Origin of the sequence: Micromonospora sp. NPDC006766 (assembly GCF_040636055.1) — a bacterium.
Lineage (GTDB): Bacteria > Actinomycetota > Actinomycetes > Mycobacteriales > Micromonosporaceae > Micromonospora.
Map to the genome: position 1 here is coordinate 169,833 of NZ_JBEYIX010000002.1, position 56,612 is coordinate 226,444.

Genomic DNA, 56,612 nt, shown 5'->3' on the forward strand with positions numbered 1-56,612 from the left:
CGAAGCCGCCGCACGCCTGGCGGCTGGTCCCGCTGGTCGCCGGGCTCGCCGAGATGGCGTACTTCATCGGCCGGCGTCCGGCGACGGTCAACGGCCAGATCACCGCGTACCTCTCCGGGTTTGTGGTGATCATGATCGGGCTGGTGCTGGCCGGGCCGTGGCTGACCATGGTCGGTGCCCGGGTCCTGGCCGGGCGGGCGAGTCGACCCGCCACGCTCATCGCCGGGCGGCGGCTCGCGGACAACCCGCAGGCCGGCTTCCGGTCGGTCAGCGGGCTGATCGTGGCGCTCTTCGTGACCAGCGTGGCGACCGGCACGATCACCACCTTCGTCGCCAACCGTGGCGCGCCGCACGCCGACATGGTGGAGGCCACCTCGATGGCGAAGACGTTCTGGCCCGAGGACGGGCCCGCGCCGGCCGCCGACGAGATCCCCGCCGGGCTCCAGAGCATCCCCGGGGTACGCAGCGTGACCGTGGTCCACGCCAATCCAGTCGAACGCCCACCGGTCGAGGTTCGGCAGAAGCCGACGGATTCCGAATCCGCCGCCTATCGAGCGTGGGGGCCAGGCGTCATCACGTGCGCCGAGCTGGACCGTTTGGCCGTGTTCGGCAGCTGCCCCGCCGGCGCGCAGGTCGTGGCCGTGCCCGACGACCTCATCGGCATGCGGGCGTGGGATCTGACCAGTGACGCCTACGTCTGGGGTGCCGCCGACATGGCTCCCGAAGCGGTCGACCGGCAGCCGATCCGGTCGGTGGTCGTCAACACGACCAGCCGCTCCGCGTTCGAGCAGGCCCGGACGATGCTGATCAACGCGTTTCCGCAGGGGCGCTTCCCGGCGAGCGTCAGCGAGTGGAAGTCGAACTCCGCCCGGCAGATGAACCAGTTCCAACAGCTGGCCAATGTGATCATGCTGGCCAGCCTGCCGATCGCTGGCTGCAGCCTGGCCGTCAGCGTGGCCGGCGGGCTCAGCGACCGGAAACGACCGTTCAGCATGCTGCGCCTGACCGGGATGCAGCTGCGTACGCTGCGCGGGGTGGTCGCGTTGGAGACCGTCGTACCGTTGCTGCTCGTCGCGGCGGTGGCGATCGGGATGGGCTTTCTGGCCGCGCACCTGTTCCTGCGGGCGCAGCTCGGCTACACGCTGCTAGCGCCGGGCCGGTCGTTCTATCTCCTGGTCGCCGGCGGGCTGGCCGTGTCGCTGGGCATCGTCGCGCTGACGCTGCCGCTGCTGCGCCGGATCACGGGCCCGGAGACGGCCCGCAACGAGTAACCGCGACCGCACCCACCCTGGTATGGGGGCGCGGGTGATACCGGAGAGTGACGCGGGGCTGGGGGGTCTCCTCCTAGCCTCGCGTCCATGAGGAAGCTTGTGACGGGCTTCGGGGCCCTGCTCGGGCTGTATCTGATAGCTCGCGCCGCCGTCGAGCCGTTCGTGATCGACATGACCGATCCCGCCAGCTACCAGCGGGACTGGGGCGGCCCGAGTCTGGCCGGCGTTCTGGCCGTCCACTGCGGGCCGGGCCTGGTCTCCGCAGTGCTGATCGGGTGGGGGTTGCGTTCGTGGTGGCGGAGCCGGGCACCGCGCGGGAAGGGGTCTACCGTGGCGCGGTGACGGCTTACCCGAGGGGGACCTGGACGGCGACGTCGCGCTTCGGGTAGTAGGCCTCCACCTTGTTCGCGCCGTACTTGTCGCGGAACAGCTGCACGACGTGCCGGACCCGGTCGGAGTCGGTGATCGGCGTGGCGCTCGAGCTCAACGCCGTGCCGTTGGCGGCCAGCTGGATCATCGGCGTCTTCCGTACGTTCTTGTACCAGTGGCTGCTCGAGCCGGTCACCGGGACCAGGAAGACGCTGTCTTCCTCCTGCACGAACCACACCGGGTGCGAGATCTGCCGCCCGGTCTTGCGCCCGGTCGTGGTGAGCTCGACTTCGCTGACGCCCTCGAGAGCGTCCCTGATCGCGTTGGCCACGATGCCTCCCGACAGCTACCCGACGTGCTCTCACCTGCCAGGCTATGGAGCTTCGCGCCCGCCTGCCGCCGGTTCCAGGGGACTCGTCGGCTGATTTCCCAACGCTCCTTTTGTGCGCTACGCACACGTTTACGCTGAGAACGCGGGCCCTCAGAGTCCAGCCGTACGGCGAGCGGCGCCGGAGGCCGCGGACGAGCGAGTAACCCGAGGAGGCGGCGGTGGCAGAGTCGTACCCCCAACCGCCGCCCCCGGTGATGCGGCGGCGAGCGTGGCTGCGGATCTTCTGGATCGGCCTGGTGTTGTGGCTGGCCACCATCGTGATCATCTTCGCGACCGGCAACCCCAACCTGGTGCCGACCCTGGTGCTGGTGGGCAGCTTCCTGGTGCCGGTGACGTTCGTGGCGTGGGCCTTCGAGCGACGGGAAACCGGTGAACTCACCCCGGGCCTGATCCTCAACACGTTCATAGCCGGCGGTGTGGTCGGCGTGCTGGCCGCCTCGCTGCTCGAGTCTTACCTGCTGCGCAGTTCCTCGGCGCTGGTGTTCCTCGGCGTGGGGCTCATCGAGGAGGCCGTGAAGCTCGCGGTGCTGGCGTTCCTGACCCGGCACCTGCACCAGAAGGCGATACGCGACGGCGCCATCCTCGGCGCCTCCGTCGGGTTCGGCTTCGCGGCCTTCGAAACCGCCGGCTACGCCTTCACCTCGCTGTTCACCGCCCACGGGCTGTCGGTGAGTCAGCTGGTGGCGACCGAAGTGGTGCGCAGTGTGATCAGCCCGTTCGGGCATGGCCTGTGGACGGCGATCCTCGGCGGCGTGCTCTTCTCCTCCAGCACCCGGGAACACTTCACGATCACCGGGCGGCTCATCCTCGCCTACCTCGGCGTGTCCCTGCTGCACGCCTTCTGGGACGGCATGCGGGTGATCGCGCTGTACCTGACCCTGCTGTTCACCGGGGGAGTGGTGCGCCACGGCCGGATCGTGCACCCCACCGGCGGGCAGGTGCTGCTGGCCACCCTGCTGGAGTGGATAGGTCTCGCGATCGTGGCCCTCATCGGGCTGCTCTGGCTGCGGGCGGTGGTGCGGTCGGAGCGCCGCCGCCCGCCGCATCCACCCCCACCCGAGTCCGGGTGGCGGGTGCCGATTCGCCACCCGTGACCCCCGGGCGCGGACGCGGGGGCCGGCGGCCGGTAAGTTTGATATACGCGGATATCGTCCCCCATGCGCCGGATGCGCGACCACGCCCGCCGTGGTCGGTTCTGACGAGGTTGGGGTCATGGAAAGAGCAAAGCAAGATCAGCATCGGGTACCGCGACGGCGGGGGCGACGGCCCACACGCCCCGATCCGGAGTCGGGCCCGCTGGGCGCCTTCGCCGACCGGCTGTCGCGGTTGAAGCAGGAGGCCGGCGACCCCTCGTACGAGGAGATGTCGGTGCGCCTCGGCGCGGCCGCCTCGAAGTCGTCGCTGGCCGCGGCGGCCCAGGGCCGGAGCCTGCCCAGCTGGGAGACGACCTGGGAGTTCGTGCGAGTGCTCGCCGTCGACCGGTTGGGCCACGACCCGGTGGACACCGAGCGGGAGTGGCGGGAGCGCTGGCTGCAGGCCAGGGCCGCCGAGGAGCCGGCGGTCGCCGTGCCCGCACCACCCCGGCGGTACGACCGCCGGCAGCTCGGCATCGCCGGCGTGGCCGCGACCATGGCCGCTCTCAGCGGTGTGGGTGTCACCTTCGTCGTTCTCGATCGACGCAGGGGCGAGGGCGACGGCAGGGCGGCACCCGCGGTCGCCGCTGCAGCCGATCATGATGATTCTCGGTTCGAGGGCGACATCACCTATCCCGACGGGACGCTGGTGCCGCCGAACTCGTCGTTCACCAAGGTCTGGCGGATCCGCAACACGGGCACGGTGGTTTGGGCCAACCGCTCCCTGGCCCGGGTCAACGACACCCCGTGCCAGACGCCGGTGGCGGTCGCCATTCCGCAGACCAAGCCGGGCGAGACCGTGGACATCGCGGTGCCCGTCCACACCCCCAGCGAGCCCGGGAGCTGCAAAATCTTCTGGAAGATGGCCGACGAGGAGGGGCGGATGTTCTTCCCGCTCAAGCGTCCGATCTTCCTGGACGTACGGGTCGGCGGCTGAGGCGACGTGGCCCTGCCGGCGTATCGCACCGGCAGGGCCACGTCCCGAGCTTCTACTGGTCCGGATGGGTCAGCCGCAGTTGGTGCCGCGCTTGCCGCCCTCGGTGCCGCTGATCCGGCCCATCCAGTCCACGCACTTGCCCGCCGCCGACAGGTAGACCGGCCCGGCGTACGACGTGAAGTAGTCGCCCTGGTAGGCCGGCCAGTGGCTACCGACCGGGTTGATCCCCAGGCCCACCTCGATGAGCACGGCCGAGCCGACGGAGTCCCGCTTGGCGACCGCGCAGTTCTTGCCCGTGGCCGCGCTGTAGGTGAGGAAGACCGTCCCCTTGGAGCCGATCGAGGCGGAGTTCACCACGCTGTAGCCGGACCCGCACTCGCCCCCGTAGGTGGCCGCGTACGCCGGGGTCGCCGCTGTCAGCGCTCCCGCCACCGTGGTGGCGGCCAGGGCGACGGTTGCGGCGGTGGTCTTGACGAGCTTCATCGCACTATCCTCCGGTGCCTGGTGCGTGTTCGGGTCAGCCGCAGTTGGTGCCGTAGCGGGTCTGGGAGGCCGTCCCGATGGTGCCGCCCCAGTCGACGCACGAGCCGGCCGCCGAGACGTAGACCGGGCCCGCGTAGGTCGTGAAGCTGTCGCTTTCCTCGATCCACTTGGTGGTGCCGGACTTGCGGACGTACGCCTCCATCAGGGTGGCGGTGCCCGGCTTCTCCCGGATGGTGACGACGCAGTTCTTTCCGGTGGACGAGCTGTAGGTCAGGTACACCGTGCCACGGGAGTTGGGAAGGTCGATCAGGTTGACGATGTTGTAGCCGGAGCCGCACTGCCCGCCGTAGAGCGCGGCGGACGCGGGCGAGGCCGTGGCCACGACCCCCGCCGTCGCGGCAGCCGCCGTGAGTCCGAACGCGGCGATTTTCTTCGCAATACGCATGAAAGCGTCCCTTCTACTGTGGATTGCCGCGAATGACGCTGCCAGACGGCATCGGCCGACATCAAGTGATCTTCGTCCAGCGATGTTCCAATGGACTATTCGGAGAAATACTCCCCAGGTCAGCGGGCCGCCCAGCCCCAGCCTGATGTAGCCGGCGGCACTGATGGCGCTGGTGACCGGCGTGTCGGCCCTGACGGTCAGCGCGCCGGCGGCCCAGGCCGCCGGTTCCTGCTCGGGGTCCATCACCTACAGCGCGGTGCAGTCGTCAGGCCTCGGTGAGCTGGTCATCTACTACAACAGCGCCAACGGTGGCACCAACAGCGCGTGCTTCTACCACCGCGGCGCGGCGTACGGGCGATCCGCGCCCACGTTCGTGCAGATCTACCGCTGCGCGATGCCGAAGAACAAGGGGGCGCACTGCACCTCCGCGGGCACGCCGGACACGGACTCCGGCGACTTCAGCTACTACGCCGGCCCCGTCGCCGTCACTGGCGTGGCGAACTACTGCGTCGAGGCGGTCGGCTATGTCGGATGGGCCGGCGAACGTCACTGGATCTACAGCCGGCAGCAGGGCTGTTGAGCCGAGCGCACCGACCGTAGAGAACGTGCGGGGCCCGACGACCGAACGGGTCGGGCCCCGCACCTCGACGCCGCAGGCCAGGTCATGGCGTCCTGTCCTTCGGCCGGCGAGGGCCGAAGGACAGGAGTGCCAGGTCCCACGGGCAGGTGGTGTCAGCACCACCGCTTTCGGTGGCCTGATGGGCGGAGAATGACGCCGTGGACAGCTCCGTACGCGCGATCGCCTGGCGGCAGATCCGGCCCGGCGTGCTCGTCGCCGGGCAGGGCTTGGCCGTGGCCGCGCTCAGCCTCACCACCAACCTGGCGCTGTTCGTGCTGTCGGTGGTCTCCCTCGCGCTGATTCCCGCGCTCGGCATCGGGTTCGCGCTCTTCCCGGCGGTGACCGTGCTGGTGCGTGCGTCGCTGACCCTGCAACGCCGGCTGAGCCGGTCGTCCGGGGCACCGATCGGCTCCCCGTACGGGCCGACGCCCGCCGGCGCCCGCATCGGCACCTGGCGGCGGTTCCGGTGGGTGGTCACCGACGCGGCGACCTGGCGGGACTTTGCCTGGCTGGTCCCCGGCGCGATCACCGGCGCCGGGTGCCTGCTCGCGTTCGCCCTGCCTCTCTACGGCCTCGAAGGCATCCTGTTCGTGCCGCTGGTGCTCTATTTGACCGTTGACTGGTACGGCTACGGCGTGTTCTGGCCGATGGACAACCTTGTCAAGGCGTGGCTCGCCGCGCCGCAGGGCTGGCTGATCCTCGCCGCCGGGCTGGCCGTCGCACCCTGGCTGCTGTGGCTGCACTTCCGCTTCGCCGGCTTTTTCCTCGCCCCCACCCGCGCCCAGGAGCTGGCCCTGCGGGTCCGGCACCTGACTGCCAGCCGCGCCGACACCATCGACACGCAGGCCGCCGAGCTGCGCCGCATCGAACGCGACCTGCACGACGGGGCGCAGGCCCGGCTGGTCGCCCTGCGGATGAGCATCGGCCTGGCCGAACAGCTCCTCGCCGACGACCCGGCGGCCGCGCAGCGGCTGCTCAGCGAGGCACAGGAAACCAGCGGCCACGCCCTGGCCGAGCTCCGTCATCTCGTACGCGGGATCTATCCGCCGGTGCTCGCCGAACGCGGCCTCGACGGCGCGGTGCAGGCCCTCGCCCTGGCCGTACCGCTGCCCGTGGAGCTTGACGTGCGACTGGCCGGCAGCCCACCGGCGGCGGTCGAATCCGCGGCCTACTTCGCGGTGGCCGAGGCGCTGACCAACGTGACCAAGCACAGCGGCGCGAGCCGCGCCTGGATCCATGTTTCCTTTGCGGACGGCTCGCTGACCATGGTGGTCGGCGACGACGGTCGCGGCGGCGCCACCGTGGACGCGGGGACCGGCCTGGCGGGAGTACGCCGCCGGCTGGCCGCCTTCGATGGCACGATGACCGTGACGAGCCCGCCCGGCGGCCCCACCGTCGTGACGATGGAGCTGCCGTGCGAGTTGTCGTCGCCGAGGCCAGCTAGAGGGTGAGCGAGACGTTGAAGCCGTCTCGAACCAGCCCAGGCGTGGATACCCGAATCTGAGAAATCTCGCCGTACCACGGCAGTGGAGGGGGCGGCCCGGGCCACCGCCAGCGCCACCACCACAAGACGTCGTTACCGCACCAATCCGAGGAGAGTTCGCCCCCAGCGACCCCGACCGCGAGGGGGATTCCCGGACGCGCGACACCTGCCGGGGTGACCGCGGACGGCCCCTGCCATTGACCGTTGAGGTTGGCCACGACCCGGATCGCACCATCAGTCCCCGCGAACAACACGGCCAGGGCGTCGTCGGAAAGCCGCGCTGCGGCCAGGGACGCCCCGGACGGCACCAGCCCGGCCTGCGAGAACACTACCGGCACCCATGGGTCCGGCAGGGGCCCCGCCGAGATGGACGCACTCCAGAGGCTCCCGTCCCGCCCGGTAAAAAATACCTGTACGCGGGAACCAGTGGGAACCGCCGCCACGCCGCCGCCCGGCTGCGCCACGTTGGCGGGACTTTTCTGAACCGTCGTCCACGCACCGGAACTCGTCGACCAGGTCGAGTACAAGGCGCCGTTGCTCCCCACGAACACCACGCCGGGGGCAGACGTTGGCGACGTGACCGCCGCGACGATCCCACCCGACGGTGCGATACCCGACGCGGAGATCGGTTGTGGCCCACCACTCGGCCGAGCCGGCTGACGATAGGCGGCGCGGAACAGCGCGCCGCTACGCCCCACGAAGAATACGTACGCCGAGCCTCGATCACTCACCGCGCTCAGCGGAGCACCCGGAACTGCCACCCCGCTCGCTCCGTCCAGGGCGAGGGTGTAACCCGGACGGTTGTAGGTAGGTGTCGTCATCACCAGCCCGCCCTGCGTACCGATGGCGAAGGCGGACAGGCTGCCGTCGCTTTCTCTGAAAGTGGCCAGACCAGCACCCGGTGGGGCCATCACGTCGCTGATCACCGGCGCCCTGAACGACGAGTCGTAGAGGCGGCCATCATTGCCGATCACGTACCCGACCGGCTGGCTCTGCTGCGCCTCCGCTGCCTCAGCCGGTGGCGGCCCGAGTGGTGCGACCACAAGACCTATCCCGGCGCTCACCCCCACCGCAAGGCGCCGAAGTCTGCCCTGGGCTCTGCTCATGGAAACGCCCCCTTCGCAGCACTGTTGGTGGCAGCCTCCCTACCTTGCGTAGTCATTTTCTATTGTCAATGAATGATGGGAGTGATGTGCCAATTCCCGCGGCGTCACTTGACACCGGACGCGGGGATCGGCCGGGCGGGAGTACGCCGCCGGCTGGCAGCCTTCGATGGCACGATGACCGTGACGAGTCCGCCCGGCGGGCCCACCGTCGTGACCATGGAGCTGCCGTGCGAGTTGTCATCGCCGAAGACCTCGCCCTCCTCCGGGACGGGCTGACCCGCATCCTCGACGCGTACGGATTCACGGTGGTCGAGGCCGTCGCCGACGGGCCGTCCGTGCTGCCGGCCCTCACCCGGCACCGCCCCGACGTCGCCGTCCTCGACGTACGCCTGCCACCCACCTGCACCGACGAGGGCCTGCAGGCGGCCCTCGCGGCCCGGGTGGAGATCCCCGGGCTGCCGATCCTCGTGCTGTCCCAACACGTCGAGCAGCTGTACGCGCGGGAACTCCTCGCCGATCGGGCTGGGGGAGTCGGCTACCTGCTCAAGGACCGGGTGTCGAATGTCGGCCAGTTCATCGACGCGGTGCGGCGGGTGGCCGGCGGCGGGATGGTGATGGACCCGGAGGTGGTGTCCCAGCTGCTGGCCCGCAACGCCGGCCCGGATCGGTTGGGGGAGCTGACCGCCCGGGAGCGGGAGGTGCTGGGGCTGATGGCCGAGGGACGGTCGAACGCGGCGATCGCGGGACGGCTGTTCGTCACCGACAAGGCGGTCAGCAAGCACATCAACAACATCTTCAGCAAGCTGGGGCTGCCGCAGTCGGAGGACGACAACCGGCGGGTGCTGGCGGTGTTGGCGTACCTCAACGGGTGAAAGTCGGATGCAACCCGCGGAGCCGCACGTGACGTGACTATCTCGCACCGGGGGATAGGAGGCTCGAATGAGCGATCGCGACACGGCGTTCGCGGAATACTTCGCCGCGAGGTCGGACGCGATGCGGGGCACCGCGTACCTGCTCTGCGGCGACTGGCACCGGGCGGAAGACCTGGTCCAGACCGCTTTCACCAAGCTCTACCTGGCCTGGAACCGGGTCTCCCGACACGAGGTGCTCGACGCCTACGTACGGCGGATCCTGCTCCGGACCTTCCTGGACGAGCGGCGGCGGGGCTGGTGGCGGCGCGAACGGGTGGGCGGCGACGACGCCGAGCAACCCGCACCGCCGGAGTCGCCGGAGAACCGGTTGGTGATGCTCCAGGCGCTCGCCACCCTGGCGCCACGCCAGCGGGCGGTGCTGGTGCTCCGCTACTGGGAGGACCTGTCCGTCGAGGAGACCGCAACGCTGCTGGGCTGCACGCCCGGCACGGTGAAGAGCCAGGCGTTCCGTGGCCTCGAGAACCTGCGCGGCCTGCTACAGACCACCTACAGCACGACCGGGAAGGGAGAACGATGAACGGGGAAGAGCTGCGCGAGGCGCTCCGCCACGAGATGACGGCCATCGTCCCGCCGCCACCGCTGGACACGGCCGCCGCGCTCCGCGCCGCCCGGCGCGTCCGCGCGCGCCGGCGTACCGGATGGGCCTGCGCCGGGTCCGCGGCCGCGGTGCTGGCGGTCGCCGGCTTCACCGCGGTCGGCACCACGGGGGCCGGCGTCCCGGGCGCCGGTACGGCGGGGGCCGGCACCCTGGGCGCCGGTGCCGGCGGCGCGAGTCCGATGGCCACCGGGACGACGCCCCTGCCGAGCCCGTCCGACACGGGCACCGCCGAACCGTGGCCGACGGGAACCGACGGCCTCCCGCAGCAGGACCGGACGGCGCGCGCCGGCACCCGATACGACCAGGGGGTACGGCTGCTCGACGAGCTCATCGCCGTGGTGCCGGCCGGGCACGCCGTGCCGGAGAACAAGCCGAACCAGTCCCCGGGTGACGATCCGCCGCGCTACCACCAGGCCCAGTTCGAGGACAAGGTGAAGGGCGTCGAGCTGTGGAGCTACATGGCCTTGGCCGCCGTCGCGAAGGGAGACCGGACCGGACGGGTCGCCGTCGAGGTCTACACCCCCGGCAACAAGTTCCCGACCGATCCGTGCGCGCTGACCAAGCGGTTCTGGGGCATGGGGGGCCAGTGCCAGGTGGTGATCGTCGGCGACGCGAAGGTCGGGGTGGTCGTCGGCCCCACCACCGACCGGCGCTTCGACCAGTGGGCGTCCTACCGGCACCCGGACGGGACGATCACCTTCGTCGCCCAGGGCCGGTCCTACGACGGCTCCAAGCACGGGCTGAAGGAACTGCCGTTCACCGTGCCGCAACTGGCGGCCCTCGCCGTGGACGAGCGGTTCAACCTCCAGTGACCGGGTAACAGCACTGCTGTCCGTCGTGTGGGTTTCCTCGTCGGGCGGCCACCATCCTGGTGACGCCCGGTGAGGAACCCAACGAGTTACTGGCGAGCCGGCGTAGCCGGCCGAGGGTGAGCGAACATTTGACTGCACCGGCTCTTCACTCAAGTTCGGCCAACGAGAACAACCTTGACGCGCGCAATCGAATGCTGACGCGAACAATTCCACGCCCCCGCGGAGGGAGAAGCCTCGATCCGTTAACCGGGCCCGGCCGAACGGCCCTGACGCTCCCGTCGCTGACGGGCCTGCGGTGGATGGCAGCGCTGCTCGTTTTCGGGGTGCACCTGCACCTCATCGCATACTTCGCCGACGGCATCCTGGCTCGCAGCCTGAAGTTCGTCTTCGAGGCCGGCACCACGGGAGTGTCATTCTTCTTCATCCTCTCTGGCTTCGTGCTCATGTGGGCGACTTCGAAGACAGGCGGATCCCGATGGGCCACCTTCTGGTGGCGTCGGTTCGCCCGGGTGTATCCGGCACACCTCGCGACCGCGCTGGTGGTGCTGCTGCTCCTTGCGGTGTGGCAACCTGACAGCTTGCCGTCGGTCGTTGCCGCTGCGGCGAATCTGCTGCTCGTGCACGCGTGGTCGCCCGACCATGCCTTCTACCAAAGCCTCAACACGGTGAGCTGGAGCCTGGCGTGCGAGGCCTTCTTCTACGCAGTCTTTCCCCTGCTGGCGGCTGGGCTGACCCGGAGTGGCCGGCGCACCGCCTGCCTCGTCGCCGGTGGATCCGTCGCCACCCTGTGGGTCGCACCGCTCGTGGCGTTCTGGGTGGCTTCGCCCGGCTGGGTAGTCTGGTTCTTTCACTGGACCCCGCCTGGTCGCCTGCCCGAGTTCGTGCTGGGCATGGCCCTGGCCAGGTTGGTGGCGCTCGACGCCTGGCCGCGACGCCTGGACAGACTGATCACATACCCGGTCGCCTCCACAATGCTGGTGGCCGGATACCTCGCCGCCTCGCACGTGCCAAGCCCATACAAATACACCGCATGCACAGCGGTCGGCTTCGGACTGCTCATCGTCGCCGCGGCCCGCGCCGACCTGCGCGGCGCGCCGTCGCTGTGGCGCCGGCCACCGGTCGTGCGACTCGGGGAACTGTCGTACGCGTTTTATCTGGTGCACCTGATTGTGGTCTTCGTGCTCGCGTTGGTGGTCGGAAAACACCCCCAGCTAGACACCGGTCCGGGCATCCTCCTCACGACGGTCACCCTCCTGTTGTCGCTCGCATCGGCCTGGGTGCTGCACGAGTTGGTGGAGCGGCCGGCCCGGACATTGCTGTTGGGGCTGCCGACTATTCCGAGGCGGCTGCCGGAGGTGCCTCGACAGAGGACGCGCTGACCCAGCGGTTCGGCCAGTGTGAGGTGGTGACCGCCGGCGACACGGAGGTCGGGGTGGTCGTCCGTCCCGTCATCGGCGGGCGCTTCGACCAGTGGGCGTCCTACCGGCACCCGGATGGGACGGTTACCTTCGTCCTCCAGTGATCGGTTGACGCTGTCCGTCGTACGGGGTCTCTTCGTCGGGCGGCCGCCAGAGGGTTCAGCCCTGGTGGTGCCCGGCGAGGAACCCGCGTGCCTGAAATTCGATCTTGTTAGCAGCGCGGAGTGGGAGCGTTTAAACGTTCTTGCATTCACGTACTACGTTGGCTTGTTGACGTAATACGTGGCCTGAGATAGGTTCGCGTCCTTAATTCACTGAGGACGGAGCTTGCATACCCATGTTCTTCGCTGAGCTGGGGCTGACCCAGCACGATTCCCTGACCGCTGCCCAGCAAGCCGCGAGCGAGGCCGCCACGGCGTCGAGCGGGCGCTCGTTCACCTGCGTCGTTTTCCAGCAGGGCGGTCGTCTCATGCTCACCACCGCCTTCTCGCATTCCTTCCTCGCCAAGCACGTAGTAGCGTCGCCTGCCGTCAAGGGTGGGAACCCGCGCATGGCGACCAACCGCCCGGTCGACACGGCTCATGTCCGCGCCATCAGCAAGTACCTGGTCGAGAACGAGCGCAACTACATCCTTCCGCCGTTGACCCTGAACGTTCGGTCGGTACCTGCGGTTCACATCCCGCGTGGCAACTTCGCCACGACGGTCGGGTTCGTGGTCATTGGCGACGAGACCAGGTTCTCCGTGACCGACGGGCAGCACCGACTCGCCGCCATCATGAAGACGAGTGAGTCGTTGACGGACCCCGACTCGACGTTCATGAGCGACAGCGTCTCGGTGGTCATCGTCGTTGAGCCTGACCTTGCCCGGATTCATCAGGACTTCGCCGACGCGGCGCAGACTAAGCAAATCCCGGCCAGCCTCCTGGCGGCCTTCAACACCCGCGAGCCCTTGAACCGTGTACTTACCAAGATTGTCGACGGCTCCACGCTGTTCCATGGCCGCATCGACGAGACCTCGAAGAGCTTGTCGAAGAACTCGCCGGCGATCTTCCTGCTCAACCAGGTCCGCGGCATGGTCAAGGAACTGCTGTTCCGGGACTACGCGCTGAGCGAGTCCAGCATCCCGGCGCGGAGCAACCAGGTGATCGGCACCATCGAGCGGCAAGACGCCTTCGTTGAGCGGACCCTCTCGATGATGCAGATCTTGACCGGGCACATGACGCCGTGGAGGGCTATTGCCGAGTTGCCGACCTCGGGTGGACCCGCTAACCAGGTCATTGACTACCGCAAGCACTACATCAACATGACGGCCACCGGCCTGGTCATCATCGGCCACGTGGCGTACGAGATCGAGAAGAACCCGGACCCGACCTGGCGGACCGCTCGCTACATCGATCTTGCGACCAAGGTTGACTGGCGACGTGAGGCCGAGATCTGGCAGGGCACGATCATCTCGGGTGACAAGATCAGCACTACCCGTGCGCCGGGACGCCTGGCGGCGGCGAAGGTCATGGCGGCTATCGGTCTGTCCGTCCCTGCCGACGTTGCCGATGGTGCCCTGCCGGGCATGGAGCCTTTCGTAGGCGCTGGGATCTGACGCCCGCCGCTCCGGTGGACATCCATGGGCTCGGCCTCCCTCTGTCTTGAGGAGGCCGAGCCCGGACCGCATTTGCTCACGCGGCGATTGCCCGTGCGGCGGTTTGCATGTCAACGGGGAGTGCGTGCTGCAGCCGCCCAATAATCCGCATCGGGCGATCGCCGCTGGGCTCTACGAGAGCCACGACGAGCCGGTGGCGAACACCCGCAACCGGCGCGGATCGGGGAAGATGACGACAGGATCGCGGCTCCTAAAAGATCTACTGGCGTCGACGTACGAAAGATCATCAGGAGGCTAGCTCGTCCTATAAATCCGGCGATGAGCCTGGACAGGGACAGCGCAAGCCGGAACAACGCCGGGGCCTGGCTGCCAGGTGACATGCGCGATGTTGGTACCTACGATGTCGCCGTTGATGCGAGATCGAACCGAAGTTCCTCGATTACGGCTAGCGCTTCTTCCTCTTCGATGTGGTTAGCCCACTGGAGGCGCCACGCCGACTCGTCCGCGAGGACCACGTCGAGCGCCCGCATGGCCAAGCCTCGCAGCGATGGGCTGACCCGGGGGGCCCCTCGGTCGAGGAGAAACCGTGGAGCGTAGGCCGAGTCCGAGGCTGGCGTACCGGTGAGTAACTGAAGTGTGGTTGCGGCCGCCGCGATCGCTCGAGCGGCCTCGCCTGCCGTGAGTGCCGGTCCGGCCAAGACAGCCGTGTCGAGCGTGCGGCGCACAAGGTCGGTGCGTTGACCATGAGGTGTCGCGTCGAGGGCGGCGCACCACTCGACCGCGTCGTCGTTGTCGAACGGACCGAGCTGCCAGGTCGCCATCGTTCCTCCTCTGACTGCCGTAACCAAACCACATCCACGACGTCGCTTACGTCCTGGCTCGGTCGTGGCTCGGCCTCGTTCCGGCCGCGCAAGCGCCCACGCTCACGGAGAGCCTCCTTCCATGATCGGAAACTCCGCGGTATGCTCCTGCCATGTCTGAGCAGCTGGGAAAGCCGATCAAGGACCGTACCTCGGTGGAGCTTTTCGCGGGCGGTGGCGGTCTGGCGATGGCTGTTCATCGGGCGGGTTTCCGCCCTCTCTTGGTCAACGAGCTCGTCAAGTACGCATGTGAAACCCTCAAGGCCAACGTGGCGACGCTGAGAGGTGAGAGCGAGCGAATCCCCTCCCCAGGGGAGCGGTGGCCACTGGTCGAGGGGGACGTGAGTCGAGTAGAGTTCGACTACCTATGGGATCGCGTGGATCTACTGGCCGGAGGGCCACCCTGCCAGCCGTTTAGCCTGGGTGGAGTCGCCAAAGGTGACGAGGACAAGCGCAACATGTTCCCGGAGATGTTCCGCGCTATCCGTCAGATTCAGCCCAAGGCCGTCATGTGCGAGAACGTCCGCGGCCTGGTGCGTCCGTCCTTCAAACCGTACTTCGACTACATCGAACGGGAGTTGCGGCTGCCGTTCGAGGAGCGCGACGGCGACGCCACGTGGCGTGAGCACGACGAGGTGCTGCGGACGCGACTGAACGAGGAGCCGTCAGACCCGAAGCGGCGGTACGAGGTCGTGACCACGAAGGTGAACGCCGCCGACTATGGCGTCCCTCAGAGCCGTAACAGGATCATCATCGTGGCCTTCCGGTCGGACCTCGGTGTCGATATCGAACGCTTCGAAGAGGCCGTGAGCCCGCGATACTCGGAAGCCGCGTTGATCCGGTCGATGTTGGACGGATCCTACTGGGAACGGCATCTGGACGTTCCCGACCATGTACGAGAGGGTGTCATGTCGCGGCTGCCGGACACACCTCCGAAGGATGACGGGAAGCTGCCGTGGCGCACTCTGCGGGATGCCATCAAGGGGCTTGACGGACAGCGCCCGCTGCCTATGGTGCCTTGGGATCGACTTGATCGCCGAGAGTACGGGCTGGGTGGTTTCACCGATCACATCGGTTGGCCGGACGCGCGTATCTACCCGGGCCACACGCCGAACGAGCTGGACCGACCCGCGAAGACAGTCAAAGCCGGTGTGCATGGCGTGCCTGGGGGAGAGTCGGTGCTGCTGACCGACGATTTGCTACCCGAACCACTTGAAGGCTCGCCCTACGCCTACCGGCACCGATACATGACGGTACGGGAGACCGCGCGAGTCATGACCTTCCCCGATGGCTGGAAGCTCGCAGGCCCTCGCGGCGAGCAGATGCGCCAACTCGGCAACGCCGTCCCCGTCATGCTTGGCGAGTTCTTCGCCCGAGCCATCGCTACCGCGCTCGACGAGGCCGAGAGTAAGCCGTGACGCCATCGTCGGCCCGACCCGACCAGCGCTGGGCGGACAAGCCGCCGGATCCGAGAGCCTGGAAGGGGCGAAAAGGCCGCAGCCGGCGGGCGGCCTCGGCTGAACAAGACCGGGCTGCTGGCGGCGCGGAACGACGCTGGGTCGACCTCGGCGATGGACGTCACGCTCGGGCATCCGTCGAACTCAAACTGCTGCCGCGGACCCGGCGAATCCGCGCCTACCTGCGGTGGTCGGATAACGGACGCTCACCCGCTCGTTACCTTGGCGAGGTCGAGTACGCCACCCGAGCCGAGAATCTCGCCGAGGGATGGCGGCTCGCTTGGGACCGCGGACTCCTCGCTGCGCCCGACAACACCGCGACCTCTTGGGCGAAGAGCCCTGCCGTGCGGGCCGTGATGCGCGCCAACAAGGCCCGCGACACCGGCCCCGAACGACGACTACGGTCGCTCCTGCACAAGGCAGGCATGCGATACCGGGTCAGTGCTCGGCCACTGCCCTCCCTACGCCGCACTGCGGACGTGGTCTTCTTTACCGCCCGCGTAGCGGTATTCGTCGATGGCTGCTATTGGCACGGATGCCCTGAGCACTATCGCCCCGCCCGAGCCAACGATCAGTTCTGGCGACAGAAGATCGAGGGAAACCGCTCTCGCGACCGGGAGACGGACCAGCTACTCGCCGATGCCGGGTGGATTGTGATCAGGATCTGGGAGCACGAGGATCTTACGAAGGCCGCCGAACGCGTCCAGGGGGCCGTCCACAGATCACTCGCTGGCTCTCGACCGTCGATACCGGCTCTTCGAACTTAAGCGGGGTTGAGGTGTCCGCGGTGGCGTCGGGTGGTGGCGGTGCGGGTGCGTAGGCGTTGGTTTTCGGGGTTTCGGAAGCCGTAGGCGTCGCGGGCGACGGTTTTGATGACGCGGTTGGTTCCTTCTGAACCGGCGTTGGTGATCCCGGTGGTCAGGAACGCCTGGATCTGCGGCCACCAGGTCTCGATGGTGGTGGGCGAGTCGGTGGAGTTCGGGCAGGTCAGTTGCGGCGCAGCGGGTGTAAAAGTGGTGCAGCAGCCGGTGGACGTGTTCCCGGGTGGGCTGGGTGCGGGCGGTCGCGAGTAGGTCGAGCAGGTCTTCTTTCGCGTTCCACGCGGTCAGGATCGGAGCGCCGATCGCCGCTGGGAGGGCTTCGAGGGTGTCGACGAGGCGGTCGACGTGCTTGCCGGGCATGCGGGCTGCGGATCGGGTCAGCCGGTTACGCATCCGCCATTCCGGGTCGCTGGCGCGGCCGCGGCGTCCTCGCTGGGTCAGGGTCATGCGGCGGCGGACCTCGGTGACGGCCCGGTTGGCCAGTTGCACGACGTGGAAGTGATCGACGACCAGCACCGCGTGTGGCAGCACCTGCCGGATCGCGGACTTGAACACGGTGCACATGTCGATCGCCACCGCCTGGACCTGCTCACGCCAGGCTTGCGGGCGGGCGGTCAGCCAGCCGGTCACCGCCGCCGTGGTGCGGCCTTCGACCTGCGCGAGCAGCCCCTGGCCACCGGACAGATCGCAGAAGCCGACGTGCCAGCGGTCCGCTGTCACGGTCCACGAACCGGCGTGGGCGTCCCAGATCCAGCGCGGCTTGCCGCGGCGAACCTCGTCGATGCCCAGCACCGCGACCGGCTCCGGCTCGGCCGGCAACACCGCGCTCGCGTGAGCGGTGAACGCGGCAGCGACGACCGGCCAGGAGATGCCGTGGTCCCGGGCGGCCTGCACGATCGTGCGACCCGCGTCGGCGACCGCCGCCCCGGCCGCCTGCCGCAGCCGTGGTGAGCCGGGCACGGGCCGGGACCTGGACGACGTGCTCGGTGAACGACTGACGCGGACAGCCCGGCGTCGGGCAGTACCAGCGACGTTTGCGCCAGCGCAGCCGGACCATCCGGCCACCGACTGGCAGGTCCCTCGGCCGCGTGGTGGTCCACTGCTTCACCTTCAACGCACGTTGCCCGCACTGCGGGCAGCATCGCGCCTGCTCACAGCCGGTGGACAGGTCCGCCACCGGGACACCGGAGGCGTCCGACTCGACCCGCTCAGCGACCAGGCCGTCCAGGCCCAGCAGCCGGGTCGTATCGTTGACCATGCTCGCAGCTCTTCATCTGTGACCATCCGAACTAGACACTCAGATGATCACCGACGAGCTGCGAGCCCTTCACGTCCGGGGTTGGCTCAGCCACGAACCCCGCTCAAGCTCGAAGAGCCTCGATACCTGCTCGACGAACGGTGCTCGCCGCCGACCCATCGGTCGCCTATCACACCACAGCAGGTGATGGCCCAGTGATCCTGCCGCCTGCTTCGTAAGCTGCGGTAGCTGTCGAAGAGGTCCCGCTGGTGCACGCGCCGACCATCGTCCACAGGCGACTTCCCGCCGGCGCTCCTCTCTGCCGCTGATGCGTCCGCCGAGTAGGCTGGCGCAGATCGCGTCACGAGATCGACTCGCTGCCGGTACGTGGAAGGTCGAGGCCGCCGCATGTTCAACAGCGCTGAGTTCCGTCTCAGCATCACTCGAGCCCTTGGTGATCAACTTGCCGAATCCTTGGACAAGCTGATGCCGGCGCCGCTCGATCTAGTCAACATCGCGGCCCTCGCCCCACGTCCCGGCGTGTACCAACTCTACGAAGACGACCACTTCGTCTACGTCGGCAAGGCGGACAACTCATTGCCCGCGCGCCTTACAGAGCATTTTGCGAAGATCTCCGGCCGACTTCATGTCGGCCGCATGACCTTCGCCTGCCTCTACGTAGAGGAGGACCTCCACGCTGTCGCGCCGGAAAAGCTGCTGATCGCGCGGTACAAGGGTGACGGTCAGGCGCCGTGGAATAACAACGGGTTCGGCAACAATGATCCGGGGAAAGAGCGAGATACCACTGATTTCTCCAAGAAACCGCGCCATTTCGATGTTCTGCACCCGGCGAACCTCGATTGGGTTTGCGACACGATCATGCCCGGCCGATACAGGGCAGCCAACCTACTAAAGATCCTCAAGGAGGCCCTGCCCTACGTCTTCCGATACCAGCAGGCTGCATTCCATAAGGAGGTAACCGTCGACGTCTCGTCCGACCGACCGACTGCGGACGAGCTCTTTCACGGATTGGCGCGGGCGATTGCCGATGTTGAGCCCGCTTGGCAGATAACGGCCTTGCCGGGATATGTGATTATGTATCCGAAAAAGGGCCCTTACCCGAGCGCGCGGCGAACGTATCCGTAGCGGGCTGATCTGGCCGTCTGGAGGCCGCAGATGATAGGCGACGTCGACACGCGGGGGCTACCGGTGATCACTTCCAGTGGAAACCATTCCGAAATGATGCATAATGCGGTGCCCGCCTATTTCGATCCCCTTTCTACCAGGGACTTGACGAACGCCATCTGCGAGCATTTCGAGCGGCAGCCCATGAGACCCTTGTTTGAGGAGCTGTCACGTTTCGACGGCTCCGGGCTTTACGCGATCTACTGTATCGCGGAAGGGACAGGACTATACGATCCGCTGATCTTGCTTGACATCCCTGTATATGTGGGCAAGTCACACTCGCACAGTAGTGCAACTGGGAGGCCTGCTAATACCAGTCACCCGCTCTGGGCGCGGGTCGGTCAGCATCGCCAATCAATAAGCGAGGCCCACAACCTTCGGCTTGAGCAGTTCGGCGTCAGACTGCTCCGCACTCCAGATGTGCACTGCGATTTGGGCGAAAACGGCCTACGCGTCGGCTACCAGCCGGCGTGGAACAGTGAGTTGACCGGATTTGGTAGCAACGAGCAGGGAAGTAGTACGAGGCGGAGCGCGAGAAGTAGGTGGGACACCGTCCATCCTGGGCGACGCCGTTCATTTGGGGCTGAGCCCCACGACCCAGACGACCTCCGTACGCGGGTGCGTCGACACGTGGCGCAACAAGTAGCCAATTGCCACCTGCTTCCCTGGAGGAACCACAAGATCGGCCCCACACCGGCCGTATCCTGATCTCAATGGCCGCAGTCTTCGTTCTTCTCCGCCCACACGTTCTGATCCAACCTGACCCTATACCGTTGTGATATGTCGGCCTAGCTGGCGGCCGATCTCAGCAAACGGCTTCAGGAACAGCGGAACAGTTGCGGCGGTCATTTCCAGTTCTCGCGCCTCGCCGAGCAGAGACCAGTCCAGGCACGCTAACCGCTACAGAATGCAAAGCGACCAGTGCATTCTGTTTGATTACCGCCTGGTGCGCAGCGAGGCCGTCACGCCGAGATGGCCGTTACCCAGCCCAGAGAATCACGCCTATGTCAAGGCGTTCCGAGGCTTCCCCGACGAGGCGGTGTACGGCGACGCGGGAAGGGAATGATCCGGCAAGCGCTGCGATCTGTGGCCGGTAGCAAAGGACCCGGTAGTGCAATAGAAATTGCCGGCTTGTCGAGGCTGCGAATCAACCTCTATCGGAACAATGATTGAAGGGCGCTTACGAGTGCTGCGACGGATATGACTAGAGCCGAAAGGCTCCCGAAAAGGCTAGCGGGTCGGACTTCGGTATTCGTCGTCGTCGTCGACGACGATGTGCCAATCGTAACCGTGGTATCCACCAGATGCTCGGCTACGACATTTTCGTGCACTTGAGGAGCGCTGGCGGTCAGAGCCTGTATCTGAATTTCCTGCTTGCGTCGGATAAGCTCAGGACCGAATAGTATCACCTGATCGTCTATGGCAACGCAGGTTGCCGAGTGCCCTGTGGCAGCACTCAAGATCGCTTCGATCGGCGCCCCGAGATCGATCCTGATTGGTCTATCCTGATCGAACTGGCTACTGCTGATTGCGTGACGGCCCGTGTTCCTCATGATGATCGTCACAATGTGGGGATCTTCAAGTACGCGACCCTTGCGCGAGACCTCTAGATCCCCCACTTCACCCCCTGCACTGCCGAGCAAGCGAGCCGGCTTGAGCAGGCGGACACTCAGCCGCCTTCGTGGAGGGAAGACCGCCGCGCGGGCGAAGTAAGCGGTCACGACGGCGACTAGAAGGGCGAGGAGCGCAACCGTGAGTGCGACGCCGTTGTAGCTCCTACCCTCAAAGAAGTCCAGTGCCACGCCTCAAAAGCCTTCCTGGGCGCCCGGTTGCTTGCGAGTAAGGTCGAGTGCGATCAAACCGAGGGCAGCTTACGCTGGGAACACGATGCGGAGTAAGCGGTCAGCACTGGGGCCGCTCCCCGACGCCGCCTGTCAGTGGCATGCGTTCCGGCTGGGTGGGCAGCCTGTTACGCGAGGGCTTGGACTCTATCCGCGACCATCCGCCAGTCCAGCTCTGCCGTCAGTGGTATCGCAATGACGCCCGCGTCCTGAAGTAGCCGCAAGTGTCGGTCGTAGCTTGGATGAGCGGCAAGCTGCGCCTTGACGTTCAGGAAGGCATACACCGGGATGTTGGCCCCGAGCGCCTCGTTGAGGATGCCGAGCGCGAGGGTGTCATTGATTCCCTGAGCTCACTTGTTGATGACGTTGAACGTCGGCGGTTCGACGGCAACGGCGGTCGCCGGAGGGTGGGGCTCCGGGTCCCCTGGCATTCGCCACTCGACTCTGACCGGGTAGCCGGTCTGCCGTGCCAGCGCCTCTCGATCGATCCAGGAGGCAGCGGTTGGCGTAGCGGTGAGGCAGACGGCCCAGCCGTCTTCCTGAAGTAGTTCGATCAGCTCGCCGATCCGTAGCAGGGGAGGAGCGGCGCAGACGACCAAGGACAAAACGCGAGGCGGACTCATGCGAGCAAGCCGGCGAACGTCGGAGGTCCTGCTTCCTGCCTTTTCTCCATCGCTGAGACGGACTTTCGGTAGACGCCGAGGACCGCCTCGACGAGCGAAGGCGCGACTGCGAGCGTGACGGTGGAGTCGAGATCATGAGCGGCGCCGTTCTGGTCGATGACCGCCGCTCCGGCCTCCCGTGCGAGGACAACACCCGCCGCCATGTCCCAGGCATGGTTGGAAAGGGTCAGTGCTGCATCCAGCCTGCCCTCCGCGAGCCACGCCAGGTCGAGCGCAGCGCTGCCGGTCATGCGTACCCGCTGGACCTCAGCGGCGAGCTGCGCGGTCAGTGCGAGGCGCAGTCGATTCCTGGCCTCGGCGTCCAGACCTACCGCGTAGTCACCGATGGCGACGATGGCGTCGTTCAGGCGGCTGGTGCTGCTGGCTCTGATTTCTCGTCCGTTCGCATGGGCGCCGCCGCCCTTGACAGCGCTATAGAGCGAGCCGAGGAAGGGCAGTGCGATGACGCCGACAACCGCCTCGGCCTGATGCACGAGGGCGAGCGAGACAGCGCACATGGGCAGGCCGCGCACAAAGTTGGCTGTGCCGTCGATCGGATCGAGGACCCATCGCATCACGGCAGACCCGGTCGATCCTTCTTCCTCGCCGAGGAATCCGATCTCAGGTGTTTCGGCAGCCAGGAACGCTCGCACATCGCTTTCGATCCCATAGTCCAGTTCCGAGGCGAGGTCGCGGTCGCCCTTCGCCGTGAGCTTGCCAGCCGACCCGTGCCGCATGGCCTCGGCCGCTCGCCTCACGGCTTCCACCGCGACCGGCAGCAGGTCTCGGTAGTCGGTCACAGCGCCCGCCCTCGCTGCCATTGCGACTCGAAGACCTGCTCGAACACCGAGTACAGCCCGGCGTCGGGTATGTCTCGTCGAATGACGAATGCGGGGGAGTCAACGCCCCGGCTTTCTGTCAGGTAGGGCTGCGCCACGCACAGATCGTCCACCAGCACGATGTTGAAGCGAAGGGTCTCGTCGTAGGTCGCCGGGTGCATGTTGTCTCGCAGGTTGGCGGGCAGCCGGTCGCGCACCCGCAGCAGCGTTTCGATGTTGAGTTTCGTCAGCGCCGAGAGTTGCCCAGTCGGAAAGCCTTCCTCCAACTCGCGGGCCTGGATCGCCGACCCGGCCGGATCGAGAAACAGGCACCGGACCTGGGCACCGCTCGCCAGGAGGGCCTGCCAACTGCGGTCCGCGTAGTCCTGGCAGAGCATGTTGAGGGACAAGCCGACCGCCCGGATGTCCCGAGCACCATCGAAGAGTTGGTCGGCCGGCAGATGCGCGGAGAGCTGCGATCGGCTTGGGTAGACCGCCGTTAGACCGGCGAGGCCTTCGCTGGGTTGTGGCGGCGGGCGCTGGTCGAGCGTGTCGAGCGCGAGCATCACGTCGCCGGGCGGCGTCTCGTTGGTTTCCCAACGCAGCACCATTTCGGCGCTTGGCCGCCAGCCGAGTGGCTCGGCCAGCAGTTCGGCGAAATCGTCAGGCGACTGGCCGGTGAGGGCACGGACGGATGCCACCCGCCTGCGGGCCGTCGCTCCCAGGTCTGAGCGGGCAGTGTCAGGCGACAGTCGTGGCTCGTTGAGGTTGAGCGCGAGGATGAACCGGTCGCGGCCGTCCTCGCCCGCCTTGCTCAGCGCCGTGTCGAGCGCGGCCTGCATCTCCGGTCGCGGGCGGACGTTCTCCTGTCCGGCTTCCCACTTCGACACGGTCCGCTCGGCCACGCCGAGGTGTGCGGAGAAGTCCTTGATGCTCATCCGCAGGGCTTGGCGCAGTGCTCGCGTCTCCCGGCCGGTCCACTGGTGCACGGTAGTCATCGTGCCGCCTTCGGTCGCATCGAGATCGGTCCTTGGGCAGCCTAACGCCAGCCGGTGCAGTGCAGTTACCGGCAAGGTGCAGTCCGTAGCCATGTCGTGGGTTCGAATGGCTGACCAGGGTGGATGCATGGCCCGGGGCGGGTGCTGGGCTCCGGTCGACCCGCGTTCCCCGTCGCGGATTCGTCGTCCCCGCCCGCCCCGGTGCCGCTTGACGCATCACACTGCCGGAGGCGCCCACCGATGTCTGTCGTACTCGCCGATTTTCCCGTCCTCACCCCGGTCACCGACGAAGACTTTTCCCTCGCCGCCAAGGCAGTTCGGGTCCACGCGCCAGAGCCCTGGCCGCAGGGCGTGCTCTGTCGCAGTGAGCGTGTCCCGTACCCGTGTCGGCTGGCCCGGTGGGGCCACGCCACCCTCGAAGCAGCGGGCCTGACCGAGGAGCAGGCTGAGGCGGTCGAGGGCGGCACCCGATGACCGAGGCGCAGATGCGGGAGGCGGTGGCCCGTTGGTTGAGTCTGGTGGCGGCGGATGCGGAGTTGTCCGCGTACCTGATCGGGGTTGACTGGGATCGGTTGAAGGCGCATCTGGCGCGGTCGCTGGCCAGCGGGACCGGCGGTGAGCCGGAGGTGCCGTGTCTGGGCTGGTCGGAGGGGCAGCATCGGCGGGCGGTCGACTACCTGACGGGGGTCCTGAGGCCGTACCGGAAGCCGAGCGTCGCCGACTTCTGGGAGTTCGTGGAGGACCGCTACCGGGGCCTGCTGCCCGAGCAGGCGGCCCCGCTGCTGTACGCCGCCCTGCACCAGCTCACCAGCGAAGACGACGACCGCCCGAACAGGTGGGCGTTGCTGGCGGTGCTCGGCCGTGCGTACCGTCGCTATGGCCTGCGCCCCGACCACACCGCCGTCATCGACGACGCGTTACAGGTCAGGGTGCCCTGGGAGAAGGTCGAGCGGGCCGCCGAACGGGCGGGTGACGGCCCGGCCTGGTGGCCGGTCGAGGTGCTCGACCACGACCTGGCCGCCGACGGGGTCGCGGTCCTGACGGTACGGCCGTGGCGGCGGCTGCTCTACCAGCCGGGTCAGGCGGTGCCGGTGTGCACGCCGCGCCGGCCCGGCCGGTGGCGCTGGTACTGCCCGGCGAACACACCACGCCCCGACGGCACCGTCGAGCTGCACGTCCGCGCGGTCCCCGGCGGCGTCGTCTCCACCAGCCTGGTCCACGAGGTACGCCCCGGCGAGCTGCTGTATCTCGGCCCGCCCACCGACACCGGGCTGAGCCTGGTCGACGGTGACCTGCTGCTGGTGGCCGGCGGCACCGGCCTGGCACCACTACGCGCCCTGGTCGAGCAGGTCGCCGCCACCCCCGACGGCCGACAGGTGACCCTGATCGTCGGAGCCCGCACGATCGAGGCGTTGTACGACGCGGTCACCCTCGACAAGCTGCGCCACGACTGGCTGAGCATCGTGCCGACGTTCTCCCACGACCAGCTCGACCAGCCGGGGGAGTGCGGCGACGCGCTCACGGTCGCTCTCGACCATTGGCGCGGCCAGGCCGTGTACGTGTGCGGGCCGCCGGCGATGCTGGCCGGGTCACGGCTACGGCTGCTCACCGCCGGGGTGCCCGCCGACCGGATCCACCTGCCGGATCGGATCCCGTGGCGATGACCGTCTACCGCAGCCGCAACGCCCTACGCGGCCCACTCACCCCGGACGGGATCGCCGCGCTCGCCCTGCCCGCCACCCGGCTGGGCCGGCGCGGCTACCAGGTCGACGACGTCGACGCCCTGCTGCACCGGCTCGCCTACGAGCTGGGCGAGCGGTCCCGCCAGCTCGCCGCCGTACGCGCCGAGAACGGGCGAATCAAGGACGCCCTGCGCAGCTGGCAGTCGGCCGAGGCGACGCGGAGGCTCGGTCCCTGACCAGGGCCGGTGTGGGCTCACAGGGTTGGCGGCGGACACCTGTCGGGAAGCGTGACCTGCCCTGGCAGGTGGTTGAACGTGTCCATCGTGAACCACTCATCCAGCTCCGGATCGTAGAGGTTCTGGATGCCGAACTGCAGCACCTGCCACCACTGGCTCGGATTGCCTTGGTCGACGTAGATATCGCCGAGCGCGAGCGGGAGCCGGGGAACCGCTCCTGGCTGGGTAAAGCCGGCAACGACGCCAACCCGCCAATGATCGACGTGGCGATCGTTGTCCCCCTGCAGAATCTCCGGTCCTACGAAGCGGGCGGTCTTCAGCTTGTCGTTGAATATCTGGCGATTGAAGAACCCCACCTGGTCGCAGGGCTGCGGCGGATACAGCGGGATGTTCGGCCACTTGTAAGTGAGCGTGTAGAGCGTGTTGTGGTAGATCAGGTTGGTGAACCAGATCGGATACTGCGGGCCTCCGGCGATCATCTGACTGTCGCCGTCCCTTCCCTGCCAGGTGAAGGGAACATCGATGCCGAGGTCGCGCACGATGTATCGGCCTGTCCCCTGAAAGTCTGCCGGGAGCAGCGGGGGACGTGGCTCTTCCGGCGCGACGGGTGTGGTGTGGTCGGCCAGGGCCGTTTCGGGAAGCGGTGGGGCGATGGCCATGGCTGGTGCGGCCGTGCCGATGGCGATCATGCCGCCGGCAACCGCCAAGACCAGTGTCCGAAGTGCCCGGCCCGGTGCCATGTGCCCCTCCTTGGGTGGCTCGACAACGCTGTCGCTCCGACAGCGCGGGTGCTCCGGCGAGCATAAATGGGCGAATCGGAGTGTCGGCCCAAATCAGAAGACAAATCACCTTTCGGGTTCGGATGGGACGATCGGCGCCCAAGTGGTGCTCGACTGCGGCTGTCACGCCACCGGCACCAGGCGGTATCGGACCAGCGCGGCGATCAACGGGGTTTCCCGGTTCATCTCGGTGGTGGCGATCAGCCCGGGTGGAACGCTGTCGCGATCACTCTCTGCACCAGCCTGATTCATGAGGTACGCCCCGGTGAGCTGCTGTATCTGGGCCCGCCCATCGACAGCGGGCTGAGCCTGGTCGACGGTGACCTGCTGTTGGTTGCCGGCGCGTGACCCTGGTCGTCGGGGCCCGCTCGATAGAGGCGTTGTACGACGCGGCCACCCTCGACAAGCTGCGCCACGACTGGCTGACGATCGTGCTGACGTTCTCCCACGACCAACTCGACGAACCGGGAAAGTGAGGCGACGGCGACGCGCTCACCGTCGCCCTCGACCACCGGCACGGCGACCAGGCCGTGTACGGTCCCGCCAGCTCGCCGCCGTACGCCCCGAGAACCAACGCATCAAGAACGCCCTGCGCAGCTGGCAGTCGGCCGAGGCGACGCGGAGATTCGGTCTTTGACGGTGGCCGTTCATCGGAGGCCTCTCCGGGCACATGTGTCTACAGTGCACGGATGGCCGAGACGCAGACCGGGAATGTGTCACCCGCCTGTCGTGAGGCGGACATGCGTGCTGATCCGGAGAAGCAGGCGAGGTTCAGGGCGTTGGCCGACGGCCGCTGGTTTGACCAGGTGGTGGCGGCCAATCGGGCGTATCTGAGCGCTGCGGTGCCCGAGCCATCCGCCACCGAGCGCGATCACTGGGCGCTGTCCTGCCTGCCGAAGACGGGGTCAGGACAACGGCTGTCGACGGTCAACATGAAGCGGATGGAGACGTTCGTGCTGCTCCAGCCCGAGGAGGCGGACAGCGGCGATGACGCGTGGGGCTTTTTGGTCGTACGTGAGTCGGTGCTGCACCGCTACGCCGGACCGGGGCAGAGCGTCGAGCAGCAGCATCCCCACCTGGAGTTCGATCGGAGCCGGCCGTATCAGGACGCCGGAACCGACCAGGTGCGAATCCTGGGGTGGTACGACGAGCTGATCGACGCGCTAGCACAGGAGCCGTTCGCCACCGCCGCCCGGGAACTGGCGGCGCCGCTTCTGAGCGGCACGACAAACCACGCCCGGCATCACAACTACCAACTCGTGGACCAGGTGTTGGACCGTGTCTTCAAAGGGTCACAACCATTGCAGTACGGCGGCAACAGACGTGCGTACGGAGGACCGAATACTGGTAAGAGCATAGAAGGGATAGACCGGTGGAGTTGAGCTCGGCGTCGGATAGCGAAATCGTGCGCGCGATCAACAGCGGCTCAATCGATGCGGAAGACCTGGCGAGCAGCAGTGGGTGGCGGAGAATCTGCCAGGCCAGGGGCCGGAAATTCTCGGCGGTAGACGAAGAGGCGTGGCAGGAACTCTGCTCCTATCGCGGATACGTCCTGTCACGACGCAACCCTCGCGGATTCTAGGCAGTTGCTTCAAGGCTTCAAGGATCTTGATGTCGGCGGACTAGTAGTTCATCACGAGATGCAGGGCGATATCCAAGCTGGCTGATTGTCGTGGTCGCTGGACTGTCCGGCGGATGGCGGTCCCGTTGACGGGAGTCAAGAGTGTTCTGGTGCATCCTGAGCAACCAATGATCCCGGGCAACGATGGTTCATACGTGCCCGGCCCGGCATACCCGCCCCCCGCCGTTGCGCCATACCAGGGCGTGCCAGCCGTCTACCCGCCGCAGTCCGCCGTCCCCTATTCGGGCCCGCCGGTGGCTCACCCGCCGCAGTCCGGTGTGCCCTACTCCGCTCCGCCTGCCGCTTACCCACCCGGACCGTACGCGCCGCAACCGTCGTACCCGCCCTACCCGCCGCAGCAGGCGTATCCATATCCGGCCCAGCCGATGCCGTACCCACCGCAGTTCGCTCCGCCGCAGCCTCTGCCCGTCTACACCAGGGAGTACATCGGCACCGGGTTCCACGTAGCCCACATCATCCTGTGCGTCATCACCGGTGGTTGCTGGCTGCCCTTCTACGGTCTGATCTATTACCAGAAGTCCCGGCCGAAAACCGTAACGACCTACGGCCGGTAAAGAACTATCGCCCGGTGAGCGACGTACCTGGAGGCTTTCAGGTGACCCGGAGCCGCAACCGCTGCCCGGGTCGGGCCTGCGCCAGCAGGGGCAGGGATCGCGCGCGGACGACGCCGAGGACGGGGTAGCCCCCGGTCACGGGATGGTCGGCGAGGAAGATGACCGGCTGCCCGGAGGGCGGGATCTGGATGGCCCCGGCGACGTGTCCCTCGCTGGGGAATTCGTCCTGGCGCACTCGTTCGATCATGTTGCCCTGCAGCCGCATGCCGATCCGGTTCGTGTCGGGGCTCACCCGGTAGCTGTCTTCCAGCGCGTCGAGGGCGTTGTCGGCGAACCAGCCGGGCCGGCGGAGGGGCTGGATCTCGATCACCGGCTCCTGCGGGAGGGGTGCCACCGGAGCCAGGTCCACCGGGGCTACCGGGCCGGCGGTCGCGTCGCCGATCGGCAGGACCTGGCGGGCCTGGAGCGGCGCCGGTCCGATTCCGGTGAGCATGTCGGTCGAGCGGGAGCCCAGCACGGGAGGCACGGCGATCCCGCCCCGGACCGCCAGGTAACTGCGCAGGCCGGCGGCGGGGACGCCGATCTTCAGTACGCCGCCGGCGGGGACGAAGACCGGACCGTACGGCGCGCAGGCCCGACCCGCCGAGACGACCGGGGCCGGCGCGCCGGTCACCGCCACCCAGCTGGAACGGCTGAACCTGGCGACCAGGCCACCCAGGGTCACCTCCAGGGCGGCGGCGTCCGGCGCGTTGCCGACCAGGCGGTTCGCGAGGTGGTACGCGGGCCGGTCACAGGCGCCGGAGGGGCTCACGCCCAGCCGGGCGAGTCCGGGCCGGCCGTTGTCCTGGACGGTGGTCAACGGGCCGGGCCGGACGATCTCCACGGTGCCGCTCGTCATCGCGTCACGCGCCTGAAGCGGACGCGCATGCCGGGCTGGAGCAGGGCGGGCGGTTCACGGTCCAGGTCCCACATCTCCAGCGTGGTGTGCCCGAGGAGGCGCCAGCCGCCGGGGGATTCTCGTGGATAGACGGCGGCGTACTCGCCGGCCACGGCTATCGACCCGGCGGGGACTCTGGTCCGTGGCACGCGGTGTCGGGGCATGTGCAGGGCGGGATCCAGGCCGGTCAGGTAGGCGAATCCCGGGGCGAAGCCCACGAACGCGACCACGTACTCCGCGGTCTCGTGGCGCCGGACGACCTCCTCCACGGACATGCCGAGGCTTTCCGCGACCTCGCCCAGGTCCGCGCCGTCGTAGTGGGCGGGCACCTCGACCAGGTCGCCGACCGCCCGGTCCGCCGGGGGAACGCTCCTGGTCCGCAGCGTCGAGGAGGAGGCCGCCTCGGCGGACTTCTCGTCTTCGAACACGACGAGCACGCTGGCCGCCGCGGACACCAGGTCCACCACGCCCGCGGGGGGATCTCGCCGGATGTCGTCGTACAGCGCCAGCGCTTCGTGGTGATCGGCGACCTCGATGAGCAGGGCGCGTTCGCCGTACGCCAGGACACGCAGGCTCATGTGCGGGCCCGGATGGTCACGCCGGCGGCCGCCAGGGCCTGGCGTACGGCACGCGCGATGGCGACGGCCTCCGGCGTGTCGCCGTGTACGCAGATCGACTGGGGTGCGACCTCGACGACGCTGTTGTCGTCGGCCTCGATCGTGCCCTCGATCACCATCCGCACGACGCGGGCGGCGATGACGTCCGGGTCGTGCAGGACGGCGTGCGGCAGCCGGCGGGAGACCAGCGTGCCGTCGCCGCGGTAGGCGCGATCGGCGAACGCCTCGGCCACCGGCTGGAGGCCGGCGTCGGCTGCCTGCCGCAACCAGGCGGATCCTGGCAGCCCGTAGACCGGGAGCGCGGGGTCGACCGCCCGCACCGCCGCGACCACGGCGGCGGCCTGCTCCTCGTGGGTGACGATCGCGTTGTACAGGGCGCCGTGCGGCTTCACGTAGCGGACCCGGGTGCCCTCGGCCCGGGCGATGCCGTCCAGGGCCGCGATCTGGTAGAGGACATCGTTGGTCAGCTCCTCGGGGGCGACGTCGATGAAGCGTCGCCCGAAGCCGGCCAGGTCCCGGTAGCCGACCTGGGCGCCCACGGAGACGCCGCGCCGGGCCGCCATGGCGCAGACCCGGCGCATGGTCGAGGCGTCCCCCGCGTGGTAGCCGCAGGCGACGTTGGCGCTGGTGACGATGTCGATCAGCGAGGCGTCGTCGCCCATCGGCCAGGCACCGAACGCCTCGCCCAGGTCCGCGTTGAGGTCCACTGTGCGGTCACGGCGTGATCGCGGCCAGTAGTTGGCGCTGTGCTCGCTCAAGATAGACTGCCATCTCTCGGTATGCCTGATCTGTGTCGCCGGTGCGCAGCAGCTCAGCGATCCGTTCGTTGGTTTCCAGGTAGGGCTCGTGGAACGGCTGGAGATCCTCGACGGCGCCGAAGGCGAGGCGTAGCTCTGCCAAGAGGCTTTCGGCGGCCACCGTCAGCCGCTCACTTCCGGCGAGTCGGACGATCGCAACATGGAATTCCATGTTGGCGGTGCCCACCGCGGGCCACATGCCCCGGTAGGCGTAGGCGTATCCGTCCCGCACGGCGGCATCCACCTGCGCCAACATCCCGGGCTGGGCGAGTGACGGGCCGGCGTTCTCGATGGCGCCCAGCTCCAGCACCCGCCTCATCTGGTAGATGTCGTTGACATCGTCCGGGCCGAGGGTGCGTACCCGTACGCCCCGGTTGGCCTCGTAGACGACCAACCTCTCCTGAGTCAGGAGCCGGAAGCCCTCCCGCAGCGTGTTCCGGGACACGGACAGGCCCTCGACGAGCCGCGCCTCGCGGAGAAACTCGCCGGACTTCAGCTGGCCTTCCATGATCCGGCGCCGCAGGACCGCAGCGACCCGGCTTGCTCCGGATGCCTGTTCCGTTGAATCTTCACGCGCAAAAGTTGTTGCCACCGGGTTTCCTTAACGGCTCTGCCGGGGTCGCGCGACCCGACAATCTCATGCCACACCATCGCCAACGAGTCGTTCAACAATCATGTGGCATCGCCTCGCGTGTGTCGAGTGTGGTCGGTTTCGTGTCGGACTCCCGGCCATTGGGCGCCGGGCCGGGAGCGGACCCGTGGCGCTGCGGGTGAGCGCCGATTTTGCTCAACACGGCAACGCCATCCCACGTGGGACACCTCCGCCAGGTCGGGCAAGATTCCCACGTCAGAGCGACGAAAATCAACTCTTCCCTCACCCAAAGGGGCTTGCTATCGTTCAACAATCTTGCCAGGCCGCCCGAGGGTCGGCTGGCATGTCCCGGTGGCGACAGGCAGGTACGACTCATGACCGACGAGCAATCCGTCCGCTCCGCGGAGCCGTCCGTCCGCGCCCTGGCGGCCGGTCTCGACGTGGCGAGGCCGCTGGCGCTGCTGCAACGCATGGTTCGCTTCGACTCCCGGACCGAGACTCCGGGGGAGGCGCAGCTCGCGAAGTGGCTGGTCGACTACATGACCGAGCTCGGGTTGGACGCCTGGCTGGACGAGGTGTCACCCGGCCGCTACAACGCGATCGGCGTGTTCAAGGGGTCGGATCGGAACATTCCGGGCGCGGCGTCGTTGCTGTTCAACGGTCACATCGACACGAATCCGGCCACCGAGGGATGGACGGTCGACCCGTGGGGGGCGCACACCACCGACGAGGTCATCTACGGGTTGGGTGTCTCGAACATGAAGGCGGGGTGCGCCTCGTACCTCAGCGCCGTCGAGGCACTCATCCGTGGCGGTTTCCGCCCGGCCGCCGACGTGACCCTCACGTTCGTCGTCGGGGAGCTGCAGGGCGGCATCGGCACCGTGAAGATGATCGAGCACGGGGTGCGCGCCGACTACTTCATCAACTGTGAGCCGACCGACGTCCAAGCGCTGACGCTGCACGCCGGCGCCTTCAACTTCACCGTCGAGCTGACCGGGGTGACCCGGCACCTGTCGAAGCGCGAGGAGTCCGTCGACGCCATCGCCGCCGCGTGCGCGCTGGTGCCGCGTTTGAACGCGATGACCTTCTCCGGCGCGGCGGACGAGCGGCACCGCGAGGTCAACCGTTGCAACGTCGGTGTCATCCACGGCGCGTTGGGCCGGAGTCTGGAGGAATGGCGCCCGCCGCAGATCGCCGACTTCGTACGCCTCGTCGGCACCGGCCGGTACGCGCCCAGCCAGAGCGTCGAGTCCGTGCTCGCCGACCTGCGGCGGGAGCTTGACCGGCTCGAGTCGGAGTTTCCCGGGCTGCGGGCGGAGGTGTTTCCGCAGGAGAAGGTGACCGACCGCCCCGACATGCCGCCGTTCGAGGCGTCCGCCGACTCCCGCATCGTCCGGACGGTGAACTCGGCGTACGAGCTCGTCCGGGGCGCCGCCCAACCGACGGGTGCCATCAAGCCGTGCTGTTTCTTCGGGTCCGACGCGGCCCACCTGAGCAAGGCCGGCATGGAGGGGATCGTGTGCGGCCCGGGCGGCAAGTACAACACCATGCCGGACGAGCGCGTCGAACTCGTCGACTACTACGACATGATCCGAATGCACATGTTGGCCATCGAGGAAGTCTGCGGCCATGGGAACTGAGCGAATCACCGGCCGAAACGCCGCAGCCAATTTCTCCGGAGCCTCCGTGCGGGTGGAGGGGCTCTCCAAGTATTACGGCGACGTACACGCCGTCGACAACGTCACGCTCACCGTCGAACCGGGCGAGTTCGTGTCACTGCTCGGCCCGTCCGGGTCGGGAAAGACCACCCTGCTCATGGCGATCGCCGGATTCGAGAAACCGGATTCCGGCGAGGTGTACGTCGGGGACCGGCGGATCACCGGCCTGCCGACGCACAAGCGAAACCTCGGGGTCGTTTTTCAGCGGTACGCGCTCTTTCCCAACATGACCGTCGCCGACAATATCGGCTACCCGCTGAAGGTGCGCGGCGTGTCCAGATCGGAACGCGCGAAGGCGGTCGCCGAGGCGATGGACCTGGTCGATCTCACCGGGCTGGCGCACCGCCGGCCGGCCGCCCTGTCCGGCGGGCAGCAGCAGCGCGTCGCCCTGGCCCGGGCGCTGGTGTACCGGCCCCCGATCGTGCTGTTCGACGAGCCCCTGGGCGCCCTGGACCGGAAGCTCCGCGAACAGGTCCAGCTGGAGATCCGCCGCCTGCATCAGGAACTCGGCCTCACCATGATCTTCGTAACTCATGATCAGGAAGAGGCGCTCGTGATGTCCGACCGGGTGGCCCTGCTGAGGGACGGCAGGATCGAACAGTTCGGCCCCGGGCACGAGCTGTACGACGCCCCCGCAACCGAATTCGTCGCCGGATTCCTCGGCCGTACCAACATCGTCGATTCGACCGTGACCTCCGTCGCTGGCGGAGAGAACCAGGTTGCTGTCGGCGACCGGCGGTTCCCCGCGCTGTTTCCGGCCGGCGTCCGACCGGAAACCGGCCAGAAATGCCGGGTGGCCCTGCGGCCCGAGGCGATCCGGCTGGGCCAGCACGACCGGCCCGCGAGCCTGTCCGGGCAGGTCGTCGAGGTCGTCTTCTCCGGGCCCACCACGACCGTCCGGGTACGGGTGGGCGGCCAGGAACTCATGGTCCAAGGGCTCTCCTCCGACCCCGCGATGCGGGTGCGGGAGGGGGCGACCGTGCATCTCGACTGGGATCCGGCCGCGCTGCGGGCGTTCACCTCCCCGGGTCTCCCCGGCGCCCGCGCCGCCGCCACCGCAAACAATTCGCAGACAGTGATGGAAGGGATTCATCCGTGACGAATCCGGGTGTGACGAGGACACTTTCGCGGCGCGGCCTGCTGGCGGGCGCCGGGGCCGGACTGCTCGGCCTGGGGCTCTCCGCCTGCGGCGGAAACCCGGACGCCCTCAAGTCGAACGGGCAGGGTGACGGGGGGTCCGGCAACTCGAAGCAGCTCGTGGTGTTCGACGGCGGCGGTGCCTGGGGCGCCGCCCAGCGGAAGGCCTTCTTCGAGCCCTTCGAGCGGGAGACCGGCATCAAGGTCATCCCCGCGCCGGCGCCCCCGGCCGCACAGCTGCGCACGGCCATCGCCTCCGGCAAGCCCGGCATGGACGTCGTGGACCTCAACGGCGCCCGCATCGGATCGTGGACCCGGGACGGGCTGCTCCAAAAGATCGACTACAGCCTGTGGAAGAACCCCGGCCTCAAGGACGCCTTCGCCCCGTACCCCGCGCTGGAGACGGCGGTACCCGCGATCGTCTTCGCCGTGCAGCTCGCGTACGACCGGAACCTGACCGGCCGGGAGCTGACGAACTGGGCGGACCTGTGGGACGCGACGGTCAAGGGGAAGCGCTCCTTCCGCACCGGCGACGGCCCCGGCGGGTGCACCCTGGAGATCGCCCTGCTCGCCGACGGCGTGAAGCCCGAGGACCTCTACCCGCTGGACATGGACCGGGCGCTGCGCAAGCTCTCCGAGATCAAGCCCCGGGTCCTGAAGTTCTGGGACAACGGCGCGGAGTCCATCCAGATGCTGGTCGACAAGCAGATCTCCGCCGTCGCCGCGTGGAACGGCCGGATCCAGTCCGCGATCGCCGACGGTGCGAAGAACATCTCCAGCACCTTCGAGCAGGCCATGGTGCAGATCGACTACTGGGCGATCCCCAAGGGCTGCTCGAATGTGGAGGGCGCCACCCGGTTCATCGAGTTCGCCTCCGAGCCGCAGCGTCAGGCCGAGTTCGCGCAGCTCATCACCTATGCGCCGACGATCCCGTCGGCCTTCGACCACATCCCCGAGGAGCGCCAGAAGCTCCTGGTGACCGCGCCGGGCATCGTCGAGAAGACGGTCCTGCAGAACACCGACTACTGGAGCTCGATCGGGGCGGGCGGCAAGACCAACGAGGAGATCGCCATCGACCGCTGGCAGAAGTGGTTGGCTGGCTGATGTCAACACCGACGGTGCGGGCCAGACGTACGACGATCCGCCGCCCGACGTGGATGCCGGACGCCGTGCTCTGGCTCGCACTGCCGGCGGTGATCGCTCTTGTCGCCCTGTTCGTGCTGCCGCTCAGCCGGCTGGTCGTGGACTCACTCGTCACCGACAGCGGGATGTCGTTGTCGCGATACACCGACCTGCTGCACGACGGGCTCTTCATCCCGGTCATGGAGCGCACCATCAAGATCGCGCTCGTGGTGACCGTCGTGGCCGCCGCGATCGGCTACCCGCTGGCCTACGCGGCGACACGGCTGCCGAAATGCCTGGCCGCCGTCGTGCTGGCCAGCGTCTCCCTGCCCTTCTTCACCTCCACCCTGGTCCGGTCGTACGCCTGGCGGGCGCTGCTGGCCGACAACGGTGTGGTGAACAACTGGCTCATCAAGCTGGGCATCTTCTCCGAGCCGCACCAGCTCGTCTTCAACGACATCGGCATCGTCATCGGCATGAGCCAGGTGCTGCTGCCGATGATGACGCTGCCGATCTACGCGGCCATGAGCGGCATCGACCGCAAGCTCACCGACGCGGCCCGATCGATGGGGGCTTCGCCCTTCTCGGCCTGGCGTACCGTCTTCTTCCCGCAGTCCGTGAACGGCCTCATGGCCGGGGCCAGCCTGGTGTTCATCTCGTCGCTGGGCTTCTACACCACCCCCGCGCTCCTCGGGGGACCCGCGGTGCCGATGATCGCCCAACGCATCGACGTGCAGATCAACACCCAGAACCAGTACGGTCCCACGGCCGCCCAGGCCACGGTCCTGCTGATCGGGGTCGTGATCCTGATGGTCCTACTGCGCCGGCCCCTGGGCCTGACCTCCCCGCAGACCCTCGGCGGTGGCGCCTCCCGGGCGGTGTCCGGGCGCGTGTCCCACGCCGTCGGAGCCGTCATGGATCTGGTCGCCAACCGCCTGGCCGGTGGCCTCCTCGGGCGGGCCGGCCGCCTGCTCGGCGAAGGCATCTCGTACGTGCGCCACCTGCTGGTCGGAGCGATCGCCGTCGTCGGCATCGTCATCCTGGTCGGACCCCAGATCGTCGTGCTGATGCTCGCCTTCAACAGCTCCAACTTCCTCGTCTTCCCGCCCACCGGCTACTCGACGCGCTGGTTCGAGGAGTACTTCACCGACGAGTTCTGGCTCTCCTCGACCTATCTGAGCCTCACCGTGGCGATAGCCGCCGCGGCGCTCGCCACGGTGCTGGGCGTACTCTGCGCGTTCGCGGTGGCCAGAACCCGGCTCCGCAAGGCCGGCGTCCTGTTCTACCTGCTGTCCATGGCACCCCTGGTCATGCCGCCGATCATCTACGCGGTGGCGCTGTTCTTCCTCTTCGCGCGAGGCGGGCTGCTCGGCACCCCGACCGCTCTCGTGCTGGCGTACACCGTCCTCGGACTCCCGTACGTCATGATCACGTCGCAGGCGGTCATCCGGAACATCGACCCGCTCTACGAACACGCCGCCGCCAGCCTCGGTGCCAACGGGGCCCGACGGGCGCGGGACATCCTGCTGCCCCTCATCCTCCCGGCTGCCATCTCGTCGCTGCTGTTCGCGTTCGTGATGGCGTTCGACGACCTGGTCCTCGGCGTGTTCCTGGGCAGCGCCCAAACCGTCACGCTGCAGGTCCGCATGTACCAGAACATCCAGTTCGAGGTAAGCCCCAAGGTCGCCGCCGTCGGCGTCCTCATGACGTTCGCGATGCTGTTCGTCGGCTTCCTCATCACGATCGGTACGCGGATCCGCGGCAAGCGCAGCTGACCCCACACCTCACCACCGAACGCCGGAAGGCTGATCCGTGTCCGACTACACACTCTTCGCTGGCGGCACCGTCGTTGACGGGACCGGAGCCAGACCATTTCTGGGTGACGTCCTGGTCAGCGCGGACCGCGTCGTGGACGTCCGCCCCCACGGGCAGATCTCCCCCGACGGCAAAGACGTCGTCGCGATCGACGGGAAGGTCATCGCCCCCGGCTTCGTCGACGTCCACTCCCACAGCGACAACGCACCGCTGTACGCCCCAGGTGACCTGCCGAAGATCCGGCAGGGGGTGACCACCGAGATTGTCGGCAACTGTGGGTTCTCCCTCGCCCCGGCGGACGGTTCACCGGAGGTGACGTCGTTCCTGGCGCAGTGCTTCCCGCGCGGCGGCCCCGCTTTCCGGACCTTCGCCGACTACGTCGAGGCGGCGGACGAGGGCGGGTACCTCACCAACCTGGCGGCCCTGGTGGGGGAGGGCAACCTCCGCCTGCTCGCGCACGGACCCGGCAGTGGAAGCCTGTCGCAGGAGGGACTGGCCACGATGATCGGCCACCTCCGGGAGGCGTGCGACGCCGGAGCGTTCGGCCTGTCGACCGGCCTCGCCTACCTGCCCGGCATGTTCGGCACCGCCGAGCAGATCAGCCAACTCGTGGCGGCGATGCCGGCGGGACGGGTGTACGCCACCCACATGCGCAACGAAGGCAGCCGCATCACCGACGGCATCGAGGAGGCGGTGCGCGTCTCCCGGGAGTCCGGCCACCCGGTGCAGATCTCCCATCTGAAGGTTGCCGAGCGGAGCAACTGGGGCGCGGCGGGAGACATCCTCGCCCACCTCGACCGGGAACGACGAGCCGGCACCCGGATCGGGCAGGACGCCTACCCGTACCCCACGTCGTCCATGATGCTCTCGTCGTGCCTGCCACCGTGGGTGCTCGACGGCGGCGTCGACGCGCTGCTGGAGCGGCTGAGAGACCGGCGGACGCGGCAGCGTATCGCCGTCGAGGTCCTGGACCCGACCAGCAATCCGCGCAACGCGGGATGGGACTCGTACATCGCCACCGCCGGCTATGCCGGCATCCGGGTCGCGTCCACCGCCAGCGGCCGATACGACCACAGCACCATCGCCCAACTCGCGCAGCGACTCGAACTCGAGCCGTTCGACGCCCTCGCCACGGTCATCCTCGAGGAGGACAACGTCGCGAACATGATCGCCTCGCTCATCGACGCCCGCGACCTCGAAGCGATCCTGCGGCACGACCAGACGATGATCGGCACCGACGGGGCACCTCCCGGATTCGGCAAGGCCCCCCACCCACGGGTCGCCGGAACCTTCGTCAAGGTCCTCGGCGAGTTCGTCCGGGAAAGGGGAGTGCTCACTCTTGAGGAAGCCGTACGGCGGATGAGCGCCCTGCCCGCCGAGTTCTTCGGGCTGCCCGACCGGGGCATCATCGCCGCCGGCAAGGTCGCCGACCTGGTCGTCTTCGATCCGGAGACGGTCCGTGACACTGCCACCTACGACGAGCCGCTCCGGCCGCCCATCGGCATCGAATCCGTCTACGTCGGCGGCCGCAGCGTCATCGAAGGAACGACGTGGACCGGCATCCGCAACGGAAGGCGCCTGACGCCCGCCGGCTGAGACGCGAACGCCCTGCCCCGCCGCAGCCGGCCAAGGCCGCGTCACGGGCGGGTGTCACGCCCTGCGCAGCTAGCCGGGCCGTTTGCGAGGATCGAAGGATGGGCGATCACCAGCCTCAGCTGCCGGCGTCGCCGGGGAGGCCGCAGGGGGTTGGCACCGCAGCGTTCCCTGCGGTGCCAGAGACGAACTCCAGAGATGGCCCAGGACCGGCAGCCGCGACCTGGCGCAGGTCTGCTGTGCGGCTGCTCGTCGTCGCCGTGGTGGTAGGCCTTGCCGCGATCGGACTTCGCGGGCGCCTCCCAGCCCCCCAGGGCGTCCTCAACGCGCTTGCCAACGCCGACTACGGCTTGATCCTGCTCGCCGCGTTGTTGCAGTTCGCCTCGATTGGCGCCTTCGCGCTCCAGCAGCGGCGTCTGCTCCAGACGATGGGTGTGCACCTGCGCCACGGCCAGGCCTTTGCGATCATCCTGGCCAGTACGGCGCTGTCTATCACCATGCCTGCAGGGCCTGCGGTCGCCACCGCTTTCACCATCCGCAAGTACCAGCATGCGGGTGCCACACGCGAGGTGGCCGCTGCTACAGCGATCGTGTCCGGGCTGGCCTCTATCGGCGGACTCGCCCTGCTGTACGTCGGCGGAGGCGGGGTGATCGTTGCCCGCAACCCGACGGCGTTTCTAAACTGGCAGCCGCTGGTCGTCGTCACTGGGCTGGCCGCGCTCACCACCGCAGCCGTGTTGCTCGGGCGTCGGTATTCCCGCCGGCCCGCATGCGAGCGCGGATCCGGTAGGCACGGCATCACCGGTCGCCGAGCAACCTACTGGCTGCGAACCGTGCTGAATTCGGCCCGGGACGCATGGCGGGCCGGCGCCGAACTCCGCGTCCGCGACTGGGCAGCCGCGCTCGCATTCGCTGCCGCCAAATGGCTGACGGATCTGATGTGCCTGACCGTGGTAGTCCGAGCGCTCGACCAGTCGATTGGCGTAACGACGCTCGCGGGCATCTATCTCAGTGTTCAGATCGTCCGGCAGGTGCCCCTTACCCCAGGGGGCATCGGCGTCATCGAGACTGCCCTTGCTGCCGGGCTCACCGCCGCGGGCGCGAGTGGGATCAGCGCGGCTGCCGCCGTCCTGATCTACCGGCTGCTCTCCTGCTGGCTCATCATTCCGGCTGGCAGCATCGCCGCACTCGTTGACCGGCGTACGTGAAAGTCAGCGGGCAACGGCGACGGTCTCGTCCCCGTCCTGGCCTCCCACATGGTGCGCCGGCACTGGAACCTCTGGTGTGGGTCGGGCGGTGCGCGGTCGCGCGTCGACGGCGAGAACCGCCAGCGCGGCCAGCGTCAGCAGCGCGCCGGCCAGCGCGAGCGGCTGCGGCCCCGGGCCGGGCAGGAGGGCGCTGCCGAGCAGCGACCCGGCGCCGATGCCGACGTTGAAGGCGGTGCTGACGCCGGCCGACGCGAGATCGGTGCTGCCGGGGGCGAGTTGGAGCATCCGGGCCTGCACGGCGGTGCCGAACGCCGCGTAGGCGATGCCGATGCCGGCGAGCAGGACCGCCGTGGCGGGCTGGAGCGCGCCGAGCGCGTACAGGCCGAGCAGGCTGGCCGTGCCGACGCCCAGCGGTGTCAGCAGCGAGGCGATCGGGTGGGCGTCCAGGGTGCGGGCGACGGTGATCGTGCCGGCGATGCCGGCCACGCCGGAGACGAACAGCAGCGGTGCCAGCGCGGCGGCGGTGAACCCGCTGACGTCGAGCAGGAACGGCGTGATGTAGGTCTGCAGGGTCTGGAAGCCGGTGATGCCGAGGGCGGTGGCGACCAGGAGCATCATGAAGCGTCGCGCGTGCGGTGCGGTGCCCCGGGCGGCACCCCCGGCAGCCGGTGGGTAGGACGGGATCAGCGCGACCACCGCGACGGCGATCGCCAGGCCGACCCCGGCCAGCACCGCGAACGCCGTACGCCAGCCGGCCTGTTGCCCGAGCCAGGTGCCCAGCGGCACGCCGAGCACCGGGGCGAGCGCCGCCCCGGTCGAGAACAGCGCCACCACCTTGCCGCGTACGGCGGCCGGGAAGGGGCCGGTCACGGTCGCCGAGGCGACGGACCAGAACAGGGCCTGGGCCAGCGCGGTGACCAGGCGGGCGCCGGCCAGGACGGGGTACGTCGGCGCGAGCGCGGCCGCGACGTTCGCCATCGCGAACACGACCATGGTGGTGCCGAGCAGGTGGCGGCGGGGGATCCGGTGGGTCAACCGGGCCAGCGGTACGGATGCCAGTACGACCACGATGGCGTACCCGCTGACCAGCAGGCCCACCTGTGACCGTGACCGGTCGAGGTCGGGTGCGATGACGGTGAGCAGGCCGACCGGCAGTAGCTCAGTGGTGATGAAGGCGAACGCGGCGAGGGAGAGTACGACGAGCGCCGTCCTGGCCCGGCCCGGCGAAACCTCCGGCGTCACTCCCACCCTCCCGTCGTCGCCCAGTCGCCGCACGAAACTCTCACGGGGTTTCTTGGCCCCGCAACCTGGTCGTAAGGGGGCGCTCGACCTCTGTGACCTCATTGGTCACCTGCGGCCGCGACAGTCATCGCGTTTCCTTTCGACCTCCATGCGATTGAGGGTCTGTTGTGTCTGCCTTACGCCACGTCTGGCGTCGCTCCTGGTGCCTGCTCGCGCTGGTGCTCATGGTGGGGCTGGCTGCGGACCCGGCCTCGGCGCATCCCTTCGGCGCGCCGCAGCAGATCGAGGTCACGGCCGTGGGCGATCACGGGGTACGGGTCCGCTGGGTCGTCGGCGGCACCGATGACCTGACCCTGCTCGGTCTCGCTCTCGGTGTGTTTCCGAAGGACCGGGTGATGCTGGACGGTGCGGTGGCCTATGAGGCCTCCGACGCGGTGGCGATGGCCGAGGCTCCCGCGTTCGCCAGGTATCTGACCGAACGCATCACCGTGGCTCAGGACGGGCGGCCCTGCACGGGCGAGGTCAGGATGACCGCCGACCTGGCGGTCGACGGCGCCGACGTGCTGTTCACCTGCCCCGGGCCGGTGGGCACGGTGGCCGTGACGTCCCGGATGCTCACCGACCTGCACGAGGCCTACCGGACGCTCGCCAGAGGCCCCCACGGGCAGAAGGCGGTGTACGACGCCGCGCACGAGTCGGTGGACTGGACCATCAGCGGTTCCCGCCCCGCGTCCACCCAGGGTGCCGCCGCGGTGTCCACGGGCCGGAGCGCCCTGCAGCAGCTCTCGGTCGTTGGTGGCGTCCTGCTGGCTGCCGTCGCGGCCGGAGTCCTCTGGCGTCGCCGGCGCGGACGAAGAGCCTGACCCATGAACGCCACCCACCCACCACCAACAGGAAACCCCGAGAAGAAGGAGATGTCGTGACAACACGACTCCATCCGATAGCCCGGAGGTGGCGCCGCCTGAGCGCGTCCGCCCTCGGGCTCGCGGTGGTCGGCGGCACGCTGCTGTCGTCTGCCGCCCAGGCCGCTCCGGCCCTGGTGAGCAACGTGGCGAAGGTCGCCGCGACCAACCAGGCGGCCCCGGCCGTCACGGTGCCGGCCGCCGACGTGCTCGACGTCGCGTTCACCAACGGCACCGCCATCGACCGGGCCACCGGCCTGCCCGCCAAGACGTGGGGTGCTCCGACCTACACCACCGACCCGGTGTTCGGCCACGACATCCTCAAGGTGAACGGGGTCAACGACGCGGTCTCGTTCGACTTCACCGACCAGTGGAGCAGGTTCTCCGCCGGCTTCGCCATCGAGTGTGTCTTCCGGGTCGACACCACGATGCCGGTGAGCGGCGAGAAGGACCTCTGCTCCGACAAGGAGGCCGGCGGCTTCTCGGTCTACGTCAACGGCGGCAACCTGGGCACGATGGCCCACATCGGTGGCGGCTACAAGTCGGTGCTGACCCCGATCAGCGGCAACCGCTGGTACCACACCGTCTCCGTCTGGGACGGCCGGACCCTGAGCCTCTACGTCAACGGCCAGCTGGCCGGCTCGACCGCGGCCACCGGTGCGCTCACCCCGCCGGTCGCCACCGCGCGCTTCTTCGTGATCGGCGCCGACGCCGCCCCGAACAACATCGGCCAGGTCGCCCCGCCCTCCTCGTACGCCGCGAGCAAGGTCTGGAGCTCGGGACTGACCGGCGCCCAGGTGGCCGAGTTGGCGTCGGCCTACAACACCAAGCCGCCTGTTCCGGTGGCCGACGTCCTCGACGTCGACTTCCACGACGGCACCCCGAAGGACAACGCGCAGAACCTCGCCGTCACCGTCCACGGCGACCCGGTGATCGCGCAGGACACCGCCGTGAAGGCGAAGGTGGCCACCTTCGACGGCATCGATGACGCCTACTCGTACGCCTTCGGCGACCAGTGGAGCAAGATCAACACCAGGGTCTCCATCGAGTGCACCCTGAAGTCCAACGGCACCCTGCCCAACAGCGGTGAACACTCCGTCTGCTCCGAGAAGGAGAGCGGCGGCTACTCGATGGTGATCTACGGCGACAAGCTGACGTTCACCGCGTACGTCGGGGGCGGCTACAAGAACGCGCAGACCCCGATCGTCTCCGGCCGCTGGTACCACGCGGTCGGCACCTGGGACGGCCAGATGGTCCGGCTCTACGTCGACGGCGTCCTCGCGGCGGCGACCCCGGCCGCGGGCACGCTCGGGCTGCCCACCGGCAACGCCCGCAACCACTTCTACATCGGCGCCGACGCGATCAACCAGTTCTGGGCCCCGGCCTCGGTGCGCAGCACCCGCATCTACTCGAAGGTGCTCACCCTCGACGAGGTCGAGGCGCTCAACGTCGCCGCCCTCGGCGACGTCCGGGACGCCGGCGTCGCCGTCACCTCGACCGTCCCGGCCGAGGGCGCCCGCCTCAGCCGCCCGACCGAATTCAAGGTCACCGTCACCAACCAGGGCAACGCCACCGGTTGGCGGTACCTGCTCGACGGCGAGCCGATCCAGGTCGGCCAGGAGATCGGCCCCGGCATGAAGTCGGGCAGCCACACCCTGCGGATCTCGGCGAACGACGTCTTCGGCAAGCCGATCAGCAAGACCGTGACCTTCACCTCCGACGCCATCCCGGCCAGCGGCGGCACCGACGTCGGTCAGGGCAAGGGCCAGGTGACCCTCTCCGCGATCGCCCACAACCCGGACGGCGGCCCGGTCACCACCACCTTCAAGCAGGCCACCCCGAGCATCCCGACCGGAGGCATCCAGGGCGTCGTCCCGGTGATGCCCTCGACGCTCGACTTCTCCTACACCGAGGGCGGCCAGATCGGCACCGCGCCGCGCCCCGGTGGCAAGGCCATCGACAGCCCCTCCACCCGCCAGATTCCCTTCCAGCGGTACGACGTCCAGGTGCCGGCGTCCGCCGAGCGTCGCCAGATCCTGTGGAGCGGCGTGGTCGACCCGGCGCGTGCGGTCGCGCTGCACGCCTGGAACAGCACCACCCAGTCGTGGACCGAGCTCGCCACCGCCCGCGGCCAGGCCGAGGGTGACACCGCGCTGAAGGCCGTCGTCCGGCCGGAGCTGGTCGACAACGGCGTGGTCCACGTCCTGGTCACCGGCCAGGACCCGTTCGCCGACGACCTGGCGCCCCGGGAAGCCACCGCCGGCGCGCCGGGCAACAAGGACCACTTCGAGGACCCGTCGGACTACGACTTCGCGCTGGCCCACTTCACCGACACCCAGTACCTCGCCGAGGGCGCGGTCGGCGGCACGTACGACAACTTCAACGGCATCGACGAGCCCAGCGACAAGATGACCATGGAGGAGCAGGCGCTCTGGGCGAAGTCGTATCGGGACACCACCCAGTGGCTGGCCGACAACGCCGCCAAGCGGAAGATCGCCTACACCGCGCACACCGGTGACATCATCGAGAACGACTACTACGACCCGCTGGCCACCGACGCCAACGGCAAGCTGCTCCGCCCCGGGCTGGACGAGCAGGTGACCAAGGAGTTCCAGTTCACCTCCGAGGCGCAGCGCACCCTGGACTCGGCCGGGCTGGTCAACCAGGTCGTCGCGGGCAACCACGACAACCAGCTCGGCGCCGAGACCGGCCCGACCTCGCGGTTCAACAAGTACTACGGCCCGGAGCGCTACTACGAGGCCGCCAAGCTGTGGCCGGCCGATGCCAAGGCGTCGTACCACGCCTGGGACGAGGTCACCGACGCCTCCGGCGCCGTGGTCACCCGGGGCAAGGACAACCAGAACAACTACGTCCTCTTCTCCGCGGGCGGGCTGGACTTCGTCTCGGTGGGCCTCTCCTACGGCGTCACCCAGGCCGAGGCCGACTGGGCCAGCTCGATCTTCCGGCGCTACCACGACCGCAACGGCATCCTGCTGACCCACGCCTACCTCGCCCCGTCGACCACGCCGGACGGCCGAGGCGCGGGCTTCTCCACCGACGGTTCGCGGGCCTTCTCCAGCATCGTCGCGGCCAACCCGAACGTGTTCCTGGTCCTCGCCGGCCACGAGCACGGCGTCGGCACCAACCTCAAGACCGGGGTCGGCGTCACCATCGAGCACAACGTGGTCGAGCTGCTCGCGGACTACCAGTTCTACAAGATGACCGCCGGTGAGCTGTGGCCGGAGAAGGTCGACGCCCAGGGCAACCTCGACCTCGACGGCGACGGCGTTGTCGACCACAAGAAGGACGACCTGCTGCAGTTCGGCGCCAGCTTCCTGCGGCTGCTGCAGATCGACGTCGCGCGGGCCCAGATGAGCGTCGACACCTACTCGCCGATGCTCGGCACGTTCGGCGCCACGGCGTACGACGACCGCAAGCGCTACAACGGCGCAGAGGACAACATGGTGCTGCCGATCGACCTGTCGACGCGCAAGACCAGCTTCAGCACCGAAAGTCTGGTGCTGGTCACGCCGACCGACACCGTGATCGGTCAGGACACGGCCAAGTCGGGCTGGCCGGCCACGGTGAAGTGGAGCGGCCTGACCGAGCGTGAGCTCTACGCCTGGACCACCACCAGCCACACCGGCGACGGTGACCAGGTGGGCATGGTTGACCAGTTCGGCGGCATCTTCATCGCCACCGCCGCCGGCACCGACGTCACCCCGCCGGTGCTGACCGTCCCCGCCACGACCTCCGTCAAGCAGGGCCAGGACTTCGACCCGCTGGCCGGGGTCACCGCGGTGGACAACACCGACGGCGACATCACCGACCGGATCCAGGTGATCGGCGCCGTCGACACCGCCACCCCGGGCAGCTACGCGCTGACCTACCTGGTCTCCGACACCAACGGCAACCAGGCGGTCGCCAACCGGGCGGTCACCGTCACCGCGGCCCCGATCGTGAAGCTCACCCCGACCTCGGTCAAGACCAAGGACGTGAAGGTGGACTGGGGCAAGACCTTGACGCTGACCGCGGAGGTCAAGCCGGACAAGGCGACCGGCCCGGTGCAGTTCATGATCGGTGAGGACGTGCTCTGTGAGGACGTGCTCAAGAAGGGCAAGGTTTCCTGCACCGTCCGCATGCTGCCCGGCCCCGGCACCCACAAGGTGCGGGCGATCTACGGCGGCGACCAGACCCACGAGGCGTCGTACACGGAATTCACCCTGACCGTGGCCGCCGTGAAGCTCACCCCGACCTCGGTCAAGGCCAAGGACGTGAAGGTGGACTCGGGCAAGACCTTGACGCTGACCGCGGACGTCAAGCCGGACAAGGCGACCGGCCCGGTGCAGTTCATGATCGGTGACGACGTGCTTTGCGAGGACGTGCTCAAGAAGGGCACGGTCTCCTGCACCGTTCGCACGCTGCCCAACCCCGGCACCTACAAGGTGCGGGCGGTCTACGGCGGCGACGAGGCACACGCGGCGTCGTACGCCGAGTTCACCCTGACCGTGGCCGCACCCAAACGCTGATCGAGCGGATTGAAGGGAAGTTCCCTTGAGCGGGGCCGGTCCTATCGGGCCGGCCCCGCTTCCGCGTCGCGTCTCAGGCGAGGAGCGGGTCAGCCCGCCGTCCACGACCGGAGCTTCTCCGGATTGCGTACCGTCCAGATGTTTCTGATCCGACCGGCTACGATCCGAAAGGCCAGCACCGTCACCGTGACGCCGTCCTGCTGGGCGATCAGACCGGGCTGGCCGTTGACCGTGCGCTCCAGGAACATCATGTCGGGCACCCGGCGGGCGATGTCGATGGCATAGCGCGCGACCTGCTCGCGGCCCTCGAGGGGCCGGGCCATGGTGCTGGCGAGGCCGCCTCCGTCGGCGACCACCGTGACATTCGGGTCGAGGAGGCCGACGAGGGCGTCAATGTCCTTGGCCTCCCAGGCCATCTTGAAGTCCCGGACGATGCCGGCCTGCTGGGCTGCCGGGGTCGCAGGCGCCTGCGACGCGCGGATCCGGCGACGGGCTGACGAGGCCAACTGTCGGCAGGCCGCCGGGGTACGGCCGACGATCTCGGCCACTTCGGCGAAGGAGTAGCGGAAGACGTCGTGCAGGACGAACGCGACGCGTTCGGCCGGGGTCATCGACTCGAGCACGACGAGGAACGCCATGCTGATCGACTCGTCGAGCGTGACCCGCTCGGCCGGGTCGACGGTGGCGCCGCCCGGCCGCCCGCTGAACCACTCGGTGCGATCGGGCAGCGGCTCGGGGACCCATTCCCCGACGTAGCGCTCCCGCCGAGCGCGGGCCGAGCCGAGCAGGTCGAGGCAGATGCGGCTGGCGACCGTCGTCAGCCAGGCGCCGGGGGATTGGATTGCTTCCCGCTGCCGCGGCGTCAGGGCGTACCAGCGGGCGTACGTCTCCTGCACGGCGTCCTCGGCCTCGGCCAGGGAGCCGAGCAGCCGGTACGCCAGATTGATCAGCTGACGGCGCTCCCTCATGATCGCACTCAGGCCCGGCCCGGATTGGTTGGTCATGTGTGCCGGCTCCCCTCGGTCGCCCATCGGATACGACGAGACACGGCACCGAACTGTGAGGCTGGCGCGCCGCCTCACATTCTCGGCGGCGGCGTCGTCGGGCTGTTGAGACAAGCCCACAGCTGGGAGGGAAACCCATGACCACCAAGCACGACGAACTCCTGTCGCGTCTGCCCGACCCAATGCAGTTCTTCCCCGAGATGGCCGCGATCGCCGGCGGCATGACCAAGGCCACGCTGAACGGTTCGATCCCGCAGACCACCATCAGCCTGGTACACCTTCGCGCTGGGCAGATCGTCGGCAGCACGTACCACACCGTCCGGCAGACCGGCGACCTCCGCAAGGCCGGGGAGGCCGAGGAGCGCATCACCGCAGTGGCATCGTGGCGGGACGCCCCCTACTTCACCGACGCCGAGCGGGTCGCGCTGGAGCTCGTGGAAGCCGTCCTCAGCCCGAACCCGCTCGGGGAGCGAGTCCCCGACGAGCTCTACGCAAGGGCAGCCGAGCACTACGACGACAAGGCGCTGTGGACGCTCACCCTGGCGATCAGCCAGATGTGTTTCTTCATCCCCGTCGCACTCATCGCCAAGCCGATCCCCGGCAAGGCCCCCGGAAAGAACTACCGCAACCACGCGTAAGGCCTTCTGCGGCCCCACCCAGAGCGAGGCGACACCTCCGACATGGGGGCAGCGGGTCGACAGGCTGTCAAGATCCAGACATAGTCGGCGATCTTCGTTGTCGGTGTGCGAGCCTGCGCGGAGCGATCGCTGTCCATAGTGGGCAGAGCGGTCGCGGGCAGGCGCGGTGGCGCCTGCGCTGAAGATGGCCGAGAAAGGGACATTTGGTGAAACGACCCAGGCCGGTGCGACAGCGGGCTACCGTGGCCCTGCTGACGGCTCTGCTGATGGGAGCAGCCGCTCTGCTGCAGGCGACCCCTGCACAAGCCGGCATCAATATCTGCGAGGGACCCACTCCGCCGCCGATCTGCGGCACGCCGCTGCCGCCGGACGAGCCCCCCGTCGGCGGCTTCGACTATTTGAAACGGGAAGGCGACTATCTGGTCGCGACCGGCTGGGCCCTCGATCCGGACACCCCCGACCCGATCAGCGTTCAGGTCACGTCGGACGGCGTTCGACCGATTACCGCGACCGCAGACCGCTGGGTGAACTGGCTCGGCCTGTGGTACCCGGGCCATGGTGACTATCACGGGTTTGTCGTCTACATTCCGGCGCGCGAAACCGAAGGTGACCAGAGGGTCTGCGTCACCGCCAACAACGTCGGGTCGCGCTACGTCCTGGGCACGAGCCTCGGCTGCAAGACGTACAAGGTCCTGCACGATCCGGTCGGTGAGCTCGCCGAGGTGACCCGTAACGGCGACACCGTGCGGGTGCGCGGCTGGGCCGCCGACCCGGACGACTGGATGTCGGCGATCGACGTCCGCATCTACCACGACGACGTTTTCGCCCGGTCGGTGACTGCCAACCTGGCCTACGCCCGAGAGGGAGAAGAGGGGCGGTGGCATGGCTTTGACGTGACCGACCTGCCAACGAACAAGAAGCACGGCACCCACACCGTCTGCGTCTACGGGATGAACCTTACGCCCGGCGGCCGGAACCCCCAGATCGGCTGTAAATCCTACGAGGTGGACAGCGGGCTCCGTCCGCCCACGATCCGACCGATCAAGGACTCCGAGATCACGTCCAAGACGATCAGCTTGAACTGGACGAACCACTCCACCAACCACACCGGCTACCGGATCGAACGTTCGGACGCCGGCGGGGCGTGGCGCGAGATTGTCCGCCTGCCGGCCTCGGCCCAGTCGTTCACAAGCCCCGGTCTGACGCCGAACACCCGGTACTGCTACCGGGTCATCGTGTACAACGCGGACGATGAGATGGCGGCGGAAACCTGTGCCACCACCCTGTACCCGCCGCTGCCCTGGGCCACCGACCTGAAGGTGACGGGTAGCACGGACAGCACCCTGACCGTGCAGTGGACCGACAACGCGGTCAACGAGGACTCGTACGAGGTGCTGTGGACGCCGGAGGCCCAGACGCCGTGGAAGTGGACGAGCGTGTCGGTGCCCGCCCGTGCCGGCACCGGTGGAACAATGAGCCACACGATCACCGGCCTTGCTCCATTCACTCAGTACCGCATCTGGATACAACCGATCAACCCCAGGTACGAACAGTCGGGGGGCCCGAATGTGTTGGGCTGGACCAGCGGCGCACCGAAGATCGTCACCGTCAACCCGTCCGTCCCCACCATCCAGGCCTGCACCAACACGCCGGTGTCGCTGACCTGGAAGACCACCGGCGCCACCCGGGTCGTGGTGAAGCGGGGCAATACGGTGCTCGTCGACCGGTCCCAGGCCGCGCCGGTGACCTGGGAGGACAGCGCCAACGTTGGCTCCTACGAGGGCAACGTCAGCCTCGACATCACGGCGCACGGCCCGGACGGGCGCACCGTGACGCAGAGCGTCTTCATTCCACGAGTGAGCACTGTCCAACTGGTGAGGAGCATCACGTGGACGAACATCGGCTATCACCAGCTGGAGGCCTGGTACTTCACCCCGGACGGCAGCCGGCTGCAAAAGATCGGCAACGTGGCACCCGGTCAACACATCGTCATCAGACCTGAACACTGTCTGCTCCGATACATCAAAATTATCGACCCGCAGACCAACCGCGTCGCATACGAGTATTGGCCATACGTCCTCGGCCACAATGAAGGCATAGACATGCCGGCTCTCATGGGCAGCTGACCGCGGTAGCGGCAGGTAGTCCGGCCGGAGGCGGAGAAACCCGCCTCCGGCCGGCTATGCCCGGCTACCCGCTACAGCTCAGCCGACGCCCGCGTACCCCGGTCAGCAGCACCTCCGGCCGGTAGGGTGCCGGGGGACGCCAGGACGGAGGTGAGCTGTCGATGACCGTTGGGCTCGCGGTGCCGCCCGCGGTCGAGGCGGAACGCGTCATCACCGCCGTGCTGGCCGACCTGCGCTCCGGCGCGCACCGGGGCGTGGTCGTCGACTCGCCGCCCGGCGCCGGCAAGTCCACCCTCGTGGTTCGCGCCGCCGTCGAGCTGGCCGCCGCCGGCGAGCCGTTGATCATCGTGGCGCAGACCAACGAGCAGGTCGACGACCTGATCGACCGTCTCGCCCGCACGGCCCCGCAGCTGCCCATCGGCCGGCTCTCCGCCACCGACTACCAGCCCGCCGAGCGGGTCGCGGCCCACGACACGGTCCGGGTCGCGGCCAAGGTCGCCGACCTCGCCGGGTCAGCCATGATCATCGGTACGGCCGCGAAGTGGGCCACGGTGAGCGAGGGCGTCTGGCCGTGGGCGATCGTCGACGAGGCGTACCAGATGCGCTCGGACGCCCTGCTGCGCGTGGCCGGCCGGTTCGAGCGGGCGCTGTTCGTCGGCGATCCCGGGCAGCTCGACCCGTTCTCCACCGTCGAGACCGTGCGCTGGACCGGCCTGAGCTGGGATCCGATGCAGTCGGCGGTGGCCACCCTGCTGCGGCACAACCCGGAGCTTCCCCTGCATCGGCTGCCGGTGTCCTGGCGGCTGCCCGCCAGCGCGGCGCCGGTGGTCGCGGAGGCGTTCTACCCGTTCACCGGGTTCCGGGCCGGCACCGGGCTCGCCGACCGGGCGCTGTCGCTCACCACCCCCGGCCCCGGCGACCAGCTGGACGCGACCGTGGAGCTGGCCGCCGCCACCGGGTGGGCGCTGCACGAGCTGCCGGCCCGGCACACCCCGCGTACCGATGGCGAGGCCGCGGCGGCCTGCGCGGCCCTCGCGCTGCGGGTGCTGGCGCGCGGCGCGGTCGCGGTCTCCGAGCAGGCCCCCGACGGCGCGGCGGTGACGGCGGACCGGATCGCCGTCGGCGCCGCCCACCGCGACCAGGTGGCGGCGATCCGCGCCCGGCTCGGCAGTGCCGGCGCGGGCATCACCGTCGACACCGCCAACCGGCTCCAGGGCCGGGAGTACGACGTGACGATCGTGCTGCACCCGCTGTCGGGGCGGCGGGACGCCACCGCGTTCCACCTGGAGTCGGGGCGGCTGTGCGTGCTCGCCTCCCGGCACCGGCACGCGTGCGTCGTGGTGGCGCGGGCCGGGATCGCCGAACTGCTCGACGCGCACCCGTCGACCGAGCGGGTGCACCTGGACGTGCCGGTGAAGTTCCCGGACGGCTGGGCGGCCAACCAGACCATGCTCACCCACCTCGCCGCGCTGGGCTGACCCCGGGCGGGTGAGAGAGCCCACCCGGCGGTGGCAGGTAAAGGGAGCCTTACCTTATTGTGGGCTGGTGGTACGACGACCTTCCGCCAGCCAGGTGTCACTCCTCGCCGACCTGCCCCGGGGCCACCGGGCCACGGTCGTCCGAGTTGCCGACGACGCCCACCCCGCTACCGCGCGTCGCCTGGAAGACCTCGGGTTCACCAGCGGCGTCGAGGTGGAGGTCGTCCGCCGCGCCCCGCTGCGTGACCCCGTCATCTACCGCGTCAAAGATTACGAACTCTGTCTGCGCCGAGCCCAGGCGCAGTGCGTGCTGATCCAAGAAGCCGCCTGATGGAGGCCGGATGCCACAGCGAGGGCACCCGCTCCGCCGTCGGCACCGCCCTGCCGCGCATCGCCCTCATCGGTAGCCCCAACGCCGGCAAGACCAGCATCTTCAACGCCCTGACCGGCATGCACGCCAAGACCGGCAACTACCCGGGCGTGACCGTGTCCCGGTACATCGGCAACACCCGGATCGGCGACCAGCGCTATGTGATCGAGGACCTGCCGGGCACCTACAGCCTCGAACCGATCAGCCCGGACGAGCAGGTCATGGTCGACGTCCTGCACGGCCGGCTGGACGGCGAGCAGTCCCCCGACGCGCTGCTCGTCACCGTCGACGCCACCACCCTGCGACGTTCGCTGCGCCTCGTCGCGCAGGTGCTGCGGCTCGGCCTGCCCACCTGCGTCGTGGTCACGTTCACCGACGAGCTCACCGGCCGGCAGGGCCACCTGGACGTCGAGGCGTTCGAGCAGGCCCTGGGCGTGCCGGTGCTGCGGGTGATCGGCAACCGCGGGCAGGGCATCGACCGGCTGCGCGACCGGATCGCGCAGTGGCGGACGTGGAACCTCCCGGCCCTGCCGCCGCCCGCCGAACCGGCCGAGACGGACGCCTGGGCGGAATCCGTGCTGACGTTCGCCGCGTACCGGGCCCCCGGGCGGCACCGCGTCACCCAGCGCGTCGACGCCGTGCTGCTGCACCCGATCTGGGGCAGCGTCGTGTTCTTCGCCGTGATGATGCTGTTCTTCCAGACCGTCTTCACCGTCGCCGCACCCCTGCAGGACTACGTCGAGACGTTCTTCGGCTGGCTGTCCGGGCTGGTCGCCGAGCACATCGGCAACCGCTGGGTGGCCGGGCTGCTCGGTGAGGCGCTGCTCGGCGGCATCGGCGCGGTCCTCGTCTTCGTGCCACAGATCGTGATGCTGTTCCTGCTGATCGCGCTACTCGAAGGCGTCGGCTACATGTCCCGGGCCGCGTTCCTCATGGACCGGGTGATGGCCCGCGCCGGCCTGGAAGGGCGCGCGTTCGTGGCGCTGCTGTCCTCGTTCGCCTGCGCCATCCCCGGCATCATGGCCACCCGTACGCTGCCCTCGGCCAAGGACCGGCTGGCCACGATGATGGCCGCGCCGCTGATGACCTGCTCGGCCCGCCTGCCCGTGTACGTGCTGCTGATCGGCCTGCTGGTGGACCCGCAGGCGCGCGTCGGGCCGTTCGGCGTGCAGGGCCTGGTCATGTTCGGCATGTACCTGCTCGGCGCGGTGTCGGCGATGGTCGCCGCCTGGGTCTTCAAGAAGATCGGCGACCGCCGGGGCGCGCTGATGCCGTTCTACATGGAGATGCCGCCGTACCGGCTGCCCTCGGTGCGGTCCGTCCTCGTCGCGATGGGCCACTCGGCGAAGTCGTTCCTGCGCAAGTGCACGACCATCATCGCCGTCACCACGGTCGCGCTCTGGCTGCTGCTGAACCTGCCCCTGCACTCCGACGCCGAACTGCGCGCACACGGAGTCGACCCGGGCGACTCGGCGGCCGTCGCCACCTACGTCACCGACCACAGCTACGCCGCCGCGGTGGGGCACTTCGTCGCGCCGGTGTTCGAACCGCTCGGCTTCGACTGGCGGATCAACGTCGGCGTCCTGTCGGCCCAGTCGGCGCGGGAGACGTTCGTCGCCACCCTCGGTCAGGTGGCCGCCGCCGACGACCCCGAGCAGCCGACCCAGGCGCTACGGTCGATGACCCACACGGACGGGCCCCACGCCGGTCAGGCCCTGTTCACCGCGCCCACCGTCGCGGCCCTGCTGGTCTTCTTCGCCTTCGCGATGCAGTGCATGGCCACCATCGGCGTCATGCGGCGGGAGACCGGCGGGTGGAAATGGCCGATGATCGCGTTCGGCTATCTGACCGGGCTGGCCTGGGTGATGGCCTACCTGGCCCGCACGGTCGTCGCACTGCTGGGCGGGTGAGGCGGTGCTGATCCCGATCCACCCCCAGCCCGTACCGGACCGGCCGGACCAGCTGCGCTGGATCACCCCCGGCGGCATCGTGCCCTTCCGTGGCGTCGCCGCGACGGTGCCGGACCCGCTCGGCGCACTGCTCCGCGACGGCACCCTCGACGAGGTACGGGTGGAGACGGCCGCCGTCGTGACCACCCTGGGTCCCGGTCGTACCTGGTCCGGTGAGGGCACCCGGGTCCGTTCGGCCCTGCACGCGGCCCTCGCCGACCCGGCCGGCTGGCAGCCGGCCGACGTGGCCGAAAAGCCCGACGACGCGCCACTGCGGGAGGCGGCGGAGGCCCTGCTCGACGGGGCGGTCGGTGAGTTCGCCCGCTCGCACGGCGGCCACATCGAGCTGGTCGACGTGCACGACGGCACGGTCACCGTACGCCTCGGCGGTGCCTGCCGCGGCTGCCCCGCCTCGCGGCTCACCCTGCGTCACCGCCTGGAGGAGCAACTCCGCCGCCGCCACCCGGACCTGGTCACGGTCACCGACGTGACCGCCCCTCCCCGCCCCGTGGATCATGGAGTTGCGGGGCCTTGAATGCCCGGAATGGGGCTTTTGTGAGGCGCCGCAACTCCATGATCGACGGGGCGGTCAACACGTCACGGGCGGTTAGAGGAAGTAGCGGAGGTAGATGTAGAGCCAGGCGATCAGGCAGCTCATGATCGTGACGATGATGCCGTAGCGGGTGAACTGCCAGAACGAGATGCGGTGACCGGTGCGGGCGGCGATGCCGATCGCCACCACGTTGGCGCTGGCGGCGACCGCCGTGCCGTTGCCGCCGAAGTCGGCGCCGAGGGCGAAGGCCCACCAGAGCGCCTGACCGGTTCGCGCGTCGGGCACCTCGGCCACCAGCCCTTCGACCACCGGGGCCATGGTGGCGACGTACGGGATGTTGTCGAAGAAGGCCCCCAGGACCGCCGAGCCGAACAGCAGCGCGGTCGCGGCGCCGAAGAAGTTGCCGTTCACCTGGCCGATCACCCACTCGCCGAACGTGCTGATCACGCCGGTGTGTACCAGGCCGGCGACCATCACGAACAGGCCCATGAAGAAGACCAGGGTGGGCCACTCGACCTCGTTGAGCACCTCGGTGACGTCCATCCGGGAGACCAGCAGCATCACCCCGGCGCCGACCATCGCCACCACCGACGGGTCGATGTGCAGCACGGAGTGCAGCGAGAAGGCGACCACCACCAGTCCGAGTACGACCAGGCAGCGCACCAGCAGCCGTACGTCGGTGATCGCCCGCCGCTCCTGCAGCGCCAGGACCGCGTTGACGTGTTCCGGGTTGTACCGGAACGACTTGCGGAACAGCACCCGGGTGAAGAGCACGAAGACCACGAAGATCACCCCGACGATCGGGGCCAGGTGCACCAGGAAGTCCGTGAAGGTCAACCCGGCACGGCTGCCGATGATGATGTTCGGCGGGTCGCCGATCAGGGTCGCGGCGCCGCCGATGTTGGAGGCCAGGATCTCGGCGATCAGGTACGGCTGCGCCGGGATGTGCAGCCGGTTGCAGACCACCACGGTCACCGGGGCGACCAACATGATCGTGGTGACGTTGTCCAGGAACGGCGACGCGACGGCGGTGATCAGCATCAGCATCACCATCAGCCGGTACGGCCGACCGGCCGACCGCTTCGCCGACCAGATGGCGAGGTAGTCGAAGAGGCCGGTCTGTTTCAACACCCCGACGATGATCATCATCCCGAGCAGCAGGAAGATGACCTCCCAGTCGACCCCCGCGTGCTGGGAGAACCACACGTCGGCCCCGGGTGCGAAGCCGACCACCAGCATCACGGCGGCGGCGACCAGCACCACCTTGACCTTGTCGATCTTCTCGGTGGCGATGAAGAAGAACGCCACCACGAAGATGACCAGCGCGGCGACGGCGCTCACCGGTCACCCTCCGACCGGCTCGTGCTCCCGCGCACGGGGATCAGACGTCCGGGTGGGCCACCGCGAATTCGGCGATCACCCGCTCCAGGGTGATCGCCCCGACCAGCACGCCGACGGCGTCGACCACCGCCACCAGCGGGCTGCGCTGCCGAGCCATCAGGGCGGCCACCTCCAGCAGCGTCCCGTCCAGGCCGACCGTGACCACCCGGGCCGGCTCCCGACGCAGGCAGTCGCCCACGGTCAGGTCGCCGAGTTCGTCCCAGTACTGGTCCGCGTGCGCCTCGTCGATGGCCCGGGCCAACGCCCGATCCGCCCGGTAGCTGTCGGGCACCGCCATCCGCAGCACCTGGGTGCCCGGTAACACCGCGCGCGGTCGACCCCGGTCGTCCACCACGATCAGGCCGGGCAACCGGCGTAGGGCCATCAGCCGGACCGCCCGGGCTACGGAATCCCGAACGGTCACCGTCGGTATTGTCACGGCGATCTGCTGTGCCTGCATTCCACCAACTCCCCGGACGTGGACCAATCTCCTGATACGCCGCGATCATGCGGACCCGCCCCGAAGGTCGGCGAACTGC

The 56,612-nt window shown here is 68.6% G+C and carries 55 protein-coding genes and 2 pseudogenes (2 of these 57 cut by a window edge); 36 read left to right on the forward strand and 21 right to left on the reverse strand.

What is annotated here, in order from left to right; translation table 11 throughout:
• Window positions 1–1,271, forward strand: partial view of an FtsX-like permease family protein gene (locus tag ABZ671_RS04520; protein ID WP_357851114.1) — the 3' portion only. It extends 988 nt beyond the left edge of the window; only the last 1,271 of its 2,259 coding nucleotides appear in the window; its start codon lies beyond the left edge, outside the window; the stop codon is at window positions 1,269–1,271.
• Window positions 1,272–1,358: 87 nt separating this feature from the next.
• Entirely contained in the window at window positions 1,359–1,613 is a 255-nt protein-coding gene (locus ABZ671_RS04525) for a hypothetical protein (RefSeq protein ID WP_357851117.1), read from the forward strand.
• A 4-nt stretch (window positions 1,614–1,617) separates the two neighbouring features.
• Here ABZ671_RS04525 and ABZ671_RS04530 read toward each other — a convergent pair whose 3' ends face one another.
• A complete protein-coding gene (locus ABZ671_RS04530; RefSeq protein WP_357851120.1) occupies window positions 1,618–1,971 on the reverse strand; it encodes a nitroreductase/quinone reductase family protein in 354 nt (117 codons plus the stop codon).
• Between the two features lie 218 nt (window positions 1,972–2,189).
• Between ABZ671_RS04530 and ABZ671_RS04535 the strand changes: the two genes are divergently transcribed.
• Complete coding sequence (locus ABZ671_RS04535; protein WP_357851123.1) at window positions 2,190–3,125, forward strand: PrsW family glutamic-type intramembrane protease; 936 nt, start codon at window positions 2,190–2,192, stop codon at window positions 3,123–3,125.
• Between the two features lie 232 nt (window positions 3,126–3,357).
• Window positions 3,358–4,101 (forward strand): NBR1-Ig-like domain-containing protein, encoded by a 744-nt coding sequence (locus ABZ671_RS04540; RefSeq protein WP_357851126.1) that lies wholly within the window; start codon window positions 3,358–3,360, stop codon window positions 4,099–4,101.
• A gap of 69 nt (window positions 4,102–4,170) precedes the next feature.
• On the opposite strand, the gene ABZ671_RS04545 is transcribed toward ABZ671_RS04540, so the two are convergent.
• Window positions 4,171–4,584 (reverse strand): hypothetical protein, encoded by a 414-nt coding sequence (locus tag ABZ671_RS04545; RefSeq protein ID WP_357851129.1) that lies wholly within the window; start codon window positions 4,582–4,584, stop codon window positions 4,171–4,173.
• A 34-nt stretch (window positions 4,585–4,618) separates the two neighbouring features.
• Window positions 4,619–5,029: a spore-associated protein A gene (locus ABZ671_RS04550; protein WP_357851132.1), complete on the reverse strand. Its 411-nt coding sequence runs from the start codon at window positions 5,027–5,029 to the stop codon at window positions 4,619–4,621.
• A gap of 163 nt (window positions 5,030–5,192) precedes the next feature.
• Between ABZ671_RS04550 and ABZ671_RS04555 the strand changes: the two genes are divergently transcribed.
• The gene (locus tag ABZ671_RS04555) at window positions 5,193–5,609 is read left to right on the forward strand and encodes a hypothetical protein (RefSeq protein WP_357851135.1); all 417 of its coding nucleotides are present in this window, start codon (window positions 5,193–5,195) and stop codon (window positions 5,607–5,609) included.
• A gap of 197 nt (window positions 5,610–5,806) precedes the next feature.
• Window positions 5,807–7,099: a histidine kinase gene (locus tag ABZ671_RS04560; protein WP_357851138.1), complete on the forward strand. Its 1,293-nt coding sequence runs from the start codon at window positions 5,807–5,809 to the stop codon at window positions 7,097–7,099.
• Here ABZ671_RS04560 and ABZ671_RS04565 read toward each other — a convergent pair.
• On the reverse strand, window positions 7,089–8,174 hold the full coding sequence (locus ABZ671_RS04565; protein WP_357851141.1) for a hypothetical protein: 1,086 nt from the start codon (window positions 8,172–8,174) through the stop codon (window positions 7,089–7,091). The two genes, ABZ671_RS04560 and ABZ671_RS04565, sit on opposite strands and share 11 nt — an antisense overlap.
• Window positions 8,175–8,375: 201 nt before the next feature.
• Here ABZ671_RS04565 and ABZ671_RS04570 point away from each other — a divergent pair.
• The 6 genes and pseudogenes from ABZ671_RS04570 to ABZ671_RS04595 all read left to right on the forward strand — a co-directional run.
• Window positions 8,376–8,513 (forward strand): annotated as a pseudogene (locus ABZ671_RS04570) (sensor histidine kinase); the annotation flags it as partial.
• Window positions 8,465–9,109: a response regulator transcription factor gene (locus ABZ671_RS04575; RefSeq protein WP_357851144.1), complete on the forward strand. Its 645-nt coding sequence runs from the start codon at window positions 8,465–8,467 to the stop codon at window positions 9,107–9,109. The pseudogene ABZ671_RS04570 and the gene ABZ671_RS04575, both read left to right, overlap by 49 nt.
• 67 nt (window positions 9,110–9,176) lie before the next feature.
• Window positions 9,177–9,686, forward strand: coding sequence for a SigE family RNA polymerase sigma factor (locus ABZ671_RS04580; protein WP_357851147.1), 510 nt, complete (start codon window positions 9,177–9,179; stop codon window positions 9,684–9,686).
• Entirely contained in the window at window positions 9,683–10,579 is an 897-nt protein-coding gene (locus tag ABZ671_RS04585; protein WP_357851150.1) for a hypothetical protein, read from the forward strand. The genes ABZ671_RS04580 and ABZ671_RS04585 overlap by 4 nt, the downstream gene beginning before the upstream one ends.
• Before the next feature lie 191 nt (window positions 10,580–10,770).
• A complete protein-coding gene (locus tag ABZ671_RS04590) occupies window positions 10,771–11,958 on the forward strand; it encodes an acyltransferase (protein WP_357851716.1) in 1,188 nt (395 codons plus the stop codon).
• A 376-nt stretch (window positions 11,959–12,334) separates the two neighbouring features.
• Window positions 12,335–13,594: a DNA sulfur modification protein DndB gene (locus tag ABZ671_RS04595; RefSeq protein WP_357851153.1), complete on the forward strand. Its 1,260-nt coding sequence runs from the start codon at window positions 12,335–12,337 to the stop codon at window positions 13,592–13,594.
• Window positions 13,595–13,989: 395 nt separating this feature from the next.
• Here ABZ671_RS04595 and ABZ671_RS04600 read toward each other — a convergent pair whose 3' ends face one another.
• Window positions 13,990–14,415, reverse strand: a complete 426-nt coding sequence (locus ABZ671_RS04600; RefSeq protein WP_357851156.1) for a DUF4259 domain-containing protein — start codon at window positions 14,413–14,415, stop codon at window positions 13,990–13,992.
• Window positions 14,416–14,567: 152 nt separating this feature from the next.
• Between ABZ671_RS04600 and ABZ671_RS04605 the strand changes: the two genes are divergently transcribed.
• Together ABZ671_RS04605 and ABZ671_RS04610 are read left to right on the forward strand one after the other, a co-directional pair.
• On the forward strand, window positions 14,568–15,872 hold the full coding sequence (locus ABZ671_RS04605) for a DNA cytosine methyltransferase (RefSeq protein WP_357851159.1): 1,305 nt from the start codon (window positions 14,568–14,570) through the stop codon (window positions 15,870–15,872).
• A gap of 395 nt (window positions 15,873–16,267) precedes the next feature.
• Window positions 16,268–16,678, forward strand: a complete 411-nt coding sequence (locus ABZ671_RS04610) for a very short patch repair endonuclease (protein WP_357851718.1) — start codon at window positions 16,268–16,270, stop codon at window positions 16,676–16,678.
• Here ABZ671_RS04610 and ABZ671_RS04615 read toward each other — a convergent pair.
• The 3 genes and pseudogenes from ABZ671_RS04615 to ABZ671_RS04625 all read right to left on the reverse strand — a co-directional run bounded on the left by ABZ671_RS04615 (window position 16,675) and on the right by ABZ671_RS04625 (window position 17,990).
• A complete protein-coding gene (locus ABZ671_RS04615; protein ID WP_357851721.1) occupies window positions 16,675–16,902 on the reverse strand; it encodes a transposase in 228 nt (75 codons plus the stop codon). The genes ABZ671_RS04610 and ABZ671_RS04615 overlap by 4 nt on opposite strands.
• A 28-nt stretch (window positions 16,903–16,930) precedes the next feature.
• Window positions 16,931–17,416: pseudogene (locus tag ABZ671_RS04620) on the reverse strand (transposase); the annotation flags it as partial.
• Window positions 17,322–17,990: a transposase family protein gene (locus tag ABZ671_RS04625; RefSeq protein ID WP_357851162.1), complete on the reverse strand. Its 669-nt coding sequence runs from the start codon at window positions 17,988–17,990 to the stop codon at window positions 17,322–17,324. The pseudogene ABZ671_RS04620 and the gene ABZ671_RS04625, both read right to left, overlap by 95 nt.
• Before the next feature lie 387 nt (window positions 17,991–18,377).
• Between ABZ671_RS04625 and ABZ671_RS04630 the strand changes: the two genes are divergently transcribed.
• Window positions 18,378–19,115, forward strand: coding sequence for a GIY-YIG nuclease family protein (locus ABZ671_RS04630; RefSeq protein WP_357851166.1), 738 nt, complete (start codon window positions 18,378–18,380; stop codon window positions 19,113–19,115).
• A gap of 183 nt (window positions 19,116–19,298) precedes the next feature.
• A complete protein-coding gene (locus tag ABZ671_RS04635; protein WP_357851724.1) occupies window positions 19,299–19,862 on the forward strand; it encodes an Eco29kI family restriction endonuclease in 564 nt (187 codons plus the stop codon).
• Window positions 19,863–20,308: 446 nt separating this feature from the next.
• On the opposite strand, the gene ABZ671_RS04640 is transcribed toward ABZ671_RS04635, so the two are convergent.
• The 3 genes from ABZ671_RS04640 to ABZ671_RS04650 all read right to left on the reverse strand — a co-directional run bounded on the left by ABZ671_RS04640 (window position 20,309) and on the right by ABZ671_RS04650 (window position 23,473).
• The gene (locus ABZ671_RS04640) at window positions 20,309–20,956 is read right to left on the reverse strand and encodes a hypothetical protein (RefSeq protein WP_357851169.1); all 648 of its coding nucleotides are present in this window, start codon (window positions 20,954–20,956) and stop codon (window positions 20,309–20,311) included.
• A 658-nt stretch (window positions 20,957–21,614) separates the two neighbouring features.
• Window positions 21,615–22,457 carry an inositol monophosphatase family protein gene (locus ABZ671_RS04645; protein WP_357851171.1) on the reverse strand — a complete coding sequence of 281 codons (843 nt, stop codon included), beginning with the start codon at window positions 22,455–22,457 and terminating at the stop codon, window positions 21,615–21,617.
• Window positions 22,454–23,473, reverse strand: a complete 1,020-nt coding sequence (locus ABZ671_RS04650) for a DUF5919 domain-containing protein (protein WP_357851174.1) — start codon at window positions 23,471–23,473, stop codon at window positions 22,454–22,456. The genes ABZ671_RS04645 and ABZ671_RS04650 overlap by 4 nt, the downstream gene beginning before the upstream one ends.
• Before the next feature lie 240 nt (window positions 23,474–23,713).
• Here ABZ671_RS04650 and ABZ671_RS04655 point away from each other — a divergent pair, with 240 nt between their 5' ends.
• Genes ABZ671_RS04655 through ABZ671_RS04665 form a run of 3 tightly spaced genes read left to right on the forward strand, consistent with a single transcriptional unit; the run spans window position 23,714 to window position 25,391 of the window.
• A complete protein-coding gene (locus tag ABZ671_RS04655) occupies window positions 23,714–23,947 on the forward strand; it encodes a hypothetical protein (protein ID WP_357851177.1) in 234 nt (77 codons plus the stop codon).
• Window positions 23,944–25,137 carry an FAD-binding oxidoreductase gene (locus ABZ671_RS04660; protein ID WP_357851180.1) on the forward strand — a complete coding sequence of 398 codons (1,194 nt, stop codon included), beginning with the start codon at window positions 23,944–23,946 and terminating at the stop codon, window positions 25,135–25,137. The genes ABZ671_RS04655 and ABZ671_RS04660 overlap by 4 nt, the downstream gene beginning before the upstream one ends.
• Entirely contained in the window at window positions 25,134–25,391 is a 258-nt protein-coding gene (locus tag ABZ671_RS04665; RefSeq protein ID WP_357851183.1) for a hypothetical protein, read from the forward strand. Before ABZ671_RS04660 ends, ABZ671_RS04665 begins: the two co-directional genes overlap by 4 nt.
• A 17-nt stretch (window positions 25,392–25,408) precedes the next feature.
• Here the strand turns inward: ABZ671_RS04665 and ABZ671_RS04670 are convergent, their stop codons facing one another.
• Entirely contained in the window at window positions 25,409–26,131 is a 723-nt protein-coding gene (locus ABZ671_RS04670) for a hypothetical protein (RefSeq protein ID WP_357851185.1), read from the reverse strand.
• Window positions 26,132–26,197: 66 nt separating this feature from the next.
• Between ABZ671_RS04670 and ABZ671_RS04675 the strand changes: the two genes are divergently transcribed.
• From ABZ671_RS04675 to ABZ671_RS04685, 3 genes are all read left to right on the forward strand, one after another.
• On the forward strand, window positions 26,198–26,518 hold the full coding sequence (locus tag ABZ671_RS04675) for a hypothetical protein (RefSeq protein WP_357851188.1): 321 nt from the start codon (window positions 26,198–26,200) through the stop codon (window positions 26,516–26,518).
• Complete coding sequence (locus tag ABZ671_RS04680) at window positions 26,515–26,646, forward strand: hypothetical protein (RefSeq protein ID WP_357851191.1); 132 nt, start codon at window positions 26,515–26,517, stop codon at window positions 26,644–26,646. The genes ABZ671_RS04675 and ABZ671_RS04680 overlap by 4 nt, the downstream gene beginning before the upstream one ends.
• Before the next feature lie 213 nt (window positions 26,647–26,859).
• Window positions 26,860–27,552 (forward strand): hypothetical protein, encoded by a 693-nt coding sequence (locus ABZ671_RS04685; RefSeq protein WP_357851194.1) that lies wholly within the window; start codon window positions 26,860–26,862, stop codon window positions 27,550–27,552.
• A gap of 851 nt (window positions 27,553–28,403) precedes the next feature.
• Here ABZ671_RS04685 and ABZ671_RS04690 read toward each other — a convergent pair.
• From ABZ671_RS04690 to ABZ671_RS04705, 4 genes are read right to left on the reverse strand one after another with little or no spacing between them, the layout of a single operon-like run.
• Window positions 28,404–29,264 (reverse strand): biotin-dependent carboxyltransferase family protein, encoded by an 861-nt coding sequence (locus ABZ671_RS04690; RefSeq protein ID WP_357851197.1) that lies wholly within the window; start codon window positions 29,262–29,264, stop codon window positions 28,404–28,406.
• Window positions 29,261–29,881, reverse strand: a complete 621-nt coding sequence (locus tag ABZ671_RS04695; protein WP_357851200.1) for an allophanate hydrolase subunit 1 — start codon at window positions 29,879–29,881, stop codon at window positions 29,261–29,263. The genes ABZ671_RS04690 and ABZ671_RS04695 overlap by 4 nt, the downstream gene beginning before the upstream one ends.
• Window positions 29,878–30,627: a 5-oxoprolinase subunit PxpA gene (locus tag ABZ671_RS04700; RefSeq protein WP_357851727.1), complete on the reverse strand. Its 750-nt coding sequence runs from the start codon at window positions 30,625–30,627 to the stop codon at window positions 29,878–29,880. The genes ABZ671_RS04695 and ABZ671_RS04700 overlap by 4 nt, the downstream gene beginning before the upstream one ends.
• A 7-nt stretch (window positions 30,628–30,634) precedes the next feature.
• Window positions 30,635–31,309, reverse strand: a complete 675-nt coding sequence (locus ABZ671_RS04705) for a GntR family transcriptional regulator (protein WP_357851203.1) — start codon at window positions 31,307–31,309, stop codon at window positions 30,635–30,637.
• A 374-nt stretch (window positions 31,310–31,683) separates the two neighbouring features.
• Here ABZ671_RS04705 and ABZ671_RS04710 point away from each other — a divergent pair, with 374 nt between their 5' ends.
• The 6 genes from ABZ671_RS04710 to ABZ671_RS04735 all read left to right on the forward strand — a co-directional run bounded on the left by ABZ671_RS04710 (window position 31,684) and on the right by ABZ671_RS04735 (window position 39,902).
• Entirely contained in the window at window positions 31,684–32,949 is a 1,266-nt protein-coding gene (locus ABZ671_RS04710; protein ID WP_357851206.1) for a M20/M25/M40 family metallo-hydrolase, read from the forward strand.
• Window positions 32,939–34,126: an ABC transporter ATP-binding protein gene (locus ABZ671_RS04715; protein WP_357851209.1), complete on the forward strand. Its 1,188-nt coding sequence runs from the start codon at window positions 32,939–32,941 to the stop codon at window positions 34,124–34,126. Before ABZ671_RS04710 ends, ABZ671_RS04715 begins: the two co-directional genes overlap by 11 nt.
• Complete coding sequence (locus ABZ671_RS04720; RefSeq protein ID WP_357851212.1) at window positions 34,123–35,268, forward strand: ABC transporter substrate-binding protein; 1,146 nt, start codon at window positions 34,123–34,125, stop codon at window positions 35,266–35,268. The genes ABZ671_RS04715 and ABZ671_RS04720 overlap by 4 nt, the downstream gene beginning before the upstream one ends.
• Window positions 35,268–37,061, forward strand: coding sequence for an ABC transporter permease subunit (locus tag ABZ671_RS04725; RefSeq protein ID WP_357851215.1), 1,794 nt, complete (start codon window positions 35,268–35,270; stop codon window positions 37,059–37,061). The genes ABZ671_RS04720 and ABZ671_RS04725 overlap by 1 nt, the downstream gene beginning before the upstream one ends.
• 37 nt (window positions 37,062–37,098) lie before the next feature.
• Entirely contained in the window at window positions 37,099–38,697 is a 1,599-nt protein-coding gene (locus ABZ671_RS04730) for a D-aminoacylase (protein ID WP_357851218.1), read from the forward strand.
• Between the two features lie 236 nt (window positions 38,698–38,933).
• Window positions 38,934–39,902, forward strand: coding sequence for a lysylphosphatidylglycerol synthase transmembrane domain-containing protein (locus ABZ671_RS04735; RefSeq protein ID WP_357851221.1), 969 nt, complete (start codon window positions 38,934–38,936; stop codon window positions 39,900–39,902).
• A gap of 3 nt (window positions 39,903–39,905) precedes the next feature.
• Here the strand turns inward: ABZ671_RS04735 and ABZ671_RS04740 are convergent, their stop codons facing one another.
• Window positions 39,906–41,144 carry an MFS transporter gene (locus tag ABZ671_RS04740; protein WP_357851224.1) on the reverse strand — a complete coding sequence of 413 codons (1,239 nt, stop codon included), beginning with the start codon at window positions 41,142–41,144 and terminating at the stop codon, window positions 39,906–39,908.
• A 167-nt stretch (window positions 41,145–41,311) separates the two neighbouring features.
• On the opposite strand from ABZ671_RS04740, the gene ABZ671_RS04745 reads away from it, so the two are divergent.
• Together ABZ671_RS04745 and ABZ671_RS04750 are read left to right on the forward strand one after the other, a co-directional pair.
• Complete coding sequence (locus ABZ671_RS04745) at window positions 41,312–42,007, forward strand: hypothetical protein (RefSeq protein ID WP_357851227.1); 696 nt, start codon at window positions 41,312–41,314, stop codon at window positions 42,005–42,007.
• A 56-nt stretch (window positions 42,008–42,063) separates the two neighbouring features.
• Entirely contained in the window at window positions 42,064–46,575 is a 4,512-nt protein-coding gene (locus ABZ671_RS04750; protein WP_357851230.1) for a LamG-like jellyroll fold domain-containing protein, read from the forward strand.
• 89 nt (window positions 46,576–46,664) lie between these two features.
• Here ABZ671_RS04750 and sigJ read toward each other — a convergent pair whose 3' ends face one another.
• Complete coding sequence (gene sigJ, locus ABZ671_RS04755; RefSeq protein WP_357851233.1) at window positions 46,665–47,543, reverse strand: RNA polymerase sigma factor SigJ; 879 nt, start codon at window positions 47,541–47,543, stop codon at window positions 46,665–46,667.
• 173 nt (window positions 47,544–47,716) lie between these two features.
• On the opposite strand from sigJ, the gene ABZ671_RS04760 reads away from it, so the two are divergent.
• The 6 genes from ABZ671_RS04760 to ABZ671_RS04785 all read left to right on the forward strand — a co-directional run bounded on the left by ABZ671_RS04760 (window position 47,717) and on the right by ABZ671_RS04785 (window position 54,675).
• Window positions 47,717–48,217, forward strand: a complete 501-nt coding sequence (locus ABZ671_RS04760; RefSeq protein ID WP_357851236.1) for a carboxymuconolactone decarboxylase family protein — start codon at window positions 47,717–47,719, stop codon at window positions 48,215–48,217.
• 206 nt (window positions 48,218–48,423) lie between these two features.
• Window positions 48,424–50,343: a fibronectin type III domain-containing protein gene (locus tag ABZ671_RS04765; RefSeq protein ID WP_357851239.1), complete on the forward strand. Its 1,920-nt coding sequence runs from the start codon at window positions 48,424–48,426 to the stop codon at window positions 50,341–50,343.
• 161 nt (window positions 50,344–50,504) lie between these two features.
• Window positions 50,505–51,821, forward strand: a complete 1,317-nt coding sequence (locus ABZ671_RS04770; RefSeq protein ID WP_357851242.1) for an AAA family ATPase — start codon at window positions 50,505–50,507, stop codon at window positions 51,819–51,821.
• A 112-nt stretch (window positions 51,822–51,933) separates the two neighbouring features.
• Complete coding sequence (locus ABZ671_RS04775) at window positions 51,934–52,152, forward strand: FeoA family protein (protein WP_357851730.1); 219 nt, start codon at window positions 51,934–51,936, stop codon at window positions 52,150–52,152.
• A complete protein-coding gene (locus ABZ671_RS04780) occupies window positions 52,152–54,101 on the forward strand; it encodes a ferrous iron transporter B (protein ID WP_357851244.1) in 1,950 nt (649 codons plus the stop codon). The genes ABZ671_RS04775 and ABZ671_RS04780 overlap by 1 nt, the downstream gene beginning before the upstream one ends.
• A gap of 7 nt (window positions 54,102–54,108) precedes the next feature.
• The gene (locus ABZ671_RS04785) at window positions 54,109–54,675 is read left to right on the forward strand and encodes a NifU family protein (RefSeq protein WP_357851733.1); all 567 of its coding nucleotides are present in this window, start codon (window positions 54,109–54,111) and stop codon (window positions 54,673–54,675) included.
• 72 nt (window positions 54,676–54,747) lie between these two features.
• On the opposite strand, the gene ABZ671_RS04790 is transcribed toward ABZ671_RS04785, so the two are convergent.
• The 3 genes from ABZ671_RS04790 to ABZ671_RS04800 form a co-directional block, all read right to left on the reverse strand.
• On the reverse strand, window positions 54,748–56,034 hold the full coding sequence (locus ABZ671_RS04790) for an ArsB/NhaD family transporter (RefSeq protein ID WP_357851247.1): 1,287 nt from the start codon (window positions 56,032–56,034) through the stop codon (window positions 54,748–54,750).
• 40 nt (window positions 56,035–56,074) lie between these two features.
• Window positions 56,075–56,497 (reverse strand): CBS domain-containing protein, encoded by a 423-nt coding sequence (locus tag ABZ671_RS04795; protein WP_357851250.1) that lies wholly within the window; start codon window positions 56,495–56,497, stop codon window positions 56,075–56,077.
• Window positions 56,498–56,578: 81 nt separating this feature from the next.
• Window positions 56,579–56,612, reverse strand: the 3' portion of a protein-coding gene (locus ABZ671_RS04800; protein WP_357851253.1) for a hypothetical protein. 239 nt of this gene lie beyond the right edge of the window; the window shows 34 of its 273 coding nt (coding positions 240–273); its start codon lies beyond the right edge, outside the window; the stop codon is at window positions 56,579–56,581.

What these genes read in the sequence shown, in the direction of transcription:
- ABZ671_RS04690 (WP_357851197.1), bottom strand. Translation starts at nt 29,264, where the DNA reads ATGACGAGCGGCACCGTGGAGATCGTCCGGCCCGGCCCGTTGACCACC.
- ABZ671_RS04665 (WP_357851183.1), top strand. Translation starts at nt 25,134, where the DNA reads ATGACCGTCTACCGCAGCCGCAACGCCCTACGCGGCCCACTCACCCCG.
- ABZ671_RS04585 (WP_357851150.1), top strand. Translation starts at nt 9,683, where the DNA reads ATGAACGGGGAAGAGCTGCGCGAGGCGCTCCGCCACGAGATGACGGCC.
- ABZ671_RS04725 (WP_357851215.1), top strand. Translation starts at nt 35,268, where the DNA reads ATGTCAACACCGACGGTGCGGGCCAGACGTACGACGATCCGCCGCCCG.
- ABZ671_RS04545 (WP_357851129.1), bottom strand. Translation starts at nt 4,584, where the DNA reads ATGAAGCTCGTCAAGACCACCGCCGCAACCGTCGCCCTGGCCGCCACC.
- ABZ671_RS04600 (WP_357851156.1), bottom strand. Translation starts at nt 14,415, where the DNA reads ATGGCGACCTGGCAGCTCGGTCCGTTCGACAACGACGACGCGGTCGAG.
- ABZ671_RS04625 (WP_357851162.1), bottom strand. Translation starts at nt 17,990, where the DNA reads ATGGTCAACGATACGACCCGGCTGCTGGGCCTGGACGGCCTGGTCGCT.
- ABZ671_RS04770 (WP_357851242.1), top strand. Translation starts at nt 50,505, where the DNA reads ATGACCGTTGGGCTCGCGGTGCCGCCCGCGGTCGAGGCGGAACGCGTC.
- ABZ671_RS04590 (WP_357851716.1), top strand. Translation starts at nt 10,771, where the DNA reads ATGCTGACGCGAACAATTCCACGCCCCCGCGGAGGGAGAAGCCTCGAT.
- ABZ671_RS04595 (WP_357851153.1), top strand. Translation starts at nt 12,335, where the DNA reads ATGTTCTTCGCTGAGCTGGGGCTGACCCAGCACGATTCCCTGACCGCT.
- sigJ (WP_357851233.1), bottom strand. Translation starts at nt 47,543, where the DNA reads ATGAGGGAGCGCCGTCAGCTGATCAATCTGGCGTACCGGCTGCTCGGC.
- ABZ671_RS04550 (WP_357851132.1), bottom strand. Translation starts at nt 5,029, where the DNA reads ATGCGTATTGCGAAGAAAATCGCCGCGTTCGGACTCACGGCGGCTGCC.
- ABZ671_RS04710 (WP_357851206.1), top strand. Translation starts at nt 31,684, where the DNA reads ATGACCGACGAGCAATCCGTCCGCTCCGCGGAGCCGTCCGTCCGCGCC.
- ABZ671_RS04635 (WP_357851724.1), top strand. Translation starts at nt 19,299, where the DNA reads ATGAGACCCTTGTTTGAGGAGCTGTCACGTTTCGACGGCTCCGGGCTT.
- ABZ671_RS04685 (WP_357851194.1), top strand. Translation starts at nt 26,860, where the DNA reads ATGGCCGAGACGCAGACCGGGAATGTGTCACCCGCCTGTCGTGAGGCG.
- ABZ671_RS04675 (WP_357851188.1), top strand. Translation starts at nt 26,198, where the DNA reads ATGGGCGAATCGGAGTGTCGGCCCAAATCAGAAGACAAATCACCTTTC.
- ABZ671_RS04580 (WP_357851147.1), top strand. Translation starts at nt 9,177, where the DNA reads ATGAGCGATCGCGACACGGCGTTCGCGGAATACTTCGCCGCGAGGTCG.
- ABZ671_RS04605 (WP_357851159.1), top strand. Translation starts at nt 14,568, where the DNA reads ATGTCTGAGCAGCTGGGAAAGCCGATCAAGGACCGTACCTCGGTGGAG.
- ABZ671_RS04760 (WP_357851236.1), top strand. Translation starts at nt 47,717, where the DNA reads ATGACCACCAAGCACGACGAACTCCTGTCGCGTCTGCCCGACCCAATG.
- ABZ671_RS04695 (WP_357851200.1), bottom strand. Translation starts at nt 29,881, where the DNA reads ATGAGCCTGCGTGTCCTGGCGTACGGCGAACGCGCCCTGCTCATCGAG.
- ABZ671_RS04715 (WP_357851209.1), top strand. Translation starts at nt 32,939, where the DNA reads ATGGGAACTGAGCGAATCACCGGCCGAAACGCCGCAGCCAATTTCTCC.
- ABZ671_RS04650 (WP_357851174.1), bottom strand. Translation starts at nt 23,473, where the DNA reads ATGACTACCGTGCACCAGTGGACCGGCCGGGAGACGCGAGCACTGCGC.
- ABZ671_RS04610 (WP_357851718.1), top strand. Translation starts at nt 16,268, where the DNA reads ATGCGCGCCAACAAGGCCCGCGACACCGGCCCCGAACGACGACTACGG.
- ABZ671_RS04660 (WP_357851180.1), top strand. Translation starts at nt 23,944, where the DNA reads ATGACCGAGGCGCAGATGCGGGAGGCGGTGGCCCGTTGGTTGAGTCTG.
- ABZ671_RS04555 (WP_357851135.1), top strand. Translation starts at nt 5,193, where the DNA reads ATGGCGCTGGTGACCGGCGTGTCGGCCCTGACGGTCAGCGCGCCGGCG.
- ABZ671_RS04780 (WP_357851244.1), top strand. Translation starts at nt 52,152, where the DNA reads ATGGAGGCCGGATGCCACAGCGAGGGCACCCGCTCCGCCGTCGGCACC.
- ABZ671_RS04630 (WP_357851166.1), top strand. Translation starts at nt 18,378, where the DNA reads ATGTTCAACAGCGCTGAGTTCCGTCTCAGCATCACTCGAGCCCTTGGT.
- ABZ671_RS04670 (WP_357851185.1), bottom strand. Translation starts at nt 26,131, where the DNA reads ATGGCACCGGGCCGGGCACTTCGGACACTGGTCTTGGCGGTTGCCGGC.
- ABZ671_RS04655 (WP_357851177.1), top strand. Translation starts at nt 23,714, where the DNA reads ATGTCTGTCGTACTCGCCGATTTTCCCGTCCTCACCCCGGTCACCGAC.
- ABZ671_RS04525 (WP_357851117.1), top strand. Translation starts at nt 1,359, where the DNA reads ATGAGGAAGCTTGTGACGGGCTTCGGGGCCCTGCTCGGGCTGTATCTG.